The organism is Sphingobium terrigena (assembly GCF_003591655.1).
Classification (GTDB): domain Bacteria; phylum Pseudomonadota; class Alphaproteobacteria; order Sphingomonadales; family Sphingomonadaceae; genus Sphingobium; species Sphingobium terrigena.
Genome location: NZ_QVRA01000008.1, coordinates 110,111 through 165,833, shown reverse-complemented (window position 1 = coordinate 165,833; position 55,723 = coordinate 110,111). Strand labels below are relative to the sequence as shown.

The following is a 55,723-nucleotide window of genomic DNA, read 5'->3' as shown; positions in this document are numbered from 1 at the left end:
GGGTAAAAATCTGGGTATAAATATCATGCGCCGCCGTCCGGTCGAACCCGTTGGGGGTCATCGCACCGCGCAGCCGGTCGACCAGCGCGACCATGGCGGCGCGCCCCAGCGCCGTGCGTTCGACGGTCGCGCCATCGGCATTGACCGCCAGCAGATAGACCCCGTCAAAGGCCGGCATCACCGCCAGCAGCGCTTCGTCCTGCGCCAATCCCGCGCGTAGGGTCGCAAGGTCGGGCCGCACGCCGCCCCGTGCCTCGACCCAGCGGGGATAGTCGCGGGCGATGGCGGCGCGTTCGGCCTCGGCGATGGTCTCCACCGTAGCGCGAGCCACGCGCGCGGCCTCGACATCCTTGTCGGTCGCCAGCGCCTTGAGCAGCGCGCTGTCCGCGCTGGCCAGCGCCTTCAGTCTATCCTGCAAGGTGCGGACCCGCGCGGCGAGGGCGGGATCGGCAACGAGACGTTCCGCGACCAGCCGGTTGGCCTGGGCAATGCGCGACCCCGCCAGGACCGCCATCGCGTCCAGCGCCAGCGCCGGGTCATGCGCCTGCACCGCGATCTTCAGGATTGTGTCGAGCGCGGCGCGCTGATCTTCATTCAAGTCGCCATCATCGTCGAGCGACTGGCTTTCGCGCAGCAGTCCGGCCATTTGGCGCGCCGCCGCGACGGCATCGCCCCCTTGCGCCCAGGCCGCCAGCATCGCAGCATTGGCCAGTGCGAAGGCAGGCGCATTGTCGATCTGCCGGGTTTCGCGCAGATAATCGGTGGCGGCTATCCGCGCAGCGTCATCCTGCCCGGTGGCGATCAACGCCGGAACGAGCAGCGGATAGACGCGCTGGCCCATATCGCGATCGCTGGCTGTCGGCGTGCGGACGCGAGCCATGGCCGTGCGTGCGCGTTCGATCACCTCGTCCGGTCGTCCCGAAGCCGCGCTAACGAGTGCCGCGAAGGCCAGCGCGCGGGCGCTTTGCGGGCTATTCTCGCCCTCCACGGCCCGAAAGCCGCGTTCCGCCTCCAGAAACAGGGGCTCGGCGTCGCTATAGCGTTCCATCGGCAGCAGCACGCCGGCCATATTATAGAGGCCGAAATGGTAGAAGAGGCTCTTGGTCCCCATCGTCTCGCGCTTGATGGCGATGGCGCGCTCCATATAGTCGAGGCTTTCGACCCGCCGCCCAGTCCGCGCCAGCAGCAGCCCCAGCATTTCCAGCGACCGATGATAGCTGGGATGCTTGCGATCGACATGGTCCGTCGCGGTGTTGACCGCCAGCCGCGCATATTTTTCCGCCTCCACCAGCCGCGTCGCGCGATAGAGCATCTGCGCATAGGTGTAGGTAGCAGCAACCGTGTCGGGATGGTTGGGACCAAGGCTGGTGGTCCGCGCCTCCAGACTGGCGCGCTGGGCATCGACCGCCTCGCCATTGCGCCCCAGCCGCGAGAGCGCCTGCGCGTGCGAAAAGGCGATGTTGGACTTGAGCATATAGTCCGCTTCGCTGAGCGCCTTTGGACCGACGCGGGCGAAATAGCCGTCGGCATAGGCGCTCGCCTGCGCCAGCGTCTCCGCCCCGGCGGCGACATCGCCGATCATCGACTGGACATAGCCCTTGACCGACATGCCCTCCAGCCAGGGGATAGGATAGGCGTCGCGGAACGGGGCGATCAGCGCCAGCCCCTTGTCGACATTGGCCAGGGCTGACGGATTCTTCCCCTCAATCTGGTCCATCGACCCCAGCTTGATCAGGCCGACGCCTGCCATCGGGTGCGGATGGCCCGCGACCTTGACCTTGATCCCCGCATCGCGCAGCGCGGCCCAGGCGTCACGGGTCTTTTGCGACATCGACAGGGCGAAATCGTCATTTTCGAACAGGGTTGTCGCTTTTTGGTCGAGCGCGCGCAAATGGGCGTGGCGCGGATCGGCGGCACTGAAGCCCGCGACCGTCTGGGCGGCAACCGGCAGCGACGGCACCGCCGCCAGCGCCAGCATCATGGCTATCCTGCCTGCCCAAAGCCCCATCGCCCGTCCCCCGACTCTGCCCCTACGGCATTCTTTGCGGGCGCGAACGCTTTGGCGTCAAGTTCCAAGCGTTTGCGCCGGGATGTCACGCCAGGGTCAGGCGCCAGTCCCAGCGCAGCGGATCGCCATCCATCACATCAACCCCGCGCGCGATCAGGGTGTCGCGTATCTCGTCCGACAGGGCGAAATCCTTGTCGGCGCGTGCTGCGGCACGGCGTTCCAGCTCCGCGTCAATCTCGTCCGGCGTGATCAGCGCATCCTTGGGCTGGAGGCGCAGGTCGGCGCGGGTGAGGGTCATGAGGTTAAGGCCCAGGGCCGCGTCGAAGGCCGCGATCAGGCAGAGTTTCTCGTCGACCGGCACTTTCTTGAGCGCGATCGCCTCTTCCAGCAGCGGCAGCGCGCGCGGCGTCATCAGGTCATCGCTGATCGCTGCGTCAAACTGTTCCAGCAGCGGTGCCAGCTTGGGGTGCATATTGGCGCGCAGATAGTCGAGCCGGGGCGATTGCCACGTCACCCCTTCGGCGCGGGCCTTCAAACCCTCGACCCCCATGACCAGCCGCTTCAACCGGGTCAGGGCCGCGCCGACGCCTTCCGCGCTGAATTCCAGTTCGCTGCGATAATGGGCGCCCAGGCACAGCAGGCGATAGGCCAGCGGATGCACCCCCGCGTCGATCAGCGAAAAGAGGGTGGTGAAACCGCCCTTCGACTTGCTCATCTTGCCGCTGCGATCGACCAGAAAATTATTGTGCATCCACCAGCGCGCGCCAGTGAAGCCCGCTTCTGCCGTGCCGACATCCGGGCCGCAGCAGGCATGGAAGGCCTGATTTTGCGCAATCTCATTGGGATGATGGATTTCGCGATGGTCGATGCCGCCGGTATGGATATCGAACGGGTGACCCAGCACCGCCTGGCTCATCACCGAACATTCCAGATGCCAACCCGGCGCGCCGGGCCCCCAAGGGCTGTCCCATTCCATCTGCCGCTGTTCGCCGGGCGGCGACTTGCGCCAGATGGCGAAGTCGGACGGGTTGCGCTTGCCCGCGACCGGATCGATCCGGGCGTGCGCAGCATCGTCCCGCCCACCGGCCAGCGCGCCATAATCGGGCACGGTCGCGCTGTCGAAATAGAGCCCACTGTCCAGTTCGTAACAATGATCGGGAGCGATTTTCTCAGCAAATGCGATCATCTGCGGCACATAGTCGGTGGCGACCGTCCACTCGCTCGGCGCAATGATGTTGAGGTCGGCGATATTCTGCTTGAACGCCTGCGTGTAATGGGCGGCAATGTCCCAGATGCTCCTGGCGCTGGCCCGCGCCGCCGCCTCCATCTTGTCATCGCCAGCGTCCGCGTCGCTGGTCAGATGGCCGACATCGGTGATGTTGATGATATGGGTGACCGACAGCCCTTTCCACAGCAAGGTCCGCCGCAGCGTGTCGGTAAAGACATAGGCGCGCAAATTGCCCAGATGCGCGTAATTATAAACGGTCGGCCCGCAGCTATAGACGCGCGCATGATTATCCTCGATCGGCGTGAACGGTTCGATCGTGCGGGTCAGGCTGTTGAACAGGCGCAGCGGCGCTGTGATATGCTGGTCATCGGACATGGCGCAAAGCGATGGCGCGAAGCGGCGCGGGGGTCAATCCTCCCTGTGCGCCCACCCATTTGTAATAAAATGTTGCGTCGGGGTCCGCCCCTTGCACCTGTGCGTTCCTCCCCCAATATGATCGATGCGGGCCGGGCCCCTCTGACGCGCTGGACTCCCCCCCTTGTCCAGCCGCCATGTCGGACCGCATCGGGTGCGCCCGGTGCAGGTTTTGCGGCAATTCCCCCTAAATGCCGCAGGAGACCGCACCGGGCCACTCGAACCACAATTTGATGGATGGAGTGACCCCAAGTGAATAATCGCGTTCCTTTGCCGGGCTATGGTGCGAGCCGCACGGCGCAGACCGACGCCGGGCTGCGCGCGCACATGCTGGGCGTTTTCCGCAATATGGGCCTGGGTCTGGTGATCACCGGGCTGGTCGCGGCGTTCATCGGCAATACGCCGGTGCTGGCCGCCGCCATCTTCGGCACGCCGCTCAAATGGGTGGCGATCTTCGCGCCTTTGGCCTTCGTGTTCTTCTTCAGCTTCCGCATCGAAAAGATGACGACCGCGGGCGCGCGCATGGCCTTCTGGGCCTTCTCCGCCGTGATGGGCATGTCGCTGGCCAGCATTTTCCTGGTGTTCACCGGCGGCAGCATCGCGCAGGCCTTTTTCTCGGCCGCGGTCATGTTCCTCGGCATGGCGCTGTGGGGCTATACCACGCAGCGTGACCTGACGAAGATGGGCAGCTTCCTGATCATGGGCCTGATTGGCATCATCGTCGCCAGCCTGATCAACATCTTCATCGGATCGTCGGCGATGGCGATGGTCATCTCGATCCTGGGCGTGGTGATCTTCACGGGCCTCACCGCCTGGGACACGCAGCGGATCAAGTCGGACTATTTCGCCTATGCGGGCCATGAAATGGCGGCGAAGATGCAGGTGATGGGCGCGCTGTCGCTGTACCTGAACTTCGTCAACCTGTTCCAGATGCTGCTCAGCCTGACCGGCGAGCGGGAGTAAGCGGATGCGGGATCAAGCGGCCGTATCGGCCATGCTCTGCCCGGTCTGTCATGTCGGATTGGCGATGACGGACCGGCAGGGGGTAGAAATCGACTATTGCCCGCAATGCCGGGGCGTTTGGCTGGACCGGGGCGAACTGGACAAGATCATCGAGCGGGCAGCGGGCGACACGGTTGCGCCCGCCCGGCCAGCGCCCTTCGCCCAGCAAAGCTACCGCCCGGACCGCGACTATCGCGACGACGGGCGGGGCTACCCGAAGAAGCGCAAGAAGAGCTTTCTGGAAGAACTGTTCGATTGATGGAAAGGCCGGTCCTGCGGGGCCGGCCTTTTTCATACCACCCATACCCGTCATCCCCGCGAATGCGGGGATCCAACTCACGTCAGGCGCGTGTCGAGAGATGGGTTCCCGCTTTCGTGGGAAAGACGGAAATTTTGACACGCTTCACCGGCGCGCGATTACTACTGCCGCTATGAAATAAGAGAACATTGCTATTATAGCGCCGGGCCAGCCTACATACGGTAGGGCTATTGCGAAACAGGCAAAGAGCGTAAGTAGCGCCGCTATTTTTTTGGGTCCAAGCGGCTTGCTTGATCTCGAAAAGCTCAATGCGCCGCGCCCCAACTCGGCCCCGTGCCAATCTCCACGCCCAACGGCACGCTCAGCTTGACGATCGGCTCGGCGGCGCTTTCCATCACGCTGCGGATCACTGTGCTGGCCGCGTCCACGTCGCCCTCCGGCAGCTCGAACACGAGTTCGTCATGCACCTGCAACAGCATCCTGACGCTTGGCAGCCCTGCCGCCTCCAGCGCCGGTTCCATGCGCGTCATCGCCCGCTTGATGATGTCGGCGCTGGTCCCCTGGATCGGCGCGTTGATCGCGGCGCGTTCGGCGCCCTGCCGTTCGTGCTGGATCGATGCGCGGATACGCGGGAACCAGGTCTTTCGCCCGAACAACGTCTCGGTATAGCCGCGTTCGCGCGCCTTCTCGATCGTCTCGTTGATATAGATGCTGATGCCGGGGAAGCGTTCATAATATTTGGCGATCATCTCCTGCGCCTCGTCCGCGCTGATCTCCAGCCGCCCGGCCAGCCCCCAGCGGGAGATGCCGTAGAGGATTGCGAAGTTGATCGTCTTGGCCCGGCCGCGCGTGTCGCGGTTGACCTCGCCAAACAGTTGCTTGGCGGTCGCGGCGTGAATATCCTCGCCCGCCGCGAAAGCCTCCCTGAGCGCAGGCACATCGGCCATATGCGCGGCCAGCCGCAGTTCGATCTGGCTATAGTCCGCCGCCAAGATGACATTGCCGGGTTCCGCGACAAAGGCGTGGCGGATCTGCCGCCCGACTTCGGTACGGATCGGGATATTTTGCAGGTTGGGATCGGTCGAGGAGAGCCGCCCCGTCTGCGCCCCGGTCAGCGAGTAACTGGTGTGGACGCGGCCCGTATCCTTGTTGATCTGCGCCTGGAGCGCGTCGGTGTAAGTGGACTTCAGCTTGGAAAGCTGCCGCCATTCCAGTATTTTGCTGGCAATCGGCGCGCCTTGCGCCGCCAGTTGCTCCAGGATAGTGACGTCGGTGGAATAGGCGCCTGACTTGCCCTTCTTGCCGCCCTTATAGCCCATCTTGTCGAACAGGATCGCGCCCAGTTGCTGGGTCGATCCGATTGCGAAGGGTTGCCCGGCCAGCTCGTGAATCTCCGTCTCCAGCGCGGCGATGCCGGCCGTAAATTCGCCCGACAGCCGCGCCAGATGCTCGCGGTCCACCTTGATCCCGCGATGCTCCATCCGCGCGATCACTGGCACCAGCGGGCGATCGACCAGTTCATAGACGCGGTTTGCGCCTTCATTGGCCACCCGTGTCTTGAACAATTTCCACAGACGCAGCGTGACGTCCGCATCCTCGGCGGCATAGGCGGTCGCCTTGTCGAGCGGCACTTCGGCAAAGCTCAACTGGTTCTTGCCGGTGCCGACCACCTCCTTGAAGCTGATGCAGTCATGGCCAAGATGCGTGCGCGCCGCTTCGTCCATGCCATGGCCCGACAGGCTCTGTCCGGCGTCCAGATCGAAGCTCATGACGATCGTGTCGTCAAACGGGGTGATGGCGATGTCGTGGCGGCGCAGCACGGTCATGTCATATTTCAGATTCTGCCCGACCTTCAGGACCGCATCATCCTCCAGCAGGGGTTTGAGCTTCGCCAGCACCATCGTTAGCGGCAATTGCGCCGGCTTTTCGGCAAACATGTCGCGCCCGCCATGGCCGACCGGAATGTAGCAGGCCTTGTTCGGACCGGTGGCGAGGCTGACGCCCACCAACTGGCATGACACGCAATCGAGCATGTCGGTTTCAGTGTCGACCGCGACAATCCCCTCCGCCGTCGCCAGCGCGATCCAGCGGTCGAGCGCTTCTTCGCTCACCACTGTTTCGTAAAGACTGCGGTCGATCGGCGGTTCCTGTGGCGCGACCGGGGTGGCGACGGGTTCCGGCACGCCCGACGCGGCGGCAGCCACCGCCACCGCAGCGGCAGGTGCGCCCAGCCGGTTGAGCAAAGTCTTGAAACCATGATGCGTCAGGAAGTCCTGCAACGGTTCCTTGGGAATGCCCTTGAGCGCCAGATCCTCCAGCGGTTCAGGCAGATCCATAGTATCGTGCAGCGCCACCAGCTTCCGCGACAGTCGCGCCATGTCGGCATGGGCGATCAGATTTTCCTGCATCTTGGACTTCTTCATCGCAGGCGCCGCCTCCAGCGCCGCCTCCAGCCCGCCATATTCGACGATCAGCTTGGCCGCCGTCTTGGGACCGATGCCCGGCACGCCGGGCACATTATCCACGCTGTCGCCCATCAGTGCCAGCACGTCGCCCAGCAGTTGCGGCTCCACCCCAAATTTGCCGACGACATACTCCGCCCCGCGCCGTTCATTCTTCATCGTGTCATACATGTCGACGCCGGGCTGGATCAGCTGCATCAGATCCTTGTCCGAGCTGACGATGGTGACATGCCATCCCGCTGCCACGGCGGCTTTGGTGTAGCTGGCGATCAGGTCGTCCGCCTCATACCCAGCTTCCTCGATACAGGGGAGGGAGAAGGCGCGGGTCGCGTCGCGGATCATCGGAAATTGCGGGACCAGATCTTCGGGCGCGGGCGGGCGGTTCGCCTTATACTGGTCGTACATGTCGTTGCGGAATGTGTGCGATCCCTTGTCCAGGATCACCGCCATATGGGTCGGGCCTTCTGCCTTGCCCAACTCCTCGGCCAGCTTCCAGAGCATCGTCGTATAGCCATAGACAGCGCCGACCGGCTGGCCATGCTGGTTGGTGAGCGGTGGGAGCTGGTGATAGGCGCGGAAAATATAGCCGCTGCCATCGACGAGATAGAGGTGATTCTGGGTCATGGGGAGGGGATAGAGCATCGCGCAGAAAAGTGGGAACCGGTTTTCTGCTTCAGCGATGCGACCACAAAAATTGCCGGTATTGGCGCGTCTCTCCAGCGTTCGCATCGCCTGCGCGCCATCCTATAGGACATGCCAATTATTTCCGTGTTGTTTCAAGGGAAAGGATGCATAGCTTTGCGCCGACGGGGGGGGCTGATCATGCGACATGGAAAATGGCTGGCGTTGATGGTGGCGCTGGGACTGGCCGGGACCATGAGTCCGCGCGCCGCTATGGCGCAGGAGGTGCGTGACCTGTGCGCCGATCGGCCCGGTCTGGGAACGCCCGCCTGCACCGTGGACAAGGGGCGTCTTGTGCTGGAAGTCGGCCTTGGCGACTGGACCCGCGAGCAGGATGCCGGCAGCCGGACGGATACGGTGGTGACCGGTGACGCTTTAGTGCGGCTGGGACTGACCGATAGGCTGGAGGTGCAGCTGGGCTGGACCGCTTATGGCCATGTTCGCAGCCTTGATCGGGTGACGGGCGTGACGGACAAGGCCGACGGCGTCGGCGACATATTGATCGCCTTTCGCCAGAATCTGCGTAACCCGGACGGATCGGGCCTGTCGATCGCGCTGATGCCTTATGTAACGGCACCGGTCGGCGGATCGGCCATTGGCGGTGGCGACTGGGGCGCTGGATTGTTGCTGCCGATTGGTTTCGACCTGGGCGGCGGCCTGTCGCTGGGCCTGACGCCGCAGATCGACGCGGCGGTGGATGGCGACGGCAAGGGTCGCCATGTCGCTTATGGCAGCGTCGTGGGGCTTGGTGTGTCGTTCGGCGACAGCCTGTCCGGTTCGATCGAGGCGTCGGTCACGCGGCACGATGATCCGGCAGGCCATGCCACGCAGGCGCTGGGTGGACTGTCGATCGCCTGGCAACCGTCGGCGGACATGCAACTCGATATCGGCCTGAATGTCGGGTTGAATCGCGACAGCCCGGATAGTCAGCTCTATTTCGGCATCGTGCGGCGCTTCTGACCCGGTTCAATCAGCGCGGCTCGTGGTTCGCCGCGACCGCCTTGGCCACCGCCTGCATCAGCGCCCAGCGTTCGGGGATGCCGACCGTAGTGCTGCCGATCATCACCGCTACCGCATAGCTGGTGCCATCGGGCGCGGTCATGATGCCGATGTCGTTGAAGCCGGTGGAGCGTGGCGGCAAATCCTGTCCCGTACCGGTCTTGTGCAGATAGGACCAGCCCGGCGGCACCCCGCCCTTGATCCGCTGGGGTCCGGTCTTGGCTTCCGACATGATCGACAGCAACAGGCGCGATGAGGCGGATGACAGCATCTCGCCCTGCTTCAACTTGGCTAGCGCCTGGACGATCGAGGCGGGGGCCGCGCCGTCGGGCGGGCTGGCGAGATAATTGTCCAGCGCCTTCACCCGCGCCGCCATCGGCACTTTGGCGCGGGCGGCGTAGAAATTGCGCCCGATCGCATAATCCTGCCGCCAGTCGAGACCCGCCGTCGCCGATTGTAGCAGCCGTTCGCCCGGCCCGAAGCGAATGTCGCGGATCATCCGCCGCGCAAGAAAGCCGCGCACCGCGTCCGGCCCGCCGACCGCGCGCAGCAGCGTGTCGTTGGCGGTATTGTCGCTCTGGGTCATCGCCCGGCGCATCAGGTCGGAGTAACTGGTGGTCCAGCCGCTGGTGCCGACCATCGCGGCGGTCGGCTGGTGGAACAGGGTCAGGTCGTTGCGGGTGATGGTGGTCGTGTCGGTCAGCCGCAGCTTGCCCCGGTCGACCGCGTCCAGAAACGTCATCGCCACCCACAGTTTCGACACGCTTTGCTGCGGGAACAGGGCGTTGCCGTTCCAGGCCACCGTCCAGTCCGCGCCGACCCGCCGCACCGCAATGCCAACCTTGCCCCGGAAATTCTGGCCCAGATTGCGCACGACGCTGACGAGCGCGGGGGAGGGCGTTTCGGTCTGGTCAATGTCACGATAGGGCAGCGGCGGATTGGCGACCTCACGGATCGGCCATGTGTTGGTGGTGGGCTGCACCCGCTGCGGCGCGGCAGCGGCGGCCTGCGCCGGGCGTGGTTCGGGGGCGCTCACACAGGCGGACAGCGCCGCCATCAACAGGACCAGGCGCACAGAACTGCCCCGGCTATCATTCGATCTCATTCCATTCCCCGCACTCTGCAAGCGCCATTTAGGGGCAGCCACCCGATAAGCGGGCAAGGCTGATGCGACGAATGATTCCACAAATGCGATGTAAGGAGGCTGAACGGGGAACCGGATAGAGCAACGTCCGCTCAGTTGCGGTTAAGCGACGGAGCGGCAAGAGAGCGGCATGATGGATCAAGGCATGGACAGGCGCGCGCTGCTGGGCGGGGTGCTGGCAGCGGGCGGATTGATGTGGAGCGGGACGGCGCAGGCCGCGCCCTTTGTCTCGCGCCGGATCGCCGTGACGGTGCGGGGTTCGGGGCGCGATGTGCTGCTGATCCCCGGCCTTGCCAGTGGTCCGGGCATCTGGAACGGCGTGCTGGGCGCGATGCCGGGCTATCGCTTTCATCTGGTGCAGGTGCGCGGCTTTGCCGGATTGGCGGCGGAGGGCAATATCAGCGGTCCGCTGGTCCAGCCGCTGGCTGACGAGATCGCCCGCTATATCACAACGTCGGGCCTGAAGCGCCCGGCGATCGTTGGCCATTCGATGGGCGGCACGCTGGCGATGCTGCTGGGGCTGAAGGGTTTGGCGGGCCGGGTGATGGTGGTCGATATGCTGCCGGCCGGGGCGGCGATGGTCGGCGGCACCGCCAGTGGCCTTGGCTTTCTGGCCGATCAGCTGGGCGGCTATCTGACCGGGACAGTGGCGGGGCGGCGCTATCTGGCGCAGATGGTCGGGCAGGCGCCCGGTGCGAAGGGCAGCGATCCCGATGTGATCGCCAGCGCCTTGCGCGATCTGGCCAATATCGACCTGGGCCCGCAATTGGCGCGGCTGAACGTCCCGCTGGAGGTGGTCTATGCGGTCGGGGCGGATCGGGAGCAGGCCGCCATCATCGCCAGTCGGTTCCGCGCTGCCTATGCGCCCAAGAAGGACGCGGTGTTGCGGGCGATTGGTCCCAGCGGCCATATGGTCATGGCCGACCAGCCCACGCGCTTTCATGCGGCGCTTGGCACCTTTCTGAACGATATTTGATGCGCGTCAAAGCGGGTCGCGGCGGGCCAGGCTAGAGCGGAGACACCGGACGCGCTTTCAGCGCCTCCCTCCTCCACCTTCAGGCGCGGCGCCGACCCGGCGACCGCGCCGTTTTTTTATGGCGCCAGCACGGTATCCACCGCAGCCTCCAGCGTTTCGGGATAGTCGAGCGTATAGTGCAACCCCCGGCTTTCCTTGCGATGGAGGGCCGAGCGGACGATCAGCCGGGCGACTTCCAGCAGGTTGCGCAGTTCAATGAGGTCGGGCGTAACGCGGAAATTGCCGTAATAGTCATCAACCTCCTGCGCCAGCAGGGCGACGCGATGCTGGGCGCGCTCCAGCCGCTTGGTGGTGCGGACGATGCCGACATAATCCCACATGAAGCGGCGGATTTCCTTCCAGTTATGCTGAACAATGACTTCTTCGTCGCTGTTGGTGACGCGGCTTTCGTCCCATGGCCGGATCGGCGGCGGGGCGGGCAATTCGTCCCAATGGGCGCGGATGTGGCTGGCGGCGGCTTCTCCAAACACGAAACATTCGAGCAGCGAGTTGGATGCCAGACGGTTCGCGCCGTGCAGCCCGCTCTCGGTGACTTCGCCCGCCGCATAAAGGCCGGGCAGGTCAGTGCGGCCATCAAGGTCGATCACCACCCCGCCGCAGGTATAATGCTGCGCGGGGACGACCGGGATCGGCTCCTTGGTGATGTCGATGTCGAGGTCCAGCAGCCGCGCATAGATGGTCGGGAAGTGATGCTTCACGAACTCCGGTGGCTTGTGGCTGATGTCGAGATGAACATAATCGAGGCCCAGCCGCTTGATTTCATGGTCGATGGCGCGGGCCACCACGTCACGCGGGGCCAGTTCCTCACGCGGGTCGAAACGGGGCATGAAGCGTTCGCCGCCGCCCGGCACGCCGGGGGGGAGTTTCAGATGTCCGCCCTCGCCGCGCACTGCTTCGGTGATCAGGAAATTCTTGACCTCCAGATTGTAAAGGCAGGTCGGGTGGAACTGGTTCATTTCCATGTTCGACACGCGGCAACCCGCGCGCCAGGCCATGGCGATGCCATCCCCGGTCGCGCCGCGCGGGGCGGTGGAGAAGAGATAGGTGCGACCCGCGCCGCCGGTGCACAGGATCGTCGCCTTGCCGAGCAGGGCGTCGACATGCCCGGTCTTTTTGTTGAGAGCATAGACGCCCCAGACATGGCCATCGCCCGAATAGCGCTCGCCATGGCGGCTGGTGATGAGGTCGATGGCGATCAGATCCTCAACCAGGGTGATGTTGGGGTTTGCCCTGGCAGCTTTCAGCAGCGCGATCTGCACCGCATGGCCGGTGGCGTCATCGACATGGACGATGCGGCGATGGCTATGCCCGCCCTCCCGCGTCAGGTGCCAGCGGTCGCCAAAATCCTCGCCCGCGTTGAACGGGACGCCCAGCTTGGCGAGACGTTCGATCGCGGCGGGGGCTTCGGACACGACGAACTCGACCGTGGCGCGATCGTTCAGGCCAGCGCCCGCAACCATCGTATCCTCTACATGCGCCTCGAAACTGTCACCGGCATCGAGTACGGCGGCAATGCCGCCCTGCGCCCAGTTGGTGGACCCGCCATCCAGCGCGCCCTTGGCCAGCACCAGCACCTTGCGATCCTGCGCGAGGTTGATGGCGGCCGTCAGCCCCGCTGCGCCCGAACCGATGATGATGACGTCGTGGGTGGTGGTGGGCATAAGCTACTCGTCCCCCTCCCGCAGGCGGGAGGGGTTAGGGGTGGGTAATCGCGTGAGGGTTGCGCCAATGTGCGACAACACGCCTTCTAGGTTCCCCATCACATCTGCATTGGAAAAGCGCAAGATTTCGAAACCCAAACTGCGGCAATATTCGTCTCGCCGACTATCATAGTCAGCAGTTTCGCCATGCGTGTCGCCATCCAGTTCAATGACCAACCTGGCTTCGCGGCACAGGAAATCGGCGAAGTAAGGGCCGATCGGAATCTGGCGACTGAATTTATAGCCTGCTAACTGGCGGTTGCGCAGATGATCCCAAAGCATACGTTCCGGGAAAGATGCGCCATTGCGTAGCTGTTTGGCGCGGGCTGTATTCCGGATTTTGAAAGGTCGCGCTGGCCCACCCCCTAGCCCCCTCCCGCTTGCGGGAGGGGGAACAAGATGGACTTCGTCTCTCACTCGGTCGCCGCCGTCAGATTGAGGAAAACATCCTCCAGATCCGGGTCGCGCGTGATCACGTCCACGATGGCGAGGCCGCTGGCCTGCACGGCGCTGAGCACCTGGCCTGCATTGGCGCGGTCCTTGAGATAGGTGATGGTCAGCGTGCGGTCGCCCGATTGTTCGACTTTCTCGAAACAGGGTGCGTCAGGTGCAGTGACGATGTCGCGGTCCACTGTCACCTGCACCACCTTTTCCAGCGCCATGTCGACCAGTTCGCGAGTCGGCTTGTCGGCGATCAGGCGGCCATGGTTGATGATGCCGATGCGGTCGCACAATTCCTCGGCTTCTTCGAGATAGTGCGTCGTGAGCACGATGGTGACACCCAGAGCGTTCAATTCGCGGACATAGGCCCAGAGCTGCTGGCGCAATTGCACATCGACGCCCGCGGTCGGCTCGTCCAGCACCAGGATCGGGGGTGAGTGGACCATCGCCTTGGCCACCAGCAGGCGGCGCTTCATGCCGCCCGACAGCGTGCGGGCATAGGCGTGCGCCTTGTCCTCCAGATGGACGGCGCGCAGCAATTCCATCGACCGGCGCTTGTGCTTTGGCACGCCATAATAGCCGGCCTGATTCTCCAGCGTCTCGAAAGGCGTGAAAAAGGGATCGAACACGATTTCCTGCGGCACGATGCCGATCGAGTTTTTCGCGTTGCGCGGATTGGCGTCAATGTCGAAGCCCCAGATGCGGGCGGTTCCCGACGTCTTGTTGACCATGCCCGCCAGGATATTGATCGTGGTTGATTTGCCCGCGCCATTGGGACCGAGCAGCCCATAAATCTGGCCGCGCGGAATCGACAGGTTGATGCCGTCGAGCGCGCGCTTGCCGCCCTTATAGACTTTGGTGAGGTTGCTGATCTCGATTGCGGGAGCAGGCGTGTCTGTCATGGCTCAACTCTATGGGGATCATGGACTGGGAAGGAAAGGGGGATCGGCCTCTCGTCAGAAGCAAACATCATTCCTCTCCAGCAAGTCGTAGGTGAACAAGAAAACAGACTATTCGCCCACCAGCGCTAAAATTCGTCGGCAATATCCATCAGGCCCAGCAGCTTGCGCGGGGCGACCTGCCGCCAACTGTCGCGCAGGCGTTGTGCGACATGATCCCAGTCGGTGTCGCCCAGGTCCAGGCGGATGCCGACCCAGTCGTTGCCGAAATAGGCGGGGCGGTAATAGCGGTCCGGGTCGGCTTCGATCAGGCTGGCCTGTTCTTCGGGGGCGGTGGTTTTGACCAGCAGGGCGATGATACCGTCGCCATGATGGTCGCGGGTGAAATAGGCGAATTTCTTGCCCTTGACGATGCCGAAGCAGGGCATGCCGTGCGAGACGATCTCGTCCGCTTGCGGCAGCGCCAGTGCGCTTTCGCGGACCTTGTTGAGCAGCCAGTCGGGATGGCGTTCGCGGGTGACGAAATCGGCGAGGGTGCGGGAGTAGAGCTGATGCTCGGCGATCAGGATGCGGGCGGCGAGGCTGTCGGCCGTGTCGCCGGGCAGGATTGCCACCGGGGTCTGGCCCAGCACCGGGCCGTCGTCCAGCTGCGCGGTGACGATATGGACCGAGCAGCCGGCATGGCTGTCGCCTGCGTCGATGGCGCGCTGGTGGGTGTCCAACCCCTTATATTTGGGCAGCAGGCTGGGGTGGATGTTGAGCATGCGGCCTTCCCATCCGCTCACAAATTCGGGGGAGAGGAGGCGCATATAGCCTGCCAGCGCAACATATTGTGCGCCCGCTGCGCGCAGCTGCGCGTCAATGATCTGGTCGAATGCGGCACGTTTGAGGCCTTTGTGGCTCTGACCGAAGGTGGCGATACCCTCGGCGGCGGCCAGCGTCAGGCCGGGAGCATCGGGATCGTTGGCGGCGACCAGCACGATCTCATAGGGGCAGCTTTCGGCCTTCGCCGCGTAGAGCAGGGCCGCCATGTTGGAGCCGCGACCGGAGATCAGGACGCCGACTTTTGCCTTTTGCATAACAACATCCGTTCGGTTCGAGCGAAGTCGAGAACCCTGGCGCGACCGTTTCTCGACTTCGCTCGAAACGAACGGAGGGTGGTGATTTTACCCCAGATGCGTGGCGCGCCAGTCGGCCTTGGCGCTCCATGTCTCGGTGGAGCCGCGCACGGTACAGCCCTTCTCGCCAGCCTGCACTTCGCCGATGCGGTGGACGGTTTCGCCCGCCGCTTCCAGCGCGGTGGTGACGCCCGCGACATGGCCTTCATCGACGCTAAGCACCATGCCGATGCCGCAGTTGAAGGTGCGCGCCATTTCGCCCGGTTCGATATGACCCTGCGCCTGGAGGAAGGCCATCAGGCGCGGCTGATCCCACGCGTCGGCATCGACCATCGCATGGCAGCCGTCGGGCAGGACGCGGGGGATGTTTTCCAGCAGGCCGCCGCCGGTGATGTGAGCCAGCGCATTGATCATGCCCGCGCGCACCAGCGGCAACAGGCTTTTCACATAGATTTTGGTGGGCGCCATCAGCGCGTCGATCAGCAGCATGTCCTGATCGAAAATGGCGGGACGGTCGAGCTTCCAGCCCTTGTCCGCGGCGAGGCGGCGGACCAGCGAGAAACCGTTGGAGTGAACGCCTGAGGAAGCGAGGCCCAGCAGCACGTCGCCGACCTTGACGCGATTGCCGGTCAGCGCCTTGTGCCGTTCGACCGCGCCGACACAGAAGCCCGCCAGATCATAGTCGCCCGGCCCATACATGCCGGGCATTTCAGCGGTTTCTCCGCCGATCAGCGCGCAACCGGCGATGCGGCAACCCTCGGCGATCCCGGCGATCACCCGCTCGGCGACACCGCTCTCCAGCTTGCCGGTGGCATAATAGTCGAGGAAGAAGAGCGGTTCGGCCCCCTGCACGATCAGGTCGTTGGCGCACATGGCGACCAGGTCGATACCCACGCCGTCATGGCGGTTATGGTCGATGGCCAGCTTCAGCTTTGTTCCGACGCCGTCATTAGCCGCGACCAGCAACGGATCGTCATAGCCAGCGGCCTTCAAGTCGAAAAAACCGCCAAAGCCGCCCAGTTCGGCGTCGGCGCCGGGGCGACGGGTCGCCTTGGCGAGCGGCGCGATGACGCGCACAAGGGCGTTGCCGGCGGCGATATCGACGCCAGCCTTGGCGTAGCTGTAGGATTCGTTCTCACTCATGGGGGAGCGCCCTAGAGCAAAGGTGCGCAAAACGGAAGGGCAAGCCCCGAACGACAAACTTGGGGTTGGCGCTTGGCAGATGGGGCAAATCTCGCCAAAAGGCGCTCGTGAGCCTGAGCCAGACCCTGAATCGCCTGCCGTTCCAGTCCGGCGCCATCCTGCGCGCCGTGTCGCGCCCGGTCCAGATCCTTCTCGCCATCGCGATCGGCCTGGTTGCCGCGGCGCTGTTTGCGCAGATGGAGGGAGAGCGGGGCGTGCCGCCGATCGCCAGTGGCGGGGATTTCGAGGTGCGCGGGGTCAAGGTCGATGTCGTGGCCAAGGATGCCGACAGCGCCCGCTATGCCGGGTGGCGGATGGCGCAGCGGCAGGCGTGGCGGATGCTGTGGACGCGCACTCATGGCGGCGGCGGTGCGCCTGCCCTGTCCGATTCGCAGATCGAGGCGATGGTGTCGGGCATCGAGATTGAATATGAACAGTCCGGCGCGACCCGTTATGTCGCGACGCTCGGCATCCTGTTCGACCGGGCGCGCACCGGGCAGTTGCTGGGCGTGTCGGGCAATGTCATGCGGTCGCCGCCCTTGCTGGTGATCCCGGTGCTGTGGGATGGCGGCTCTGCGGTGTCCTATGAACGCACCAATGAATGGCAGAAGGCCTGGGCGCGCTATCGCACCGGCGACAGCGCGATCGACTATGTGCGCGTCGCGGGATCGGTGGCTGACCCCATATTGCTGAACGCCGGACAGACCGGGCGGCGCGGCCGGCTGTGGTGGCGGGTGCTGCTCGACCAATATGGTGCGGCCGACGTGGTGATCCCAATCGCGCGGCTCGACCGGGCCTATCCCGGCGGGCCGGTGACCGGCACCTTCACCGCGCGCTACGGCCCGGACAACAGTCTGATCGGCAGCGTGACGCTGCGCGCGTCTAACGCCAGCGGCATCGCGCAGATGCTGGACGAAGGCGCGCGGCGAATTGACGAGCTGTATATTCGCGCGCTCAATGACGGCCGCCTGCGGCCCGACCCGTCGCTGATCATCGAAGAGCCGGTCGATCCCGACGCGCTGGCGATCGAAAATGCGGCGGATGCGGTGGTAGAGACGGTCGATCTGCCGACCGTGAGCAGCGGCGGCACGAGCTTTGCGATCCAGTTCGACACGCCCGATGTCGGGTCCATCGGGGCTGGCGAATCGGCGGTGCGTGCGATCCCCGGCGTGCGATCGGCATCGACCAGCAGCCTGGCGCTGGGCGGCACGTCGGTGATGCAAGTCAGTTTTGACGGCACGGTCGATATGCTGCGCAACGGCCTGCAGGCGCGCGGCTATAATGTCGCTGTGTCGGGCACGACCCTGCGCATCACGCGCAGGCAGGCGCCGCAGCCCACGCCCCCATCGCAGCAATGAGCCAGATCAGCCTGCCTTTCGACTGGCATGGCGCGGCCAGTAGCGGGGATTTTCTGGTCAGCGACGCCAATGCCCAGGCCGTCGCCCATCTGGAACGCTGGCGCGACTGGCCGCTGTCGGTGAGTGTGTTGACCGGACCGCCGCTGTCGGGCCGATCGACGCTGGCACGCCATTTCGCGCAGATGAGCGGCGGCAGTGTGATCGACGATGCGCAGGGAGGCGACGAACATGCGTTGTTCCATGCCTGGAACGAGGCGCAGACCAGCCATCGCCCGCTGCTGATGATCGGCCATGCGCCGCCAGCCAGCTGGACCGTGGCGCTGCCTGACCTGCGATCACGGCTGGCCGCCGTGCCGCATGTTGCCATCGCAGAGCCGGACGAGGAGCTGGCCCGCGCGCTGATCGAACGGCAGCTGGGCGCGGCGGGCGCGCGCTATGCCGCCGACCTGCCCGACTGGCTTCTCCGCCGGATCGAGCGCAGCTATGGCGCAATTGCGGCGGTGACGCGGCTGCTCGATCGGGCGGCGCTGTCATCTGGCCGTAAGATTTCCGTCGCAATGGCAAAAGACTGCCTGCAAGGCGCTGGCTTTCTGCCTATAGCAGCATCCAACCCTTCCCTCGATCCGTGCGAGTGACCCCAGTGGCCGAAGCCGATCCCGCGACCAGCCTGACCCTGCCCATGGGGCGTTATTTCAACCGCGAACTGTCCTGGCTGGCGTTCAACCAGCGCGTGCTGGAAGAGGCGATGAACCGCGCCCATCCGTTGCTGGAGCGGCTGCGTTTCCTCTCGATTTCCGGGGCCAATCTGGACGAATTCTTCTCCGTCCGGGTGGCGGGCCTCAAAGGCCAGCAATTGCAGGATGTCGACATGTGTTCCGCCGACGGGCTGACCGCCGGGCAGCAATTGACCGCCATTGCGGCGGAAACAGACCGGCTGATGCTGGCGCAGCAGAAGGTGTGGGGCATCGTCCATGGCGAGCTGGCGCAGGTGGGGATCGAGGTGGTTGGTCCCACCAGCCCGATCGACCCGCTGGGCGAAGCCTGGCTGCGCGACCATTTCCTCAATCAGATTTTCCCGATCCTGACGCCCCAGGCGCTCGATCCCGCGCATCCCTTCCCCTTCATCCCCAATGAAGGCCTGTCGATCGTGTTCGACCTGCAACGCCTGTCGGACAAGCAGCCGATCCGCGAGCTGGTGATGATCCCCGCCTCGCTGGCCCGCTTTGTCCGTATTCCCGGCGAACCGGCGCGCTATATGGCGCTGGAGGCCGTGATCCGGCGTTTTTCGGGGGACCTCTTCCCCGGTTATATGGTGCGCAACAGCGGCGTGTTCCGCATCATCCGCGACAGCGATATCGAGATTGAAGAAGAGGCCGAGGATCTGGTCCGCCACTATCGCAGCGCGATCAAGCGCCGCCGCCGGGGCCGCGTCATCCGCATGGAGATAGAGGAGCGCATCCCCGAACCGGTCGAGGAGATGTTGCAGGACATGCTCCAGGGCCATGAAGCGGTGGTGGTCGAGGTGGAGGGGTTCATCGGCATCGGCGACCTGTCCGGCATCGTGGACGAGGACCGCCCTGACCTGAAGTTCGAGCCTTATGTCCCGCGCTTTCCCGAACGTATCCGTGAATATGGCGGCGATTGTTTCGCCGCGATCCGGGCCAAGGATATTGTCGTCCATCACCCCTATGAGGCGTTTGACGTCGTCGTCGCCTTCCTAAAGCAGGCGGCGGTCGATCCCGATGTCGTGGCGATCAAGCAGACGCTCTATCGCGCGGGCAAGCAGTCGGCGATCATCCGCGCGCTGATCGACGCGGCGGAGGCTGGCAAGTCGGTGACTGCCGTGGTCGAGCTGAAGGCGCGGTTTGACGAAGAACAGAATCTGATGTGGGCCGACGCGCTGGAACGCGCAGGCGTGCAGGTCGTCTATGGCTTTATCGACTGGAAAACCCACGCGAAAGTGTCGATGGTCATCCGGCGCGAGGGCGACCAGTTCCGCAGCTACTGCCATTTTGGCACCGGCAATTATCACCCGGTCACCGCCCGCATCTATACCGATCTCAGCTTCTTCACTGCCGATCCGGCCTATAGCCGCGATGCGGCGGCGCTGTTCAACTACATCACCGGCTATGTGGAACCGCAGGGGCTGGAAAAGCTGGTCATGTCGCCGCGCAGCCTGCGCGATCATCTGTGCGCGATGGTAGACAAGGAAATCGACCATGTCCGCGCCGGTCGCCCCGGCACCATCTGGGCCAAGATGAACAGCCTGGTCGATCCGGCGTTGATCGAGAAACTCTATGCCGCCAGCAATGCGGGTGTGCAGATCGACCTGATCGTGCGGGGCATCTGCTGCCTGCGGCCGGGCGTGCCGGGCATGTCGGAGAATATCCGGGTCAAATCGGTGGTCGGCCGCTTTCTGGAACATAGCCGCATCACCGTGTTCGGCAATGGCAAGGCGCTGCCGAACAATGGCGCGAAAGTCTATATCAGCTCGGCCGACTGGATGCCGCGCAACTTCGACCGGCGGGTCGAATTTCTGGCGCCGATCGAGAATCCGACCGTGCATGACCAGATATTGGACCAGGTGATGGTCGCCAATCTGATCGACAGCGAACAAAGCTGGACGCTCGACAGCACGGGCCATTACACCAGGCTCGATCCGGGCGACAAGCCGTTCAACCTCCACCGTTATTTCATGACCAACCCTTCGCTGTCCGGGCGCGGCGCGGCGCTGGACAATGAAGCGGTGCCGACATTGCGCCTGCGCGGGCGGACCTGACCCTTATGAATTCGATGCTCAGCCGGGTCCGCGATGTTGCGCATAATATGGCGACATCGCCCCAGCCGACGACCGGTCGCACCGCGATCATCGACATCGGCTCCAACAGCGTGCGTCTGGTGGTTTATGACGGGCCGCGCCGTATTCCGTTCATCCTGTTCAACGAAAAGGTGATGGCCGGGCTGGGCGCGGCGCTGGCGCGGACCGGGCGGATCGAGCCGGAGGCGATGGAGCGGGGCCTGCGCGCCGTCGAGCGCTTTGCCCATCTGTGCCGGCAGATGAAGGTTGCCGACATACGCTGTGTCGCGACGGCGGCAGTGCGGGACGCGACCAACGGACCGGAATTCATTGCCCGTGCCGCCGCCATGGGCCTGACCGTGGAATTGCTGTCGGGTCGGCAGGAAGCGGTCGGCGCGGCGATGGGCGTGCTGTCGGGCATCCCCCACGCCGACGGCATCGTCGGCGATCTGGGCGGTGGCAGCCTGGAACTGGCGCGGATCAGGGACGGGCAGGTGCATGAGACCATATCCCTGCCGCTGGGCGTGCTGCGCTTGCCGCAGATCCGCGCCAAGGGGCCAAGGCTGCTGGAACGGCAGGTGACCAAGATGCTGGTCAAGGCAGGCTGGCGGCAGGAGCCTGACCTGCCCTTCTACATGGTCGGCGGGTCGTGGCGGGCGCTGGCGCGGTTCGACATGCAGCTGACCCAGTTTCCGCTGCCGGTGGTGCATCAATATGAGATGCCTGCCACCCGCGCCGAACAGCTGATCCGCATCGTATCCCATGTCGATCGGGCGCGGCTGAAAGATATTCCGGGCATGAGCGGATCGCGCGTGCCGACGCTGACCGATGCAGCGGCCTTGCTGTCGGTGGTGGTGCGCCAGTTGCGGTCGAGTCGCCTCGTCGTGTCGGCCTATGGCCTGCGCGAAGGATTGCTGTTCGAAGGATTGCCGCCGGAGATTCGTGGCGATGATCCGCTGCTGGTCGCGGCCGAGGCGGAGGGGGAGGCGCAGTCGCGCTTTCGCGGCCATGGCGACCGGATCGAGCGCTGGATCGCGCCTTTGTTCGCCGATGATGCCCCCGCCGCCCGCCGCATCCGCCGCGCCGCCTGCCTGCTGGCCGATGTCGGCTGGCGCGCCAATCCCGATTTCCGGGCCGAACGCGGGATGGAAATTGCGCTGCACAGCAATTGGGTGGGCATCACCGCGGCGGAGCGGGCGATGCTGGGGCAGGCGCTGTTCAGCCATTTCGGCGGTGGCACGGCGATGGCGCCGGGGCTGGAACGGCTCGCCAGTCCCGATGCGCTGCGCCGGGCGATGCTCTGGGGGCTGGCGATCCGGCTCGCCCAACGCCTGTCGGGCGGGGTCGAACGGCCGCTGACCCATACGCGGCTGGCGTTGCGAGACGGGCTGCTCCTGCTGGAACTCGACAGCGACGATGTGGCGCTGGGCGGCGAAGTGGTGGAACGGCGTCTGCGCCATCTGGCGCAGACGCTGGGGGTGAAATATCGGCTGGTGCGGTCTGAAGGGTAGGGGAGTAAGGCGACGGGTCCGACATCCCAACCCGCCGTCATCCCGGACTTGATCCGGGATCCATTATAGCTGACTTTGATCATGCTCCTTCACCGTTGAGCCAATGGATGCCGGGTCAAGCCCGGCATGACGGCAAAGGGCGAGGGGCTGGTTGCAGGATTTGCCCATCCCGCACCGCCCACCTTCCCCTGCCGCGCAATCTTGGCTAAGCCCCGGCGATGACATCTTCTCCCGCGCCGCTCAGCCGATCGCTTTTCGGCTTTTCGATCTTTTATGGCGGCATGGTCTGCATCGCAGGCGTGCTGGGCAACAAGCAGGTGACGCTGGGACCGGTGTCGGCGATCGGGCCTGCATTGGGGCTGGGTCCGCTGGCGGTGGAGGCGGGGATTTTCGCCTTCCTGCTGCTGGTGACGATTTCCAGCGCGGTGGCCGAACTCCATGGCCGCGCGGTTGCCAACCGGCTGGTGCAGATCGGCTTCCTGCCTCTGATCGCGTCGATACTGCTGTCGGTTCTGGTCCTGGCCGCGCCCGCTGCCGGGGATATGGACCCGGCCCGCGCCCAAGCCTTTGCGATGATGATGGGCGGCACGCCGCGCATCTGGGCGGGCGGGATCATTGCCTATGGCGTGTCGCAGACGCTGAACGTCACCCTGTTCGCGATGCTCAAGGGGCGCGAGGGCAGCCGCCTGCTGTGGCTGCGTGCGGCGGTGGCCAGCATATTGTCGCAGATCGCCGACACATTGCTGTTCGTGACCATCGCCTTTTACGGCGTCTTTCCGATCGGCGAATTGCTGCTGGGGCAGATGCTGGCCAAGGTCGTGCTGTCCGCGCTGCTGGTGCCGCCGGTCATCTATCTGCTGGTCGGGCTGGGGCGGTGGCTGGATCGCCCCTAGCCCGAAGCTGGAGTGCTGCACCCTGTCCGGCAGGGTGGCAACGCACTTCAGATCCGGGCCATTGGGATCGGACGATTATTTCGCCATGCGGTTGGCCTGATCAATCAGTTCCTTGCTCGGCTGCAACTCGGGTGCCTTGAGCTGGCCGATTGCCATCACCGGTTGCAACATCGGCTTTTCCCCGCCTATCGAGCGCAGATTCATGCCGTTGAAACGCCAGCTCAGCATGGGCGTCTGGCACTCGATTGCGCGCAGCCGCCACCGGTCATGGTTGCGTTCAAACAGATAGAAGGAAAAGGCCATCATGTAGCGGCGACCATCGGGCACCATGTGAAAGCTGGGCGGTGCTGTCCAGCCGGGTGCCTGATCGTGAAACTCATTATTGTCATGCCATGTCGTGGAATTGGTCCACCATGCGCTGATAAAGACGGGTGCTCTGACGGTCGTTCCGGCCGAGAAATCAGCTATCGTCGGTGGCCAGTTATTCCAGGCCGGATGCGTCGAATAGTTGACTGCAATGTTCGACGGCGTGTCCGTGCGCATTTCCGCCGCCATGACGACGGCCTGCGCGGTCCAGCCCGGCACCGCCAGGGCGCTGGCGGCATAGGGGGCCCATAGCGTCATCTGCGTGTTGAATGTCGGATTGGGCGTATAGTTCAGCCCATAATGCTGGCCTGAATTTTCGCCGGGAAGCTGGTGATAGGCAAAGCTGGATCCCAGATAAATCTTGTTGCCGATGACGGGCGGGCAGCAATCGGGCCGGACCGGGCCATCGGGACCTTTTGGTCGTTGCATGGGCATGGCCATGGCCCTGGCCGGTCCATTGGCCGACTCGGTCGCCTCGCATGTCTCGCACTCCCGCTTCTGCTGCGCGGAAAGGGGCGGTGCACTCAATACGGAACCCATAATAATCAACGAATTTAATGCTGTCGATCGATAAAAATATGGCATGTCTCTCTCCCGTCATTCATCTTTCTCCGACCCGTCACGGGACATCCACCGTCATCATTATTCCGTCAGGAAAAATATGGATGCATATGAAGGAGGCCGGGTATTTTTATATTAACCGATAACAAGGCGAAGATATGGAAATTCATTTCACAAAAACGACGTTTTTGCGTGAATCTTCATGCACAAATCTTATAGTAATTTTAATAGATACGATAGCGCAATTGTTCGGGGACGACCTGATCCCGCCAGGGGCGGAGCGGCGCGCCAAAACTTGCGATAGCGGTCCATTGGCCCTATGCGCCCGCGCATGACCAGTTCGCATGATCCCGTCCCGGCGCTGCTCGCCAAGGCTGAAACCCTCGTTGAGGCGCTGCCCTATATGCAGCGCTATGCGGGCAAGACCTTCGTGGTGAAATATGGCGGCCATGCGATGGGCGACCCGGAAGCGGCACGCGATTTCGCCGAGGATGTCGTGCTGATGAAGGCGGTCGGCATCAATGTCGTGGTCGTCCATGGCGGGGGGCCGCAGATCGGCGCGATGCTGAAAAAGCTGGGCGTCGAGTCGGAATTTATCGGTGGCCTGCGCGTGACCGACGCGGAAACCGCCAAGATCGCCGAAATGGTGCTGGCGGGGTCGATCAACAAGGAAATCGTCGGCTGGATCGCCGGGGCTGGCGGCCGGGCGGTGGGCATTTCGGGCAAGGATGGCAACCTCATCATCTGCGAGAAGGTGCTGGGCAAGCGCGAGGCGGACCCCAATTCGGGGATCGAGCGCAATGTCGATCTGGGCTTTGTCGGCGATCCGGTGAAGGTCGACCGGCGCATCCTCGACACGCTGACGCAGGATGGCATCATTCCCGTGGTCGCGCCGGTGGGGATCGGCGCGGACGGCCATACCTACAACGTCAATGCCGACACGATGGCAGGCGCGATCGCCGCGGAACTGGGTGCGTCGCGCTTCTTCCTGCTGACCGATGTGCCGGGCGTTCTGGACAAGGACAAGAATCTGCTGACCGATCTTGATCCCGCCGCGATCGAGGTGCTGCAACAGGATGGCACGATCAGCGGCGGCATGATCCCGAAGCTGGAAACCTGCGTCAAGGCGGTCGAGGGCGGGGTGGACGCCGCCGTCATCCTGGACGGGCGGGTGCCGCACGCGATGCTGCTGGAGATTTTCACCAGGCGCGGCGCGGGTACGTTGATCCGCAAATAGAGCATATATGGCCCGTAAACATTCCAAACATGGTCGCCATGATGACGTGCATCTGGACGAGGAAGAGGCTCCGGCGGTGGTGCCGCCGTGCTGGCTGTGCGGCCGACCCACGGGCGAGACGATCATCTGGCATCATCCTGTGCCAAAGAGCCGGGGCGGGCGCGATGTCGTGCCGATGCATCCCATCTGCCAGCAGATGCTGATCAAGAATTTCACCAATTCGCAATTGCAGCGTCACGGCATGGATGCCACCGGCCTGCTGGCTGACCCCGCCGTGCGCAAATTTGTCGACTGGGTCGCGAACAAGGCGCCCGATTTCACCGCGACCATGACCAAGAAGCAGCGCTGAGCGTTCGTCTTGTTCGCCCCCTGACGCTGGCGGAATAATGACGAATTTCGCAATGATTCCCCATTTGGAGAGTTGACCCATGTCGCTGACCCAATTGCTCGTCCCAACCTATGTGCAGATGCTCAATCGTCTGTCCGCCTGGCTGGAGAAGGCGCAGGGTTCAAGCACGGATGCCGATGCGCTGCTGTCCGCGCGTCTGGCGCCCGATATGTTCCCCCTGTCGACGCAGATCCGCTTTGCCTGCGTACAGGCGCGGGAAGCGGTATATCGGCTAAAGGGGGAGGATTTCCCGACCTCACTCGGCGGGCTGCTCGACGAAGGGCGCAATGGGGCGGAGCATCCTGGTTCGATCGCGGATGCCAAGGGCCGGATCGCGCAGACCGTGGCGTTGCTGGAGGCGATTGGTCTCGATGCGCTGGATGCTGCTGCTGGCACGATGATCGCCCATGCGCTGCCCAACGGGATGATATTGGACCTGACGGCAGAGCAATATGCGCGGGACTGGAGCCTGTCCCAATTTTATTTCCACCTGATGACCGCCTATGCGATCCTGCGGGCCAATGGCATCGAATTGGGGAAGGCGGACTATGTCGCGCACATGTTCCCCCATATCCGGCCGGGGACGATGCCGACGGGCTGATCGGGGGTCAGGCTCTGACCTGGCTTTCTGCTGTCTGCCCGCTCGGCGCAAGCAGCCATTGCATGGCTTCCGGTTCGGTGTCGAAACAGGCCAGTTCGTCGCGGTTGAGGATGCGTCGCGCCTGTATCCAGGCCAGCGAACTGCCCGTGACTACGGCGAGCTTGCGGCTTTTGATGTCGCCTTCGCCCAGCACCTGCTGAAAGGCCGCGACAGCTTCCTGCGATTGCAGGCTGCAACCGGAAATGTCGCACAGCACGATATGCTGGTTGCGTGCGCAGCCAAGCCGGGCGATGACCGGATAGCGCGCCGCGCCGAATGCCCGGATCGTTTCGATGTCGAAAAAGCCCGTCAGGGTCATGCGGATCAGGTCATGGGCCGGTTCGGCCTCAATTGTGTAGCTGCCTCTCATCCGCACACCATGCAGGAAAAAGCTTTCCGAAAGCTTGCGGCGATGCTTGTCCCCCGGCCATCGGACGGGGTAGAGAGAGGCAACGCTTTTCGGAGACCTCATGGCCTACGCGCTTTATCAGATCATCGTCATCCTGCTCGACGTACTGTGGTGGATCATCATCATTCAGGCGGTGATGAGCTGGCTGATCGCTTTCAACATCGTCAATATGGGCAGCGATTTCGTCCGCACCGTCATGACCGCGCTCGACCGGATGACCGCGCCCATCTATAATCCCATCCGCAAGATCATGCCCGATCTAGGCGCGCTGGACCTGACGCCGATGGTCGTGTTGCTGGCGATCCTGATCATCCGTCAGGCGGTATTGCCCCCGTTATTCGGGCTGGTGTGACCGTCTGGGTTCAGGCGGGCGACGACCTGATCCTGGCTGTCCGGTTGACGCCGGGTGCGGCCAAGGAGATGGTCGGCGGCGTCTGGACCGATGAGAAGGGCGCACAATGGCTGTCCGCGCGGGTGCGGGCCGTGCCGGAAAAAGGGCGGGCCAATGATGCGCTTGTCGCCCTGCTCGGCCAATATCTTGGATTGCCCAAGGGGGCGATTTCGCTGGAATCGGGGGACAGCAACCGGCTAAAGCGGCTGCGCATCCGGGGTGGCGCACAGCCGCGCCTGATCAGCATCATCGAACAACAGGTTGACGTGACATGACCATCGGCAAGATCATCGACGGCAAGGCTTTTGCAGCAGGGCTGCGCGACAAGGTGGCAGGCGGCGTTGCCGCTTTCGCCGCGCAGGCGGGACGCAAGCCGGGGTTGGCGGTGGTGCTGGTGGGCGAGGACCCGGCGAGCGCGGTCTATGTCCGCAACAAGGGCAAGATGACGGTCGCGACCGGCATGGAAAGCTATGAGTTCAAGCGCCCGGCCAGCATCGGTGCGGACGATCTGCTCGACCTGATCGAGGAGCTGAACCATGACGAGCGGGTCGATGGCATATTGGTCCAGCTGCCACTGCCCGCCCATATCGATGAAAGCGCCGTTCTGGCCGCGATCGACCCGGCCAAGGATGTTGACGGCTTCCATGTCGTCAATGCGGGCAAACTGGCGACGGGGCAGGAGGCGCTGGTCCCCTGCACGCCGCTAGGCTGCATCATGTTGCTGAAGGACGAACTGGGCGACCTTACTGGTCTGGAAGCCGTGGTGGTGGGCCGGTCCAACATCGTCGGCAAGCCGATGGCGCAGCTGCTGCTGGCGGAAAGCTGCACCGTGACGATCGCCCATAGCCGCACGCGCGACATTGCCAGCATCGTCCATCGCGCCGACATCGTCGTTGCCGCCGTGGGGCGCGCCGAAATGGTCAAGGGCGAATGGATCAAGCCGGGCGCGACGGTGATCGACGTCGGCATCAACCGGGTGGCGGATACCGAAGATGGCAAGAGCCGGATCGTGGGCGACGTCGCCACCGCCGAGGCGCTGGCCCATGTCCGCGCGATTACCCCGGTGCCCGGCGGGGTCGGGCCGATGACGATCGCGGTGCTGCTGCGCAATACGCTGGTCGCGGCCCATGCCCGCGCGGGGCTGGCCAAGCCTGACGGGCTGTGAGGGTGCGCTCGACGCTGCTGGTGCCGCTGCTGATTGTGGCTGCGGCGGCATTGGTCGCCGCCAAACCGCCGCTGCGTTTCCAGCCTGATCCCAGCTCCGTCATCGCTGCCGAAATCGCGTTCAGCCGGTTGGCGCAGGAAAAGGGGCAATGGACCGCCTTCCGCGCCACCGCCGCGGAGGATGCGGTGATGTTCGTGCCGCAGCGGGTGCTGGCCAAGGACTGGCTGAAAGGCCGGGCTGATCCGGTGGCACCGGTCAAATGGTCGCCGTCGATCGTCTATGTCTCGTGCGACGGCAATCTGGCCGCCAGCACCGGCAACTGGACCCGGCCGGACGGGGCAGTGGGTTATTTCACGACGATCTGGCGGCGCGACAAGAAGGGCGCGTGGAAGTGGATCGCCGACCATGGCGATACGCTGGCCAAGGCGCGCGATGTGCCGGAATTTCTGAGCGGGAAGGTGGCGACCTGCAAGCGGCCTGCGCGGCCTGACGGCCCGCCGCCTGGCAAGGACGCACCGCCGCCTCCGCCTGACGACAGCCTGCTCTGGTCGGCGCAGGTTGCGACCGATGGCAGCCGCCGTGTGACCGTGCAGATATGGAATGGCAGCGGCTATGATGATGTGATCGACGACAGGGTAGGGGCGGCATCATGATCGAATTGTTCATTTCTGCCTTCGTCACCCTGTTCGTGGTGATCGATCCGCCCGGCTGCGCGCCCATCTATGCCAGCCTGACCGGCGGGGCCAGTCCGGCGCAGCGCAAGGCGATGGCGATCCGCGCGGTCGGGATTGCCGCCGCGATCCTGCTGGTGTTCGCCCTGTGGGGCAAGCAGCTGCTGGGCGTGCTGGGGATTGCGCTCGACAGTTTCCGCATTGCGGGCGGGATCATGCTGTTCATGATCGCGATGGACATGGTGTTTGAAAAGCGCACCCAGCGGCGCGAGGACCGGGCGCAGAAGATCAGCGCCGAAGAGCCGCATGTCGAGGATGTGTCGGTATTCCCGATGGCGATGCCGATGATCGCCGGGCCGGGATCGATCGCCACCGTCATGCTGCTGATGTCGCGGGCGGACGGCATGGGCGAGCGGATGGTGGTGCTGGGCGCGGTCGTGGTCACGCTGCTGCTGATGCTGGGATCGCTGTTGGCGGCGGGGCCGCTGATGGCGCTGCTGGGCCACAAGATCGAGGCGGTGATTACTCGCTTGCTGGGTGTGCTGCTCGCTGCGCTGGCGGCGCAATTTGTGATCGACGGGTTGAAGGCGAGTTTTTGAGGATAGGGGGTGGGGCACGCCCCCACCCCAACCCCTCCCCTGAAGGGGAGGGGCTTTATTTATAAGTTTAACCCCGCACGTCAGCTTCGGTGACTGGCGAGATCTTGATTTCGACGCGGCGGTTGGCGGCCTTGCCTTCTTCGGTGGCGTTGGATGCGATCGGCTGGGTCTCGCCATAGCCGCGCGTGCCGATGCGGGCGGACTGGACGCCGCGACCGATCAGATAGTCGGCGACCGATCGGGCGCGCCGTTCCGACAGGGTCTGGTTATAGGCGTCCGCGCCGTCGCTGTCGGTGTGACCCAGCACGTCGATATAGGTCTTTGGATATTGCGCCAGTACCGCCGCGACATCGTTCAGCGTCGGCTGGAACTGGGGCTGCACATCGGCGCGATCATAGCCAAAGGTGATGCCCGACGGCATCCGCAGCAGCAGATTGTCGCCGTCGCGGATCACATCCACCCCGGTGCCGGCGGTTTCTTCGCGCAACTTGCGTTCCTGCGCGTCCATATAGGCACCGATGCCCGCGCCTGCGACTGCGCCAATGCCTGCGCCCAGGATCTTTTCGGTCCGGTCGTTGCGCCCACCCACCAGATCGCCGAGCAGATAGCCGCCCAGAGCGCCGCCGATGCCGCCGATCGCGGCCTTCGAAATCGAGCGCTGACCCGTGGTCGGATCAGTGGTGCAGGCGGTGGTGGCCAGCATGGCGGCCAGACCTGCGGCGCCGAGAATGCGGTGAGAAATCTTCATGATCCTGATCCCTTGTCTTTTTGCGTCCGTATGAGACGAGTAGCCCCAAAATGGTCGAACGGTGCGTTTGTTCCACAAGCGAACTGAACCGGTGATGATGGGGATGTTGTGAAATTGAAAGAATAGCGGCTATAGGAGGTCGCTGACCGCCATGGCCACGATCCCCCTTCCCAATCCGACGCCCTTTCCCTGGGCCGATCTTTTCATCATCCTTGCGCTGGTGGCGCTGAACGGCGTCTTTGCGATGTCGGAACTCGCCATCGTGTCAGCGCGCAAGCCGCGCCTGCAGGGGCTGGAGAAAGCGGGGCGCAAGGGGGCGACGACCGCGCTGAAGCTGGCGAGCGATCCGGGCAAATTCCTGTCGACCGTGCAGATCGGCATCACCCTCATTGGCATTATCGCCGGTGCCTATTCGGGCGCGAGCCTGGGCGGGCCGGTGGGCGAGCGGCTTCATGCGCTGGGCCAGAGCCTGGGTTTGGGCCTGTCGGTCAATGCGTCGGAAAATCTGGGCTTTGCGCTGGTCATCGGCTTTACCACCTATGCGTCGCTGATCATCGGCGAGCTGGTGCCCAAGCAATTTGCCCTGCGCGCGCCCGAACCGATCGCGGTGATCATGGCCGGGCCGATGCTGTGGCTGTCCAAGGCGACCGCGCCGATCGTGTGGGTGCTGGACGGGTCGAGCGCGCTGATCTTCAAGCTGCTGCGGATGAACCGCGAATCGGAACATCATGTGACGGCGGAGGAGCTGCACCTGATCGTTGCCGAAGCCAGCAAGTCGGGCGTGATCGAGGAAAGCGAGCGGGCGATCATTTCGGGCGTCGTGCGGCTGGCCGACCGGCCGGTGCGCGAGGTGATGACGCAGCGGATGGATGTCGACTGGATCGACATCGGCGCGGACGATGCGACAGTCCGCGCGCGGCTGCTGGAAACGCCCCATACCCGCCTGCCGGTGGGGCGCGGGTCGGTGGAGGATATTATCGGCATCGTCCAGGCGCGCGACATCATGAGCGCGCTGTTCCGGGGCGAGACGCTGAACGTCGGCGCGCTGATGCGCAAGGCGGAGGTGGTGCCGGACCAGGTCGACGCGATGGACGCGCTGGAAGTGTTGCGCCGGTCCGACGTGCCGATGGTGATGGTCCATGACGAATATGGCCATTTTGAAGGGATTGTGACCCCGGCGGACCTGCTGTCCGCGATTGCGGGCCATTTCGCGTCGGACCGCGACGCCTATGACGAACCCGACATGGTCGAGCGTGAGGATGGCAGCCTGCTGGTGTCGGGGCAGATGCCGATCGACCAGCTGGCCGAGCGGATCGGCATCGACCTGTCGGAGGACCGTGATTATGCGACCGTGGCGGGCCATGCGCTATGGCTGCTCAAGCGCCTGCCCGAAGTCGGCGATTATGTCGATGATCAGGGCTTCCGCTTCGAGATTGTCGATATGGACGGGCGCAAGATCGACAAGGTGCTGGTTGCCGAGCGCTAGGGACGCGGGTCTTACCAATATGCGATGATTGTGACTCATCCCCCCTCCCCGGCGGGGAGGGGGAGCGAGGCGAAGCTGAGCGTCCCCGCTGGCGGTAGCACACCCTCACCCAACCTCCCCCTCAAGGGAAGGGCTATCGCATATGGATCGCGCCTCATTTTACTTCGTCATGCTGAACTCGTTTAGCTGCGCTGGCCTTCGGCTCAGCATCCATTTCTCGTCACGAGCGGCGGCTTTTGGGGCGCGATGGATCCTGAAACAAGTTCAGGATGACGTTGAAGGGATAACGAAAGGTCATATGCAATTCTCCTCCCCCTCAAGGGGGAGGGGCCTTGTGGGTGAGGATTATCGCATGTCGGCCTTAGCCCTCCAGCCTTTTTACCCAGAATTGCATCGGGTGGTCGCTGTCGGTGGCGTCGCCCATATCCTTCCATCCGAACTGGCCGATCAGGCCATCGACTGGTGCAAAGCCACGCTTGCGCCAGAAGGGGTCGAGCGGGCTGTAACCGGCGGGGCGGGCGGGGTGATCGGCCGGGCGGATGACGGCGCAGAAGGCGGCGATCGAAAAACCCAGGTCGCGCGCCTTGGCTTCGCGCCGGTCGAAAAAGGCGTGGCCTATGCCATGGCCGCGCCAGTCGGGCAGCAGCACGGATTCGCCGAAATAATAAATGTCGTTGATGTCCATGCCGCGCGCCTGGAACGGGGCGGCAAAGGCGGCGGCGTGATCGGCCATCGGTGCAGCGGTAGCGGCGCCGACCAGCCTGTCGCCAGAAAATGCGCCCACGACCAGCGCGCCGGGGCTGTTGGCATAGGCGGTCAGATAGTCCCGTTCATAGGCGTGGTCCCCGTCATAGAGATAGGGGAAGGCCCTGAACACCGCGATGCGCAGGTCCGCCAACGAATCGAGCGCGGCAACCAGTGCCGCGCCCGTCAATTCGCATATCTCGATCGGCGGACCGATCGCGCTTTACTCGGCTGCGTTGGCGGCGTTCGCTGCCGGGGCTTCCGCGGCATTGGCAGCGTTGCCCGCTTCGGCGGCATTGGCGCCTTCAGCAGCCGGGGCGGCGTCGGCGGCGGGCAGCGGCAGGTTGGACCCCTGCGTGTTGAGCCAGGCGATCAGGTTGGCGCGATCGACCGGGTTGCCAAGGCCGGCAAAGGTCATCTTGGTGCCGGGCGCATATTCACGCGGGCTTTTCAGCCACTTGTCCAGCGCCTCGAACGTCCAGTTGCCGGGCACCGACTTGAGCGCTTCGGAATAAGCGAAGCCTGCGACATGGCCATGGGCCTTGCCCACTGTGCCATAGAGGTTGGGACCAATGCCATTGGCACCGCCCGACGTGACGGTGTGGCAGGCGGCGCATTTGGCAAACACCTTCTCGCCCGCCGCAACGTCCGCGCTGGCCAGCAGCGTGTTGAGGCCGGGACCGGCAGCAGCGCCTTCACCTTCGGCTTCGACGCCTTCGATGGCATAACCCATGGTTTCGGGCCGTTCGTCATGGAAAAATTTAGAACTGACGATCGCGCCGCCGAGCGCAATAATGCCCGCGAACAGCGCCCAGCCCGCTACGGTATTGAAACGATCGCCCATTTCGCTCGATTTCCCTTGCATTTCTGTTCGGGCGGCTGTCGTCGCGCCCCCTCTTGGCCGTTGCCATAATGGCGGACACGCGAACGTGCAACCCGGCTTGACGCCACAAATGCGCGACCCGGCCAGCTTGCCGCCTCGCCGATGCTTGCGCGGCCCCGCGCAACTGCCTAAGCGCGCAGTCCTCCATGGAAAACTATCCCGCTCCCGCGCGCGCCATTGTCGCGCAACTGGCCGAAAAAGCCGCTACAGACCCGGCCCGCGCCGTCGCCTATCAGGGCGCGCCGGGGGCCAATTCGCATCTGGCGGCGCTGGGTTACGCGCCCGATTGCGTGCCTTTGCCCTGTTTCGCGTTCGAAGATGCGATCGATGCGGTGCGCAATGGACAGGCTGCGCGGGCGATCATCCCGATCGAAAACAGCCTGCACGGGCGGGTGGCGGACATGCATTTCCTGCTGCCCGAATCGGGCCTGTCGATCGTCGACGAATATTTCCTGCGGATTCGTCATTGTCTGATGGCACCCGACAACAGCCCGGTCAAAAGCGCGATCAGCCATCCCCAGGCGCTGGGCCAGTGTCGCCATTATCTGCGCGAGAGGGGCATCCAGCCGGTTGCCTATGCCGATACGGCGGGCGCGGCGGCGCTGGTGGCGGAAACGCGGACGCCCGGCGAAGGGGCGATCGCGCCCTATCTGGCCGCCGAGCTGTATGGCCTGCGCCTGATCGCCGAGAATATCGAGGATAGCGACGATAATATGACGCGCTTCCTGGTGCTGGCGCGCGATCCGAAAATGCCGGTCGCCAATGTCGGGCCGGTGATGACGACTTTCCTGTTCGAGGTGAAGAATGTCCCCGCCGCGCTGTACAAGGCGATGGGCGGCTTTGCGACCAACGGCGTCAACATGACCAAGCTGGAAAGCTATCAGCGCGGGGCGAGTTTCGCCGCGACCGAATTTTTCTGCGATATCGAAGGGATGCCGGGCGATCCGGCGGTCGACCGGGCGCTGGCGGAACTGGAGTTCCACACCAAATGGGTGCGGATGCTGGGCAGTTATCGGCAGGCGCGGCCACGGACTTAGGGCCGGCCGTCATCATCGTCATTCCAGCGAATGCTGGAATCCCTCTTTGTTCTGGCGGTTAAAAAAAGAAGGGGGATCCCAGCTTTCGCTGGGATGACGGTAGTGGATTGGGCTATGGGCCTGTCCATGGTCGCAGCTATTCTTTGGTCCGCTTTGGCGATGAGCGCCATTGTCGGTGTGCGCTATCTGCTGGCGAGCGGCGGTTTCGCGCTGGCGACGCGGGTGCGGCAGCCGGGCCTGTATCGCGGGCTGGAGCGGCAGGTGCGGCGGGAGATTGGCTGGTCTTTGCTGTCCGCGCTGATTTACGGCATCCCCGCCGGGATCGTGGCATGGGGATGGCAGGCGCAGGGATGGACGCGCATCTATACCGATGTCGCGGCGCTGCCGCTCTGGTATCTGCCGGTGTCGGTCCTGCTTTATCTGGCCGCGCATGACACATGGTTTTACTGGACCCATCGCTGGATGCACCGGCCCAAGCCGTTTCGCATTGCCCATGCCGTGCATCATGCCAGCCGCCCGCCGACCGCCTGGGCGGCGATGAGCTTTCATCCCTGGGAGGCGCTGACGGGGGCGGTGGTGATCCCGGCGCTGGTGTTCCTGATTCCCATCCATGTCGGCACGCTGGCCGTGGTGCTGACGATCATGACGATCATGGGGGTCAGCAATCATATGGGGTGGGAGATGTTCCCGCGCTGGATGGTGCGCGGGCCGCTGGGGGGCTGGCTGATCACCGCGACCCATCATCAGCGGCATCATGACCTGTATAGTTGCAATTACGGCCTCTATTTCCGGGTCTGGGACCGATTGTGCGGCACTGACCGGGGGCTTGGCGATTTTACCGCGAAGGCGCGCGCGTGACGGGTCGGTTGTGGGGATTGGTGGCGCTGGTCCCGGTGCTGCTGGGAGCGGCCCCGATCGGCCAACCGCAACCGCTCAGCATGGCGCTGGAAGGGTTGCGGTCCACCAGGGGGCAGATATTGGTGTGCGTGACGCGGGTGCCGCGCTATTTCCCCGATTGCAGCCATGATCCCGACAAGCGGCATTTCGCGGTGGCGGCGAAGGGCGGGGCGGTGACGATCGGCACTGTGACGCCGGGCGACTATGCCATCGCGATCGTCCATGACGAAAATGGCAATGGCAAGCTGGATACGTTCGCGGGCATCCCGCGCGAAGGGGTCGGCTTTTCGCGCAATCCGGTGCTGCGCTTTGGCGCGCCCAGTTTCCGGTCGGCCAGTTTTGCGGTAGCAGGCGCGCCGGTGGAGCAGGACATCCGCCTCAAATATTTCCTGTAGGAAAGCCAGGCGGAACCTGTAACCGTCGTGAAACATTCTTGGGCCGACCGACATTGGCTGAACAGGGGCCTTATGAACCAGCTTTCCCGCATACTCCTCCTCACCCTTCCCTTCATGGCCGCGCCTGCGCTGGCGCAGGAGGCGCAGGATCGCAGCAGCCTGACCATCGGCGTCGGCGTCGCGTCGGTCCCGACCTATGAAGGGTCCGACGATTCGCGCATGATTTTTGGCCCGCAGTTGCGCGGCAAGGTGAAGGATCATGCCTTCTTCACCCGTGGCCCCATGCTGTTTTTTGATGCCATTCCCAATCGGGATGACAGCGGCATCGACTTTCAGGCCGGCCCGGCCGTGGGGGTCAGGCTGGACCGGACCAGCCGCAAGCAGATCAAGGACAATGCGGTCGAGGCGCTGGGCAAGCGGGACACGGCGATCGAGGTCGGCGGCTATGTCGGCATCGGCAAGACCGGGATCATCACCAGCGCCTATGACAATCTGAGCGCACGGGTCGCCGTGACCAAGGATGTCGCGGGCGCGCATGAAAGCTATATCGTCACGCCCGCGATCGAATATTTCACGCCGCTGTCGATCCGCAGTTTTGCGGGGATCGGCGTGTCGGCGGACTATGTCGGCAAGAAATTCGGCCGCTATTATTCCGATATCGATGCCGCCGGTTCTCTGGCGAGCGGACTGCCGGTCTATACGCGGGGCGGTGCCGATTCCGGGTTCCGCCGCGTCAACGCCAATCTGACCGGTGGCTATTCGCTGTCGGGTGACATTCGCAAGGGCTGGGTGATCGTCGGCGCGCTTGGCTATTCGCGGATGCTGGGCCGTTATGCCGATTCGCCGGTGGTGTCGATTGCCGGGTCGAAGGACCAGTTTCTAGGCGCGATCGGGATCGGCTATACCTTCTAACATCTTGCTTTTCCTGACCTTGCGCGGGGAGGGTGACGCTCCCCATATTGCGGGCTATGGAGGCGGCGACATACCGCAGTGGCAGGAGATGAAAGCGTGGCGACCCTGGGAATGAGCGAGGCCGACAAGCTGGCCGTGGAGGCGTTTCGCCGCGATGTGGTGGAGCCTTCGCGCACGCAGTTGGTGATCGTCGATTTCTGGGCCGAATGGTGTGGCCCGTGCAAGCAGCTGACGCCGATCATCGAGAAGGTGTGCGCCGATTATGCGGCCAAGGGCGTCAAGCTGGTCAAGGTTAATGTCGATGAAAATGGCTTCATCGCCAGCCAGTTCCGGGTCCAGTCGATCCCGACCGTCTATGCCGTGTTTCAGGGCCAGCCGGTCGCCGACCTGTCGCAGGCGCGGACTGAAGGGCAGCTCAAGCAATATCTCGACAAGTTGCTGGGCCAGTTGCCGATCGAATCGGACGAAAAGGCGCAGGAGCAGGAAATCGCGCCGCTGATCGCGATGGGCGAAGAAACGCTGGCGGCGGGCGATGCCGAGCGCGCCCTTTCGATTTTCACCCAGATTGCAGAGATGGTGCCCGACCATGCCGATGTGGCGTCGGGTCAGGCGCGGGCGCTGGTGGCGCTTGGCCAACTCGATGAGGCCGAGGCGGTGCTGGCGGCGCTGTCCGCCGATGCGGCCAAGGATCAGGCGGTCGATCGCGCGCGCGCGGCGATTGCGCTGGCCCGCGACGCCAAACCGGTGGCCGACCTGTCGGGGCTGGAGGCGAAAGTCGCGGCCGACCCGGACGATCATGCAGCGCGGTTCGAACTGGCGGGCGGGCTGATGGCCAATGGCGACCGGGACGGCGCGGCGGAGGCGCTGCTGGAGATCGTCCGGCGCGACCGGGCGTGGAACGACAGCGCGGCGCGCACGCAATTGCTGACCCTGTTCGAGGCGGTCGGGCTGGAAGATCCCTGGGTATCGGCGCAGCGTCGCAAGCTGTCGCAGATCTTGTTCGCCTGACGGCCGGGCCGGTGCCACTCGCCCGCGTCTCGATATTTCCGCTGTCTGGCGCTTTGCTGTTGCCGGGCATGGATTTGCCACTGCATATTTTCGAGCCGCGCTACCGCGCTCTGATCCATGACGCGATGGCGCGCGACCGGCGGATCGGGATGATCCAGCCGCGTGGCGAGGGGCCGGTGCCGCCCTTGTTCGACATGGGGTGCCTGGGCCATGTCAGCCATATCGAGGCGCTGGACGACGGGCGGTTCAACATCATCCTGACCGGGCTGGCGCGGTTCAAGGTGGTGCGCGAATTGCCGGTGACGACCCAGTTCCGCCAGATCGAGGCAGACGTGATGCAGGCGCCGCAGGAGGATGAGGTCCTGCACGCGGTCGAGCGGGCGGCGCTGGAGCAGGAATCGCGGCGCTTTGCCGATGCGTTGGGCTATGTTGTGGACTGGACTGCGGTGTCGCGGCTGGACGATATGGCGCTGGTCAACGGCATCGCCCAGATCGCGCCGTTCGATGCGGCGGCCAAGCAGACGCTGCTGGAGGCCGATACGCTGGGCGAGCGGTCGGAGCTGATCATCCAGCTGATGCAGATTTTCGGCCGGATCGAGCGCGACGGCGGCGCGACGATGCAATGACTGACGCGGCGGGCGAGATTGCGCCGGTCGATCCCTGGTTGCTGGCCAAGCTGGTCTGCCCGGTGACACGCACGCCGCTGCGCTGGGATGGTGCGCGCGGGGCGCTGGTCTCCGATGCGGCGGGGCTGGCCTATCCGGTGCGTGATGGCGTGCCGGTGCTGCTGGTGCGGGAGGCGGTAGCAATCTGAACCAAATACCCGTTCGTTATGGGTACGCAGCGATACATTCCACTTCCAGCGGCGCGCCGAGCGCCAGCCCATCAGTGCCAAAGGCGCTGCGGGCGGGCAGGCGTTTGCCCTTGAAATAGGGCATATAGGCCGCGTTGAAACGGGGCCAGTCCGCCATATCGTCCAGCATCACCGTGCATTTGACGACATGGCCAAAATCCAGGTCATTGTCGGCCAGGATTTTGCCGATCGAATCCATCGCCGCTTTGACGGCGGTGTCGAACCCCTCCTTGTGGGGGTCCATGCCGGGCGGCACCTGTCCGATCTGGCCGGACATATAGAGGGTGTCGCCGACGCGGACGGCGGGGGAGAAAGGCAGGGTGGCGGGCATCGCCTGCTGCGCCATGGCTGGCGCTGCGATGGTCAGGCTGAGCGCGGCGAGGAGGGCGAATGGCTGCATGGACGGCTCCCTGTCGGACAGAAAAAGGGCCGGTGCGTTTCCGAACCGGCCCTTCCTTCGTGACATGATTTAAGTGTTGATCAGAATTTGAAATCGATACGGGCGTAATAATAGCCGCCCGATGTGCCATAGGCACCATGGCCATAGGGGCTGTTATAGGCGCCGGAGCCGTTGATATAGGGCGACACGCCGGGGTTCACGACCACGCCGGTGCCGGTCACCAGCTTGGGGACTTCGGGGATCTTGTCGAACAGATTGTTCGCGCCGATCGAGAAGGTCACATTGTCAGTGAAATCATAGCCGACTTCCAGATCGGTGATGATCGCCTGTTTCACCACGCCATTGAAGTAGAGCTGGTTGGCGTTGACGCCGTTCACCAGCGCGCCGTCGGCGATCAGGAAACCGCCATCGGGGATCACGCCGCTGCCGACGCCCGGACGGACCAGTACGCTGGTCTTGGCATAGAGGGTTTCGCGCAGGTTGACGGTCAGCTTGTCCGCCTTGAGCAGCGCGCCGAAGCCGACCTTATATTTCGGCGTCGTATCCTCGATATTGCTTTCCGACGCGGCGTTGAACAGCGGATAACCGACCTTGTTCTTGGTGATCTTGGTCTTGTTGTAATTGCCGTTCAGCGACAGGTTGAGCGTGCCGAAGTCGAGCGCCACCGGATAGCTGGCAGAGAAGTCGATGCCCTTGGTCTCTGTGTCGATTCCGTTGGTGAAGCTTTGTACGCCGACCGTCTGCAGCGCGGTGTCGAGGACGATACCAGCGGCGGCCAGTGCGTCGAAGATCGCCGCTGCGCCTTGCTGGATCACACCGCCCTGGACGGCGTTACGCGATGCGGTGGCGGCGATGCGGTCCTTGATCTTGATCAGGTAAGCATCGACGGTGATCGCCAGCTTCGGCACGGGACGCAGCACGACGCCTGCCGAAAAATTCTTGGATTTTTCCGGGCCAAGCGAGTCGAAGCCGAGCAGGGCGGCAGCTGGCGTGCCAGCGGGAAGCTGGGCGACGGCGCTGGTCGGCCCGACGTTGATGGTCGAATATTTCTGTTCGGCCAGAGTCGGGGCGCGGAAGCCGGTGCTGGCGGTGGCGCGGACGGCAAAGGCGTCGGAAATATCGTAGCGGGTCGTGATCTTGCCGATCAGCGTGTCGCCGAAATCGGTATAATCTTCGTAGCGACCGGCCAGATCGACCGTCCAGCCTTCGACCGGATTGGCGATGAAGTTCAGGTAACCGGCGCGCGAGCTGCGCTTGAACCGCCCGGCGTCGGTCGCTTTGTAGCCTGGGAAGGACTGAACGCCAGTCCTGTCAGTCGAATTGGCATCACCCTGGACGATTTCATAGGTATCCTTGCGATATTCGCCGCCGAAGGCGAAAGTCAGCGGGGTGGCCATGCCGAGGTCAAATTCCTTACGGATGTCGGCGGTGACCGTGGTCTGGCTCAGACGGAAGCCGCCGTCATAGGCTTTATCGACGGTCCTGGGCGAACCTACACCCAGCAGTGAGGCCTTGTAGCTGTCTTGCCACTGTTCGCGATGAGCGGAGTTTTCAGTCCAAATTTCATTCTTCTGATTGCCGTAGGTGGTGCTGAGATCATAGTTCCAGCCCGCCGCTTCGCCGCGTGCGCCGACGGTGAAGCTATATTCATCCTCGATCACATGTTGGAGCGGCACCATGCCCAGTGTGCCAGTGTTGCTGTAGCACACGTTCGGATCATAGGGCGTCGTTGTTACTGCGCCGCCACTGTTTATCTGCTGGTGCGTAGCGCCGGACCCAGTATATTCATAGCAGATGCGCTTGGGATGACGGTAGCCCTGCTTGGCCCAGCCTTCGCGGCGGGCGAGGCTGCCAAAGCTGTACACTTCGACACCGCCAAAATCATAGCCGGCATTGTAGAAGAGCAGGTTGAGTTCGGTCTTGGGCTGGCCGCCATTGATCCCGGCCAGCGCGTCGCCCGCCAGATTGGACCATTGGGCAGGGGCATTAGGCTGGAGCGTGCCGTCTGGCTGGGTGACCTGCACCTGCCCTTCGCCCAGCGTGGTATAATCCTGACGGCGGTGGAACAGGGACAGGTTGATATAGCCGTCCTCGCCCAGTTTGATGCCATAATTGCCGGAGATGGAGAACAGCTCGCCTTCGCTGTCATAATATTGACCGCCAGTCAGCTTGATCGAGCCGCCCTCTGGATCATCCTTCAGGATGAAGTTGATGACGCCCGCAATCGCGTCCGTGCCGTACACGGCGGCAGCGCCTTCCTGCAACACTTCGACGCGCGCCACCGAATCAGGCGGAATCAGGTCGATGCTGGGCGCGGCCGAGCCGGAGAAGGCGCCGAGCACCTGAAGGATGCCGTTGCCGTGGCGGCGCTTGCCGTTGACCAGCACCAGCGTGTGGTTGGGGCTGAGGCCGCGCAGGCGAGCCGACAGCGAGAAGCTGGAAAGGTCGGTGCCCTGCGTCTGCGCGGTGAAGCTGGGGACGATCTGGGTCAGCACCTGGTTGAGGTTCGGCTGGCCGACATGGGTGAGCGCATCCTGGCTCAGCACGGTGACCGGTGCGGCGCTTTCGGTCGCCTGCATCCCCACGGCGCGGGTGCCGGTGACGATGATCGCCGTGCCCTCGTCAACCTGGGGTTCCTGCGGCGCGTCTTGCGCGATGGCGCAGGCGGACCAGGATGATGCGAGGATCAGTGAGAGTTTAAGCGCCGACAACCGTGTCATTCATGCCCCCTGTTTAGCTTTATTGATGACAGGGGGAATGACGAATGTGCGGCACCAATCCTCTATTGCGCTGCACAAAAATTATCGTTTGGCGGATTGTTTCCGGTTCGTTTCTATCCCGGAAACAGGCTGTTTATGGTCTATTGAAACGTCAGAAGCATATTTTGCAGCTGCGCCAAAGGGTGCCGGATCAGGATGTCATGGCGGCGTCGATCAGCGCCCTGGCTTCCGGGCCTTCCCAATCCATCGCGCCGATGACGCGGACCATTTCCTTGCCCTGCGCATCATAGAGGACGGTGGTGGGCAGCAGGCCGGTGGCATAGTCGAAGCCGAAATGATTGTCGGGGTCGGCCCAGCCTTTGAGGTGGGGGAGGGGGTGTTTGGCGAAGAAGGGTTTGACCGCCTTGGCGCCCTGCGTGTCCTGCGAAATGGTCAGCACCGCCAGCCCCTTGGCACCGTATCGTTCGGCGATCCGATCGAGCGTGGGCATTTCCGCGACGCAGGGCGTACACCATGTCGCCCACAGATTGACGAGTAGCGGACGTCCGGCAAAATCCTGCAAGGTCGCTTCGCCCCCGTCGGGATTCTGGAAGGCGAAGCTGGGCGCGGGGGTGCCAGCCTTGCTGCGGTCCAGCCGGTAGCTGAACTCGCCGTCTCCCTTTGTCGCATTGCCCGATGCGGGAACCTCACCGCTTATGCTTGCATTGGCTTGCCCAGCGGGCGGCGATTGCCTATCGCAGGCCGCCAATCCGGCGGTCAGGAGCAGTAACATCAGCGCGCGCGAAACAGGTTCCAAGGGGGAAGGCTCCAACAGCATGTGGGGTGGCCGGTTTGCGGCCGGCCCCGCTTCGATCATGCGCGAGATAAATGCCTCCATCCCGTTCGACAAGCGATTGTGGAAGCAGGACATCGCAGGATCGAAGGCGCATGTCGCGATGCTGGCCAAACAGGGCATCGTCGAGGGCGAGGATGCGCAGGCGATTACCGAGGGGCTGAACCGGATCGCGGCGGAATATGAAGCCGATGGCGTGCCGGTGGACCTGGACCTGGAAGATATCCACATGGTCACCGAATCGCGGCTGGCGCAGCTGATCGGGCCGACCGCCGGGCGGCTGCACACCGCGCGCAGCCGCAACGATCAGGTGGCGACCGATTTCCGCCTGTGGGTGCGCGATGCGATTGACGAGGTGCAGGCGGGGCTGGTCGGTCTGCAACGCGCTTTGCTGGCGCGGGCAGACGAGAATGCCGATGCGGTGATGCCAGGCTTTACCCATTTGCAGTCGGCGCAGCCGGTGACGCTGGGGCATCATCTGATGGCCTATTATGAAATGGTACGCCGCGACCGCAGCCGCTTTGCCGATGCGCGGGCGCGGGCGGATGAATGTCCGCTAGGCGCGGCGGCGCTGGCGGGGACCGGCTTTCCGATCGACCGGCACGCCACGGCGGCGGCTCTGGGCTTTGCCAAGCCGACCGACAACAGCCTGGATAGCGTGAGCGACCGCGACTTTGCGCTCGATTATCTGATGGCGGCGACGCAGGCCTCCTTGCACCTGTCGCGACTGGCCGAGGAGTTCATCATCTGGGCGAGCCAGCCTTTCGGTTTCGTGAAATTGCCCGACGCCTATTCGACCGGCAGCTCGATCATGCCGCAGAAGCGCAATCCGGATGCGGCCGAGCTGGTGCGCGGCCATGCCGGGCGGATCATGGGCTGCATGACCGCTTTGTGCATGACTATGAAGGGGCTGCCGCTCGCTTATTCCAAGGATATGCAGGACGACAAGCCGCCGGTGTTCGAGGCGCATGACCTGCTCGCTCTGTCGATCGCGGCGATGACCGGGATGATCGAGACGGTGACGTTCCGTACCGACCGGATGCGCGGGCTGGCCGAAAGCGGCTTTGCCACCGCGACGGACCTTGCCGACTGGCTGGTGCGCGAAGGGGGCATCCCGTTCCGCGAGGCGCATCATATCACCGGGCGTGCGGTGGCGGCGGCGGAGGCGTCGGGCGTGCCGCTCGACCAGTTGCCGATCGCGACGCTCAAGGCGATTGACGCGCGGATCGACGATCGCATCTATGCGGTGCTGACGGTCGATGCGTCGGTCGCCAGCCGGATGAGCCATGGCGGCACCGCCCCCGCGCAGGTGCGGGCGCGGATCGCGCAGGCGCAGGAGGAGTTGGGATCATGAGGATGCGGACGATCGCGGGGCTGGCCTGCGCGGCGCTGGCGCTGGCCTCCTGTGGCGGGCGGCAACCGTTGAAGCCCTTGGCGGGGCAGGAATTGCCTGCGGTGCCGGTGGGCGCGGCGACCGCGCCGACGGGCGCGCAGCTGATGACCCCATCGACCCAGGCGCGACCGCAGCGCAATGTGGAATTGCTGACCCAGTCGCAAAAGCGCGCGGCGGACGAATTTGACCTGCCGCCCGAAAAGCAGCCCTGACAAGAGACTAAGGACGCGATTTTGGACCATTTCGACTATGTGGACGGTGCCATGCAGGTGGAGCAGGTGCCGATGGCGGCGATTGCCGATGCGGTTGGCACGCCGGTCTATGTCTATTCGACCGCGACGCTGACGCGTCATGTCAGCGTGTTTCGCGACGCGCTTGCGACCCTCGACAATCCGCTGATCGCCTTTGCGGTCAAGGCGAACCCCAATGCGGCGGTGCTGGCGACGCTGGCGAAGCTGGGTCTGGGCGCGGACGTCGTGTCGGGCGGCGAATTGCTGCGCGCGATCGCGGCGGGCATACCCGCTGACCGCATCGTCTTTTCTGGCGTGGGCAAGACGGCTGAGGAAATGCGGCTGGCGCTGGACCATGGCATTTACCAGTTCAATCTGGAAAGCGAACCGGAAGCTGAAATGCTGTCCGAAGTCGCGCTGTCGATGGGCAAGCGCGCGCCGGTGGCCTATCGCATCAACCCGGATGTGGACGCTGGCACCCATGCCAAGATTTCCACCGGCAAGTCGGAAAACAAGTTCGGCATCCCCTATGATCGGGCGCTGGAAAGCTATGCCGCCGCGCGCGATCTGCCGGGGCTGGATGTGCAGGGGGTGGCGGTTCATATCGGCAGCCAGCTGACCGATCTCGCCCCGCTGGAGGCCGCCTTTACCAAGGTCGGCGCGCTGGTCGCGGCGCTGCGCGATGCGGGGCATGATATTCGCACCGCCGATCTGGGCGGCGGGCTGGGTGTCCCTTACGACCCCGCTCTGCCGGTGCCGCCAAGCCCCGCCGCCTATGGCGAGATGGTATGCCGGGTGACGCAGGGCTGGCCAGTGCGGCTGATGTTTGAGCCGGGCCGGGTGATCGTGGGCAATGCGGGCGCGCTGCTGTCGCGCGTGGTGCGGGTGAAGCAGGGCGCGCAGGCACCGTTCGTCATCGTCGATGCGGCGATGAACGACCTGCTGCGCCCCAGCCTCTATGACGCCTGGCATGATATTCGCGCGGTGACCCCGGTGGGGCAGCGCGCGGCGGCCAATGTGGTGGGTCCGGTGTGCGAGACGGGCGACACTTTCGCCATGGGCCGCGACATGGATGTGGTGGCGGCGGGCGATCTGGTCGCCTTCATGACTGCGGGTGCCTATGGCGCGACGATGGCGGGGACGTATAACAGCCGTCCGCTGACCCCTGAAGTGCTGGTGTCGGGCGACAAATGGGCGGTGGTGCGCGCGCGCCCGCCGATCGAGGCGCTGATTGCGGGCGATAGCATCCCCGACTGGCTGGCCGACTGATGCACAGCCTGCCCGTCTTTCTGCGCCTGACGGGCAGGCCGGTGATCCTGACCGGGGACGGCGAGGCGGCGGACGCCAAGCGCCGCCTGCTGGAGCGGACGGGCGCGGTAATCGTGGGCGAGGAGGACAAGCGCGCGCGGATCGCGATCGTGTCCGACGGCGACGCGGTGACGGCGGAGCGGTTGCGGGCGCGGGGCGTGCTGGTCAATGCGACCGACAATCCTGACCTGTGCGATTTCACCTTGCCGGCCATCGTGGATCGTGACCCGGTGCTGATTGCGATCGGCACGGGCGGGGCGTCGGCGGGACTGGCCAAGGCGTTGCGGCAAAGGTTGGAGGCGCTGTTTCCCGCACGGCTCGGTGAATTGGCACAGGCGCTGTTTGCCGCGCGCGGGGCGATCAAGGCGCGCTGGGCGGATGCGGGGGCGCGGCGACGGCGGATTGACGCGGGGCTGGCGCCGGGCGGGATGATCGACCCGCTGCGCGCCGATGCGGTCGACGCGCTGCCGGACTGGCTGGCGGCGGAGGGGCCGGTGGAAGGTTCACGGCTGATCGCGATTGCGTTGCTGTCGGGCGATCCAGACGATCTGACGTTGCGTGCCGCACGGCTGCTGGGGGAGGCGGATCGGGTCTATCACGCGGCGTCGGTGCCAGCGGCCATCCTCGACCGGGCGCGGGCGGATGCGGCGCGGATCGTCGCGGATGTGCCGCCTGCCGATCCGGGCGAGGGGCTGTCGCTGTGGGTTGCGTTGGACGGGGCGATAGCCTGACCACATCCGTTCGTTTCGAGCGAAGTCGAGAAACGGTGGCGCGCAGTTTCTCGACTGCGCTCGAAACGAACGGCGTTGGGTGATTCAGCCCTGCTGCGCGCTCAGTCGTTCGACTTCATCATGCAGCGCCTGGATGGACGAGACGAGCCGCGCGCGGTCGGCCTGGAGTTCGCGCAGGGTTTCGCGGGTTTCGCCCAGTTCCACCGCGCGGCGCGCGATGCGGGCGTCGAGTTCGGCATTGTGGCGGGTGAGCGTGCCCAGCGTTTCGGCCCGCTGGCACAGATGGCGCATACGGGCGTCCAGCACGTCGAAATCAAAGGGTTTGACGACATGGTCATCGGCCCCGGCATCCAGCGCCTCCACCGTGGATTGGCTGTCGAGTCGCCCGGTGAGCATGACGAAACAGGCGGACAGGGCGAGGTTCGCGGCGCGGATCTTCTTCATCGTCGCGACGGCGGGCAGCATCGTCAGCCCCATGTCTACAAGCACGATGTCGGCCGGGCGGGTCACCAGCAAGTTGACCGCGACAAAGCCATTTTCCGCCAGCGCGACATCATAATTGAGATGCGACAGGCGGCGGGCGACGACGGCGCGCGCGGTGGGATTTTCATCGATCAGCAGCACGCGCAGGCGGCGTTGGGGGCGGGCGACGTCGCTTGTCTCCATATCGTCGGGCCGACGGCTGCGATTGCGCTTGAAGATCTGCATGGCTCCACCCTTTTGCTGCGTTCAATAGGATAGGATTGCCGCGCAAAGAAATGGTTAACGGAGGGTAGCCACGATTAAATTCATTTAATTGGTTCGATGCATGCGTGCGCCATAGCCTCCCCTTTGCGACCCACAGAAGGAGGATGCTTATGCCACAGACCGTGCCGCAACTGGCCATTGACGACATTGCCGATCTGCCCGCCGGGGCCAGCCTGTTCGGGTTGCAGGATGGCGATGTGCTGGACATCAGCCTGATGGATATTGTGATCGCGATCATTGATATGCCATGAATTTGGCGGCTTTGGGGCAGGCCGTCGCGCAGGCGCAGGATGCCCCGCCCGATCACGCGATCGCGCTGATCCGGCCATTTCTGCACGATATAGGCTGGTTCAACGATCTGCTGGCGCAGGGCTGCGCGGCGATGACCGCCGACCCCATGCACCTGCCCAGCTTTCGCGCCAGCCGCAGCGGTGCGGCCCGGCATCTGGTGCTGGCGCGGACCGAGCGGGTCTGGCTGTCGGCGACGGTGATCGACCAGGTCGAGCAAGCGGGATCGCGGGTGCATTTTTCCGGCCGCCATATGCTCTGCCGACCGCTCAACCGCGCGCTGCGGGGCGAGGGGTTTCGGCTGGAGGGAGAGCGGGCGGTGCCCACCGGGCCGCGTCATTGCGCGGTGGGCGATGTGCTGGAACTGGACGAGCGGCATGAGACGCTGCGCATCCTGCCGGACGACGCGCCGCTGATGCTGTTGCGGGCGCAGATTGCGGGGCGAGGCCCGGTCTGTTCGCGCATATATGAGTCCGCAACCGGCGTGCTGGTGGCGCGGGCGGAGGCGGATGAGGGCCATGCCCGCGCGCTGATGCTGCTGTCGCTGCTGCGAGTGCAGGGGCGTAGCGATGCGGCGGCGCAGTTTGCTCAGGCGCTCGACACGCCGCTTGCCGCGCAGCGCTGGGCGGTGATGCGCGAATATCTGGCGCTCGATACGGCAAGCGCTTTGCCTGCGTTGCGTGCGATGGCGCAGAAGGAAAGCGATGCGGCGGTGCGGGCGCTGGCGGCGGGGACGCTGGCGCAGATCGGGGGCGTGCCATGCCCCGCCTGATCGAACCGGAGCCGGATGACAATGTCATCGACCTCGATGCGCTGGTCGACTGGTGCGAAAGCCCGGCCTTCGATCCCTCCTGCGAGGAAGGGCTGGTCGCTGCCGCGCCGATGCTGCGGGCCTTGTCGCGCAACCGCGATTTCCTGGCAGACTTCGCCATCGCCGAACTCAAGACGCGCTGCGCGGGTCAGCGGCAGGTCAACCCCTATTCGGCGCAGGTCATGCTGCTTCGCGCGCCCAGGGGCAAATATGTGCTGCGTGCCGCCTTCTGGCCCGCTGAGCGCGACCATGTGGTGCGGATGAGTGGTCCCGCCCCCTTCCTCTATCATGTGCCGCACGACCATGGTTTTGACTTTCTGACCATCGGCTATCTGGGACCGGGCTATGGATCGGACTATTATGAGTATGACGGCGATGTCGCGGGCGCTGCGGGGGAGGCGGTGGCGCTGCGTTTCATGGAGCGCAGCCATTTGTCGCAGGGACGTATGCTGCTCTACCGCGCCAATCGCGACATTCATGCGCAATTGCCGCCTGAGTCCCTGTCGGTCTCGCTCAACATATTGGCCAGTGCGCCCGATCAGGGCTGGCGACGGCAATATCGGTTCGACACCGTTCGCACCACGATCGCCGAGTGCATGACCGTGGCCAGCGCGCAATTGCTGCTGGAACTGGCGGTGGGGTGCGGCAGCGGCAATGCGATCGACCTGGCGCAGGACTTTGCCGCACGCCATCCCGCTGACGCCATGCGGCGGACGGCGTGGGATGCGATCGGCACCGGGCTGACCAGCGCGGCGCGGCTGGACCATTGGGTATCCGGCGCGCGCAGCAGCAGTCCACTGATCCGGTTTGCGAGTGAAGCGGCACTGCGAACTGTCCGAAATGGATAGGGATTGGCTTGTCTTTGCGCTGTGTCGGCGGTCGGATGCAGCGGGTCAGTTATTGGTGGATGACGGGTGGGCAGGCGGGTCGATTGTCACGGATTGGGCAGTGATTTCGCACCGCTGGCACGGGCGCTGAGCGCGCGCGGCTTCGATCTGGCGATGCAGGGGGCGGGGGGCGATCCGCCACGGGTCAGCATCAGCGATGCGACGATCCTCTGGCAGGGCGTGGACGATCCCGCTGCCCGCGCCCGCGCGCTGGAGGGGGGCGCGCAGGATGTTGTCGGCCCGTGGATGCATGAGGGGGAAGCCGTCGCACGGATCATCCGGCTGGCCCGCGACGACCAGCCCCGCTTGCGGGTGGGCGACCTTTTGATCCATCTGGTCGACCGGCAGGTCGAACGGGCGGGCCATGCGATCCCGCTGCTGGCCCGCGAATATGCGCTGCTGCTCCATCTGGCGCGGCGGCCGGGGGAGGCGGTCAGTCGCGACGCGCTATTACGTGCGGTGTGGCGGCTGGAGTTTGATCCCGGCACCAACAGCGTCGAGGTGCATATGTCGCGGCTGCGCGCCAAGATCGATCGGGGTTTTGACTGGCCGCTGCTGCGGACGGTCAAGGGGCGGGGCTATGCGCTCTGTCCGGCGGTCGGGACCGCGCTGTCAGGGGCATAGGCGCGCATGAACAGGTCGACTGCCAGTGCGACATCATCGCGCATCGCCCCCGGAGTTGGCTGAATAATCTGTCCGATCAACAATTGCTGATGACTGCCTGACATGGTCAGGGCCATCAATGCGCGCGCGGCATCGGCCGGATCAGCCTGTCTGAGCTGTCCACGATCCATCGCGCCTTGAATGAAGTCAGCAAGCAGGGCGCGTGTGTGTCGCGGCGCAAGCTCGAAGAAAATCCGGCTGAGTTCGGGAAATCGCGCGCCCTCTGCATAGATCAGCCGGTGCAAGGCGATGGCTTGTGCGGAGCACACCTTGTCGAGCAGACTGCGGCAGGCGCGCAGCAGCGTTGGCTTGAGCAGGCCGCATGGATCGAGGATTTGCGAGAGTTGCATGCGATAGGCAGTAGCCACCCGATCAAGGACGGCAGAAAATAGATCTTCCTTTGACGGGAAATGATTCCAGAGCGTCCCCTTGGACCCGCCCAGCGCTGCTGCGATGCCCGACATGGTCGTCCCGGCATAGCCATGTTCCAGGAAATATCCCTCTGCAACCATAAGGATAGTGTCCCGCCGGTCTTGCCTGCGCGCTTCCCTTCGGCTGGGGGGAGGAGATGTATCCAGACCTGTCATTAAACCGTACCATAGAGTATGGTAATTTTGTTGACAAGGCCTCGCAACAGCGGCAATGGCAGTTTTCATACTGGATGGTACGGTTTGTCATGTCGGTGAGTCGCCTGTTTTTCCCCAAACGCTTCCTGATCCCGGCAACGGCGCTGTCGCTGCTGTCGGCCTGCGCGGCGGTGCCTGATCTTGGTGCCCCGCCCGCGATCCGCACGGCGCAAAGCGTGGCGGCGCAGGAGAGCCTGCGCGCACCTGATGCCGCCTGGCCGGGCGAAGGCTGGTGGACCGCCTATGGCGACCCGCAACTGACCGCGCTGATCGAGGAAGGGCTGGCCAACGCGCCCGACATGGCGATTGCCGCCGCCCGCTTCGCGCAGGCGCAGGGCATGGCGCAACAGGCTGGCGCAGCTTTGCTGCCGTCGGTCGATCTGGATGCAAAGGCCGGGACGACCAAGCAAAGCTATAATATGGGACAACCCAAGGAGTTTATTCCGCAGGGCTGGCTTGGCACCGGCCAGTTGGCGCTCAATCTGGGCTTCGACCTTGATCTGTGGGGTCGGAACAAGGCGGCGCTGGCCGCTGCCACCTCGCAGGCGCGGGCGGCACAGCTGGACGCGCAGCAGGCGCGGCTGGCGCTGACCACGGGGATCGCCGACGCCTATGCCGATCTGGCGCGGCTCTATGATGAAGCCGAACTGCAACAGCAAACGCTCGACATTCGGGTCGCCAGCCAGAAGCTGGTTGCCGATCGCCGTCGGAACGGGCTGGAAACGCGCGGGAGCTTGCGCCAGTCGGACGCGACTGTCGCGGCGGCGCGGGCGCAATTGGCGGGTGCGCGCATGGCGATTGCGCTGCGCCAGCATCAGATTGCCGCGCTGGTCGGGGCCGGGCCGGATCGGGGCATGTCGATCACCCGCCCGCCCAAGGGCCGCCTGATGCCGGTCGGCCTGCCCGCCGATGTCACGACCAATCTGGTCGCCCGCCGCCCGGACATTGCGGCCGCGCTGGCCCGGACGGAAGCCGCAGCGAAACAGGTCAAGGTCGCGCGCGCCGATTTCTACCCGGCGGTGCGGCTGAGCGCGCTGATCGGGGTCCAGTCGCTGGGTTACAACACTATGTTCAACGGTACCGGCGTCAATGGATCGGCTAAGCCTTTCTATAACAGCCTGTTCGACAAGGATTCGCTGTTTGGCAGCGCTGGGCCGGCGATCAGCCTGCCGATATTCCATGGCGGCGCGTTGCAGGGTCAGTATCGCGGCGCGCGCGCCAGCTATGACGAGGCGGTGGCCAATTATGACAAGAGCGTGCTGGCCGCCTACAGCCAAGTGGCCGATGCGCTGACCAGCCGCCGCACGCTTGACGATCGACTGGTGGATGCGCGGGCCGCGTTGACGGCGTCGCAGGACGCCTATGGCATTGCGCGCAAACGCTATGATGGCGGCCTGTCCACCTATCTCGACGTGCTGAATGTCGAGGACCAACTGATTGCTGCCCGTCGATCCGTTTCCGCGCTGGAGGCCAACGCCTTTTCGCTCGATATTGCCCTGATCCGTGCGCTGGGTGGCGGTTTCGCCGCCAGCGCCACCCTGCCCAAGGACGCTCCGCATGGCTGATGCCGCCCCCGAATTTTCCGCCCCCGCGGCGTCAGGCGCTGCTGCGTCGGCCGACACGCAAAAGGCGGATCGCGCTGCGGCGCGCAAGACCTGGCTGACCCGGCTGGCGCTGGCGGTCGTGATTGCGGCGCTGCTCTGGGCTGCATGGTATCTGCTGATCGGGCGCAACCATGTCAGCACCGACAATGCCTATGTGAACGCGGAAATGGCGCAGGTGACGCCGCTTATTTCGGCGCAGGTGACGCAGGTATTGATCAGTGACACGCAGGCGGTGAAGCGCGGTGATGTGCTGGTGCGGCTCGACCCGACCAATGCGCGCATCGCCATTTCCCAGGCGCAGGCGGATCTGGCCGAAGCGCGCCGGAAATTTCGCCAGAGCAGCGCGACCAGCAATGCGCTGGAAGCCCAGGTCGATGCACGCGGCGCGGACATTGCGCAGGCGCGCGCCCAGCTGGCGAGCGCACAGGCCAATGTCGACAAGGCGCGGATCGACCTGCAACGGCGTGAGGCGCTGGTGGGCGAAGGCGCGGTGTCGGGCGATGAGGTGACCAGCGCGCGCACCGCCTATGCCGCCGCGCGCGCCGCGCTGGACCTTGCCCGCGCGGGCGTCACCACGGCGCAGGCGACGCGCAGCGCGGCGAGCGGGCAGCTGGCCGCCAATGATGCGCTGGTCAGCGGTTCGAGCGTGGATACCGATCCGGGCGTGATGGTGGCGCAGGCCAAGCTGGACGCGGCCAAGCTGGACCTGGACCGCACGGTGATCCGCGCGCCGATCGACGGTGTCATCACCAAGCGCCAGGTGCAGGTTGGCCAGCGCGTCGCGCAGGGCAGCCCGATCATGACGATCGTGCCGCTGGCGCAGGTCTATGTCGACGCCAATTTCAAGGAGCGCCAGCTGCGTCGGGTGAAGGTGGGGATGCCCGCCACGGTGGTCGCTGACATTTACGGCAGCGATGTCGTCTATCATGGCAAGGTGGTGGGCTTTTCCGGCGGCACCGGATCGTCGCTCTCGCTGATCCCGGCGCAAAATGCGACCGGCAACTGGATCAAGGTTGTCCAGCGCCTGCCCGTCCGCATCGCGCTGGACCCCAAGGAGCTGGCTGCCCACCCGTTGCGCGTCGGCTTTTCCACGGAGGTCGAGATCGACCTTTCCGGTCACTGAAAGGCCGGATCGTGAGCGGCGAGGATAATATCTTTAACCGGTTGACGCCGCGGCAGCGGACATTGGCCGGGCTGGTGCTGGCGCTCAGCAATTTCATGGTCGTGCTGGACCTGACCATCGCCAATGTGTCCGTGCCGCATATTGCTGGCAATATGGGCATCACGCCCGATCAGGGGACGTGGATCATCACATCCTATGCGGTGGCGGAAGCGATTTGCGTGCCGCTGACCGGATGGCTGGCGCAGCGCTTTGGCGTGGTAAAGATGTTCATCTCGGCGATGATCGGCTTTGGCCTGTTTTCCGTGCTGTGCGGCCTGTCCATGTCGCTCAGCATGATCGTCGTCTGCCGCATCGGCCAGGGGCTGTGCGGCGGGCCGATCATGCCGATGTCGCAGACCTTGTTGCTGCGTATTTTCCCGCCCGAACGGCGCGCGCGGGCGATGGGCCTGTGGGCGATGACGACGTTGCTGGGTCCGGCGATGGGACCGATTATCGGCGGTTATATCAGCGACAATTGGAGCTGGCACTGGATCTTCTTCATCAACCTGCCGATCGCTGTCCTGTGCGTGTTCGCGGCAATGGCGCTGCTGCGCCCCGTTGAAACGGAAACGGCGCGCGTGCCGATCGACAAGGTTGGGCTGGTATTGCTGGTTTTCTGGATCGGCTGTCTGCAAATCATGCTGGATATCGGCCGCGATCATGACTGGTTTGCTGATCCGCTGATCGTCATTTTGGGCGTTCTGGCAGTGATCGGCTTCCTGGCGTTCATCATCTGGGAATTGACGGAGGAGCATCCGGTCGTCGATCTGCGGGTGTTCCGGCATATCGGTTTCACGTCGGGCGTCCTGTCGCTGGCGCTGTGCTTCGGTGCCTATTTTTCCGGCATCGTCGTCATCCCGCAATGGCTCCAGTCGTCCATGGGCTATACCGCAACCTGGGCTGGCATCGTCACCGCCTTCACCGCCATGGCCGCATTGATGAGCGCGCCGATCGCGGCCAGGATGATGAGCCGGGTCGATCCGCGCCTGATGATTTCGGTTGCAGTGCTGTGGCTGGGCCTGATGACCCTGTGGCGCGCGCACTGGACCAGCTCGATTGATTTCTGGAGCATGGCCGCCCCCCAGTTCATCCAGGGTTTTGCCATTCCCTTCTTCATGATTCCGCTGACGACGTTGACGCTGGGGTCAGTGCGGCCCGAAGAGACGGCTTCGGCAGCAGGGCTTCAGAACTTCCTGCGCACGATGGCGATTGCCATGGCGACATCGCTGGTGCTGACCGGCTGGGGCGATGGCCAGCGGGTTTCGCGCAATGAACTGGCCGGTGTGCTTCAGCCGGCCGATACGCAATCGGCACTGGCCAATATCGGCATGTCGACCGATCAGATACGGCAGATCATATCGAACATCGTCGATCAGGAAGCGCTGGCTATCGCTGTCGATCACATATTCTTCATATCGGCCATGATCCTGTTCGTGGCGGCTGCTCTAGTCTGGCTCGCGCCGCGCCCGCGCGCCAATGTGGATATGTCCGCCGCGCACTGACCGGCATGTCGATGATTGACGCGACGCAGCATCGCGGCCACTTAAGCGGGCGAAGAGGCGGGGACAGATGCGAATCGTCATCATCGATGACAGTGGATTGCGGGCCAGCGTCCTGGAAGAGGGGCTGCATGAGGCGGGCTATGACGATATTCATATCGTCCCGCCGCGTGGCGGCTTTGTCGCGCGCCTCGAACGCATGGCCCCCGATGTCGTGCTGATGGATCTGGGCAGCCCCAGCCGCGATACGCTGGAGGAAATGCTGACCGTCAGCCGCGCGCTGGCCCGGCCGATCGCCATGTTCGTGGACCAGTCTGACGAGGCGATGATCGGCGCGGCGATCGACGCGGGCGTGTCCGCCTATGTCGTCGATGGGTTGCGCAAGGAACGGGTCAAGCCGGTGCTGGAACTGGCGGTGCGGCGCTTCAACGCCTTTGCCAAGATCCAGAGCGAACTGGACGAGGCGCGCAGTGCCTTGTCCGACCGCAAGGTCATCGACCGGGCCAAGTCCATCCTGATGAACCAGCGATCGCTGAGTGAGCAGGACGCCTATGCGTTGCTGCGGACGGCGGCGATGAATCAGGGCAAGAAGATTGTGGACGTGGCGCAGGCGCTGATCACCGCCAGCGACCTGTTGGGAGGGGGATTATGACGATAGGGCTGCGCATCGCCTTCCTGCCGCTGACTGATGCAGCCGTCCTGGTGGCGGCACGGGAGCGGGGTTTTGCCGAGGAAGAGGGGATCGCCCTTGATCTGGTGCGGACCACCAGCTGGGCGACGCTGCGCGACCGGCTGGTCTATGGTCAGGTGCAGGGCGCGCATATGCTGGCGCCGCTGGCCGTCGCGGTGACGCTGGGGCTGAGCCAGCAACCCGCCCCGCTGGCCGCACCCTACAAGCTGAACGTCAACGGCAATATGCTGGTGATGGCGTGCGATTTTGCCAAGGCGCTGGAGCCGGTCATCGCCAGCCGACTGGCCGATCCGCTGGGCACCGCGCATGATTTTGCCGCCGCGATCGGCCTGTGGCGGCGCAAGCCGGTGATCGGCGTCGTTCATCGTTTTTCCAGCCATGCGATCATGCTGCGCTACTGGCTGGCCAGCGCGGGCGTGGACCCGGATCGCGACGTCGTGCTGCGCGTGCTGCCGCCGTCGCTGACGGTCGAGGCGATGCACGCGGGCGAGATTGACGGCTTCATCGCGGGCGAGCCCTGGGGCAGCGCGGCGGTGGAAGCGGGGCTGGCGGAAACCGTGGCGATTGGCGAGCGTATCTGGCGGCGCGGTGTCGAAAAGGTGCTGGCCT

57 protein-coding genes (2 of these 57 cut by a window edge) are annotated in these 55,723 nt (G+C 64.4%); 38 read left to right on the top strand and 19 right to left on the bottom strand.

The window, feature by feature from the left end:
* Together D0Z70_RS11300 and D0Z70_RS11295 are read right to left on the bottom strand one after the other, a co-directional pair.
* On the bottom strand, nt 1-1,978 hold the 5' portion of the coding sequence (locus tag D0Z70_RS11300) for a CHAT domain-containing tetratricopeptide repeat protein (protein ID WP_119746466.1). The gene continues 914 nt to the left of window position 1, outside the view; 1,978 of the gene's 2,892 nt are visible here — the first part of the coding sequence; the start codon lies at nt 1,976-1,978; its stop codon lies beyond the left edge, outside the window.
* Between the two features lie 115 nt (nt 1,979-2,093).
* Nucleotides 2,094-3,611: a cysteine--tRNA ligase gene (locus D0Z70_RS11295; protein WP_119746375.1), complete on the bottom strand. Its 1,518-nt coding sequence runs from the start codon at nt 3,609-3,611 to the stop codon at nt 2,094-2,096.
* Between the two features lie 291 nt (nt 3,612-3,902).
* Between D0Z70_RS11295 and D0Z70_RS11290 the strand changes: the two genes are divergently transcribed.
* On the top strand, nt 3,903-4,613 hold the full coding sequence (locus D0Z70_RS11290) for a Bax inhibitor-1/YccA family protein (RefSeq protein WP_239018880.1): 711 nt from the start codon (nt 3,903-3,905) through the stop codon (nt 4,611-4,613).
* 4 nt (nt 4,614-4,617) lie between these two features.
* Nucleotides 4,618-4,911: a TFIIB-type zinc ribbon-containing protein gene (locus D0Z70_RS11285; RefSeq protein ID WP_119746371.1), complete on the top strand. Its 294-nt coding sequence runs from the start codon at nt 4,618-4,620 to the stop codon at nt 4,909-4,911.
* Between the two features lie 305 nt (nt 4,912-5,216).
* On the opposite strand, the gene polA is transcribed toward D0Z70_RS11285, so the two are convergent.
* Nucleotides 5,217-7,997, bottom strand: coding sequence for a DNA polymerase I (gene polA, locus D0Z70_RS11280; RefSeq protein ID WP_119746464.1), 2,781 nt, complete (start codon nt 7,995-7,997; stop codon nt 5,217-5,219).
* 198 nt (nt 7,998-8,195) lie between these two features.
* On the opposite strand from polA, the gene D0Z70_RS11275 reads away from it, so the two are divergent.
* Complete coding sequence (locus tag D0Z70_RS11275; RefSeq protein ID WP_119746369.1) at nt 8,196-9,014, top strand: transporter; 819 nt, start codon at nt 8,196-8,198, stop codon at nt 9,012-9,014.
* Nucleotides 9,015-9,024: 10 nt separating this feature from the next.
* Here D0Z70_RS11275 and D0Z70_RS11270 read toward each other — a convergent pair whose 3' ends face one another.
* Complete coding sequence (locus D0Z70_RS11270) at nt 9,025-10,158, bottom strand: serine hydrolase (protein ID WP_119746367.1); 1,134 nt, start codon at nt 10,156-10,158, stop codon at nt 9,025-9,027.
* A gap of 169 nt (nt 10,159-10,327) precedes the next feature.
* On the opposite strand from D0Z70_RS11270, the gene D0Z70_RS11265 reads away from it, so the two are divergent.
* Nucleotides 10,328-11,173, top strand: coding sequence for an alpha/beta fold hydrolase (locus tag D0Z70_RS11265; protein WP_119746365.1), 846 nt, complete (start codon nt 10,328-10,330; stop codon nt 11,171-11,173).
* A 116-nt stretch (nt 11,174-11,289) separates the two neighbouring features.
* Here D0Z70_RS11265 and nadB read toward each other — a convergent pair whose 3' ends face one another.
* From nadB to purM, 5 genes are all read right to left on the bottom strand, one after another.
* Nucleotides 11,290-12,894 (bottom strand): L-aspartate oxidase, encoded by a 1,605-nt coding sequence (gene nadB, locus D0Z70_RS11260; RefSeq protein WP_119746363.1) that lies wholly within the window; start codon nt 12,892-12,894, stop codon nt 11,290-11,292.
* A gap of 3 nt (nt 12,895-12,897) precedes the next feature.
* Nucleotides 12,898-13,215 (bottom strand): endonuclease domain-containing protein, encoded by a 318-nt coding sequence (locus D0Z70_RS11255; protein WP_239018879.1) that lies wholly within the window; start codon nt 13,213-13,215, stop codon nt 12,898-12,900.
* Nucleotides 13,216-13,346: 131 nt separating this feature from the next.
* The gene (locus D0Z70_RS11250; RefSeq protein WP_119746361.1) at nt 13,347-14,276 is read right to left on the bottom strand and encodes an ABC transporter ATP-binding protein; all 930 of its coding nucleotides are present in this window, start codon (nt 14,274-14,276) and stop codon (nt 13,347-13,349) included.
* 125 nt (nt 14,277-14,401) lie between these two features.
* Nucleotides 14,402-15,352 (bottom strand): phosphoribosylglycinamide formyltransferase, encoded by a 951-nt coding sequence (purN, locus tag D0Z70_RS11245; RefSeq protein ID WP_119746359.1) that lies wholly within the window; start codon nt 15,350-15,352, stop codon nt 14,402-14,404.
* An 87-nt stretch (nt 15,353-15,439) separates the two neighbouring features.
* Nucleotides 15,440-16,534, bottom strand: coding sequence for a phosphoribosylformylglycinamidine cyclo-ligase (gene purM, locus D0Z70_RS11240; protein WP_119746357.1), 1,095 nt, complete (start codon nt 16,532-16,534; stop codon nt 15,440-15,442).
* A gap of 107 nt (nt 16,535-16,641) precedes the next feature.
* On the opposite strand from purM, the gene D0Z70_RS11235 reads away from it, so the two are divergent.
* The 5 genes from D0Z70_RS11235 to D0Z70_RS11215 all read left to right on the top strand — a co-directional run bounded on the left by D0Z70_RS11235 (nt 16,642) and on the right by D0Z70_RS11215 (nt 23,132).
* Complete coding sequence (locus tag D0Z70_RS11235) at nt 16,642-17,931, top strand: heavy-metal-associated domain-containing protein (protein WP_182913932.1); 1,290 nt, start codon at nt 16,642-16,644, stop codon at nt 17,929-17,931.
* A complete protein-coding gene (locus tag D0Z70_RS11230; RefSeq protein WP_119746352.1) occupies nt 17,928-18,566 on the top strand; it encodes a P-loop NTPase family protein in 639 nt (212 codons plus the stop codon). The genes D0Z70_RS11235 and D0Z70_RS11230 overlap by 4 nt, the downstream gene beginning before the upstream one ends.
* 5 nt (nt 18,567-18,571) lie before the next feature.
* Nucleotides 18,572-20,710: an RNA degradosome polyphosphate kinase gene (locus tag D0Z70_RS11225; protein WP_119746350.1), complete on the top strand. Its 2,139-nt coding sequence runs from the start codon at nt 18,572-18,574 to the stop codon at nt 20,708-20,710.
* A gap of 5 nt (nt 20,711-20,715) precedes the next feature.
* Nucleotides 20,716-22,239 carry a Ppx/GppA family phosphatase gene (locus D0Z70_RS11220; RefSeq protein ID WP_119746348.1) on the top strand — a complete coding sequence of 508 codons (1,524 nt, stop codon included), beginning with the start codon at nt 20,716-20,718 and terminating at the stop codon, nt 22,237-22,239.
* Nucleotides 22,240-22,457: 218 nt separating this feature from the next.
* Nucleotides 22,458-23,132, top strand: coding sequence for a queuosine precursor transporter (locus D0Z70_RS11215; RefSeq protein WP_119746346.1), 675 nt, complete (start codon nt 22,458-22,460; stop codon nt 23,130-23,132).
* 75 nt (nt 23,133-23,207) lie between these two features.
* Here the strand turns inward: D0Z70_RS11215 and D0Z70_RS11210 are convergent, their stop codons facing one another.
* A complete protein-coding gene (locus D0Z70_RS11210) occupies nt 23,208-23,927 on the bottom strand; it encodes a hypothetical protein (protein WP_147418759.1) in 720 nt (239 codons plus the stop codon).
* Nucleotides 23,928-24,378: 451 nt separating this feature from the next.
* On the opposite strand from D0Z70_RS11210, the gene argB reads away from it, so the two are divergent.
* From argB to D0Z70_RS11195, 3 genes are all read left to right on the top strand, one after another.
* Nucleotides 24,379-25,296 (top strand): acetylglutamate kinase, encoded by a 918-nt coding sequence (gene argB, locus D0Z70_RS11205; RefSeq protein WP_119746342.1) that lies wholly within the window; start codon nt 24,379-24,381, stop codon nt 25,294-25,296.
* A gap of 7 nt (nt 25,297-25,303) precedes the next feature.
* Entirely contained in the window at nt 25,304-25,645 is a 342-nt protein-coding gene (locus tag D0Z70_RS11200) for a hypothetical protein (RefSeq protein WP_119746340.1), read from the top strand.
* A gap of 79 nt (nt 25,646-25,724) precedes the next feature.
* Nucleotides 25,725-26,285 (top strand): DUF1993 domain-containing protein, encoded by a 561-nt coding sequence (locus D0Z70_RS11195; protein WP_119746338.1) that lies wholly within the window; start codon nt 25,725-25,727, stop codon nt 26,283-26,285.
* 7 nt (nt 26,286-26,292) lie between these two features.
* On the opposite strand, the gene D0Z70_RS11190 is transcribed toward D0Z70_RS11195, so the two are convergent.
* Nucleotides 26,293-26,796, bottom strand: coding sequence for a hypothetical protein (locus D0Z70_RS11190; RefSeq protein WP_147418758.1), 504 nt, complete (start codon nt 26,794-26,796; stop codon nt 26,293-26,295).
* Here D0Z70_RS11190 and D0Z70_RS11185 point away from each other — a divergent pair.
* From D0Z70_RS11185 to D0Z70_RS11165, 5 genes are read left to right on the top strand one after another with little or no spacing between them, the layout of a single operon-like run.
* Nucleotides 26,795-27,085: a YggT family protein gene (locus D0Z70_RS11185; protein ID WP_119746334.1), complete on the top strand. Its 291-nt coding sequence runs from the start codon at nt 26,795-26,797 to the stop codon at nt 27,083-27,085. The two genes, D0Z70_RS11190 and D0Z70_RS11185, sit on opposite strands and share 2 nt — an antisense overlap.
* A complete protein-coding gene (locus tag D0Z70_RS11180; protein ID WP_119746332.1) occupies nt 27,082-27,399 on the top strand; it encodes a DUF167 domain-containing protein in 318 nt (105 codons plus the stop codon). Before D0Z70_RS11185 ends, D0Z70_RS11180 begins: the two co-directional genes overlap by 4 nt.
* Nucleotides 27,396-28,289: a bifunctional methylenetetrahydrofolate dehydrogenase/methenyltetrahydrofolate cyclohydrolase FolD gene (gene folD / locus D0Z70_RS11175; protein ID WP_119746330.1), complete on the top strand. Its 894-nt coding sequence runs from the start codon at nt 27,396-27,398 to the stop codon at nt 28,287-28,289. The genes D0Z70_RS11180 and folD overlap by 4 nt, the downstream gene beginning before the upstream one ends.
* A complete protein-coding gene (locus tag D0Z70_RS11170; RefSeq protein WP_182913931.1) occupies nt 28,286-28,942 on the top strand; it encodes a YybH family protein in 657 nt (218 codons plus the stop codon). Before folD ends, D0Z70_RS11170 begins: the two co-directional genes overlap by 4 nt.
* Nucleotides 28,939-29,559, top strand: coding sequence for a MarC family protein (locus D0Z70_RS11165; protein WP_119746328.1), 621 nt, complete (start codon nt 28,939-28,941; stop codon nt 29,557-29,559). Before D0Z70_RS11170 ends, D0Z70_RS11165 begins: the two co-directional genes overlap by 4 nt.
* A gap of 67 nt (nt 29,560-29,626) precedes the next feature.
* Here D0Z70_RS11165 and D0Z70_RS11160 read toward each other — a convergent pair whose 3' ends face one another.
* The gene (locus D0Z70_RS11160; protein WP_119746326.1) at nt 29,627-30,307 is read right to left on the bottom strand and encodes a YiaD family glycine zipper/OmpA-like lipoprotein; all 681 of its coding nucleotides are present in this window, start codon (nt 30,305-30,307) and stop codon (nt 29,627-29,629) included.
* A gap of 151 nt (nt 30,308-30,458) precedes the next feature.
* On the opposite strand from D0Z70_RS11160, the gene D0Z70_RS11155 reads away from it, so the two are divergent.
* Complete coding sequence (locus D0Z70_RS11155) at nt 30,459-31,793, top strand: hemolysin family protein (RefSeq protein ID WP_119746324.1); 1,335 nt, start codon at nt 30,459-30,461, stop codon at nt 31,791-31,793.
* Between the two features lie 361 nt (nt 31,794-32,154).
* On the opposite strand, the gene D0Z70_RS11150 is transcribed toward D0Z70_RS11155, so the two are convergent.
* Nucleotides 32,155-32,727: a GNAT family N-acetyltransferase gene (locus D0Z70_RS11150; protein ID WP_119746322.1), complete on the bottom strand. Its 573-nt coding sequence runs from the start codon at nt 32,725-32,727 to the stop codon at nt 32,155-32,157.
* A 33-nt stretch (nt 32,728-32,760) separates the two neighbouring features.
* Complete coding sequence (locus tag D0Z70_RS11145; RefSeq protein WP_119746320.1) at nt 32,761-33,381, bottom strand: c-type cytochrome; 621 nt, start codon at nt 33,379-33,381, stop codon at nt 32,761-32,763.
* 185 nt (nt 33,382-33,566) lie between these two features.
* On the opposite strand from D0Z70_RS11145, the gene D0Z70_RS11140 reads away from it, so the two are divergent.
* From D0Z70_RS11140 to D0Z70_RS11110, 7 genes are all read left to right on the top strand, one after another.
* On the top strand, nt 33,567-34,457 hold the full coding sequence (locus D0Z70_RS11140) for a prephenate dehydratase (RefSeq protein WP_119746318.1): 891 nt from the start codon (nt 33,567-33,569) through the stop codon (nt 34,455-34,457).
* Nucleotides 34,458-34,583: 126 nt separating this feature from the next.
* On the top strand, nt 34,584-35,315 hold the full coding sequence (locus tag D0Z70_RS11135) for a sterol desaturase family protein (RefSeq protein WP_119746458.1): 732 nt from the start codon (nt 34,584-34,586) through the stop codon (nt 35,313-35,315).
* On the top strand, nt 35,312-35,749 hold the full coding sequence (locus tag D0Z70_RS11130) for a DUF2141 domain-containing protein (protein WP_119746316.1): 438 nt from the start codon (nt 35,312-35,314) through the stop codon (nt 35,747-35,749). Before D0Z70_RS11135 ends, D0Z70_RS11130 begins: the two co-directional genes overlap by 4 nt.
* A gap of 72 nt (nt 35,750-35,821) precedes the next feature.
* Entirely contained in the window at nt 35,822-36,661 is an 840-nt protein-coding gene (locus D0Z70_RS11125) for a MipA/OmpV family protein (RefSeq protein ID WP_119746314.1), read from the top strand.
* 96 nt (nt 36,662-36,757) lie between these two features.
* Nucleotides 36,758-37,669: a tetratricopeptide repeat protein gene (locus D0Z70_RS11120; protein ID WP_182913930.1), complete on the top strand. Its 912-nt coding sequence runs from the start codon at nt 36,758-36,760 to the stop codon at nt 37,667-37,669.
* An 11-nt stretch (nt 37,670-37,680) separates the two neighbouring features.
* The gene (locus tag D0Z70_RS11115; RefSeq protein ID WP_119746310.1) at nt 37,681-38,295 is read left to right on the top strand and encodes an LON peptidase substrate-binding domain-containing protein; all 615 of its coding nucleotides are present in this window, start codon (nt 37,681-37,683) and stop codon (nt 38,293-38,295) included.
* The gene (locus tag D0Z70_RS11110) at nt 38,292-38,483 is read left to right on the top strand and encodes a Trm112 family protein (protein ID WP_119746308.1); all 192 of its coding nucleotides are present in this window, start codon (nt 38,292-38,294) and stop codon (nt 38,481-38,483) included. The genes D0Z70_RS11115 and D0Z70_RS11110 overlap by 4 nt, the downstream gene beginning before the upstream one ends.
* Before the next feature lie 16 nt (nt 38,484-38,499).
* Here D0Z70_RS11110 and D0Z70_RS11105 read toward each other — a convergent pair whose 3' ends face one another.
* From D0Z70_RS11105 to D0Z70_RS11095, 3 genes are all read right to left on the bottom strand, one after another.
* Nucleotides 38,500-38,922: a RidA family protein gene (locus D0Z70_RS11105; protein ID WP_119746306.1), complete on the bottom strand. Its 423-nt coding sequence runs from the start codon at nt 38,920-38,922 to the stop codon at nt 38,500-38,502.
* A gap of 80 nt (nt 38,923-39,002) precedes the next feature.
* Entirely contained in the window at nt 39,003-41,642 is a 2,640-nt protein-coding gene (locus tag D0Z70_RS11100) for a TonB-dependent receptor plug domain-containing protein (RefSeq protein ID WP_119746304.1), read from the bottom strand.
* Between the two features lie 190 nt (nt 41,643-41,832).
* A complete protein-coding gene (locus tag D0Z70_RS11095) occupies nt 41,833-42,414 on the bottom strand; it encodes a TlpA family protein disulfide reductase (RefSeq protein ID WP_119746456.1) in 582 nt (193 codons plus the stop codon).
* 43 nt (nt 42,415-42,457) lie between these two features.
* Between D0Z70_RS11095 and argH the strand changes: the two genes are divergently transcribed.
* Genes argH through D0Z70_RS11075 form a run of 4 tightly spaced genes read left to right on the top strand, consistent with a single transcriptional unit; the run spans nt 42,458 to nt 46,136 of the window.
* The gene (argH, locus tag D0Z70_RS11090; protein WP_119746301.1) at nt 42,458-43,828 is read left to right on the top strand and encodes an argininosuccinate lyase; all 1,371 of its coding nucleotides are present in this window, start codon (nt 42,458-42,460) and stop codon (nt 43,826-43,828) included.
* A complete protein-coding gene (locus tag D0Z70_RS11085) occupies nt 43,825-44,079 on the top strand; it encodes a hypothetical protein (protein ID WP_119746299.1) in 255 nt (84 codons plus the stop codon). The genes argH and D0Z70_RS11085 overlap by 4 nt, the downstream gene beginning before the upstream one ends.
* A 21-nt stretch (nt 44,080-44,100) precedes the next feature.
* Entirely contained in the window at nt 44,101-45,366 is a 1,266-nt protein-coding gene (gene lysA / locus D0Z70_RS11080; protein WP_119746297.1) for a diaminopimelate decarboxylase, read from the top strand.
* Complete coding sequence (locus D0Z70_RS11075) at nt 45,366-46,136, top strand: precorrin-2 dehydrogenase/sirohydrochlorin ferrochelatase family protein (protein ID WP_119746295.1); 771 nt, start codon at nt 45,366-45,368, stop codon at nt 46,134-46,136. Before lysA ends, D0Z70_RS11075 begins: the two co-directional genes overlap by 1 nt.
* Nucleotides 46,137-46,220: 84 nt before the next feature.
* On the opposite strand, the gene D0Z70_RS11070 is transcribed toward D0Z70_RS11075, so the two are convergent.
* On the bottom strand, nt 46,221-46,844 hold the full coding sequence (locus D0Z70_RS11070; RefSeq protein WP_119746293.1) for a response regulator transcription factor: 624 nt from the start codon (nt 46,842-46,844) through the stop codon (nt 46,221-46,223).
* A gap of 149 nt (nt 46,845-46,993) precedes the next feature.
* Between D0Z70_RS11070 and D0Z70_RS24915 the strand changes: the two genes are divergently transcribed.
* The 4 genes from D0Z70_RS24915 (at nt 46,994) to D0Z70_RS11055 (ending at nt 49,493) form a co-directional block, all read left to right on the top strand.
* On the top strand, nt 46,994-47,134 hold the full coding sequence (locus tag D0Z70_RS24915) for a hypothetical protein (RefSeq protein WP_182913929.1): 141 nt from the start codon (nt 46,994-46,996) through the stop codon (nt 47,132-47,134).
* Nucleotides 47,131-47,943, top strand: a complete 813-nt coding sequence (locus tag D0Z70_RS11065) for a hypothetical protein (protein ID WP_119746291.1) — start codon at nt 47,131-47,133, stop codon at nt 47,941-47,943. The genes D0Z70_RS24915 and D0Z70_RS11065 overlap by 4 nt, the downstream gene beginning before the upstream one ends.
* Complete coding sequence (locus D0Z70_RS11060; protein WP_119746289.1) at nt 47,931-48,830, top strand: transposase; 900 nt, start codon at nt 47,931-47,933, stop codon at nt 48,828-48,830. The genes D0Z70_RS11065 and D0Z70_RS11060 overlap by 13 nt, the downstream gene beginning before the upstream one ends.
* A gap of 66 nt (nt 48,831-48,896) precedes the next feature.
* Nucleotides 48,897-49,493 (top strand): winged helix-turn-helix domain-containing protein, encoded by a 597-nt coding sequence (locus D0Z70_RS11055; protein ID WP_239018878.1) that lies wholly within the window; start codon nt 48,897-48,899, stop codon nt 49,491-49,493.
* Here the strand turns inward: D0Z70_RS11055 and D0Z70_RS11050 are convergent.
* On the bottom strand, nt 49,448-50,119 hold the full coding sequence (locus D0Z70_RS11050) for a TetR/AcrR family transcriptional regulator (RefSeq protein ID WP_119746285.1): 672 nt from the start codon (nt 50,117-50,119) through the stop codon (nt 49,448-49,450). The two genes, D0Z70_RS11055 and D0Z70_RS11050, sit on opposite strands and share 46 nt — an antisense overlap.
* Nucleotides 50,120-50,208: 89 nt before the next feature.
* Here D0Z70_RS11050 and D0Z70_RS11045 point away from each other — a divergent pair, with 89 nt between their 5' ends.
* From D0Z70_RS11045 to D0Z70_RS11025, 5 genes are all read left to right on the top strand, one after another.
* Nucleotides 50,209-51,723 carry an efflux transporter outer membrane subunit gene (locus D0Z70_RS11045; RefSeq protein ID WP_119746454.1) on the top strand — a complete coding sequence of 505 codons (1,515 nt, stop codon included), beginning with the start codon at nt 50,209-50,211 and terminating at the stop codon, nt 51,721-51,723.
* Nucleotides 51,716-52,885, top strand: a complete 1,170-nt coding sequence (locus tag D0Z70_RS11040) for an EmrA/EmrK family multidrug efflux transporter periplasmic adaptor subunit (RefSeq protein WP_119746283.1) — start codon at nt 51,716-51,718, stop codon at nt 52,883-52,885. The genes D0Z70_RS11045 and D0Z70_RS11040 overlap by 8 nt, the downstream gene beginning before the upstream one ends.
* Nucleotides 52,886-52,896: 11 nt before the next feature.
* On the top strand, nt 52,897-54,426 hold the full coding sequence (locus D0Z70_RS11035) for a DHA2 family efflux MFS transporter permease subunit (RefSeq protein WP_119746281.1): 1,530 nt from the start codon (nt 52,897-52,899) through the stop codon (nt 54,424-54,426).
* A 67-nt stretch (nt 54,427-54,493) separates the two neighbouring features.
* A complete protein-coding gene (locus D0Z70_RS11030; protein WP_119746279.1) occupies nt 54,494-55,075 on the top strand; it encodes an ANTAR domain-containing response regulator in 582 nt (193 codons plus the stop codon).
* Nucleotides 55,072-55,723: the 5' portion of a CmpA/NrtA family ABC transporter substrate-binding protein gene (locus D0Z70_RS11025; RefSeq protein ID WP_119746277.1), read on the top strand. The gene runs 563 nt beyond the window's last position; 652 of the gene's 1,215 nt are visible here — the first part of the coding sequence; its start codon is at nt 55,072-55,074; its stop codon lies beyond the right edge, outside the window. The genes D0Z70_RS11030 and D0Z70_RS11025 overlap by 4 nt, the downstream gene beginning before the upstream one ends.

Bases quoted from the DNA above. Each gene is read 5' to 3' on its own strand.
- D0Z70_RS11295 (WP_119746375.1), bottom strand. From the start codon at position 3,611: ATGTCCGATGACCAGCATATCACAGCGCCGCTGCGCCTGTTCAACAGC.
- D0Z70_RS11285 (WP_119746371.1), top strand. From the start codon at position 4,618: ATGCGGGATCAAGCGGCCGTATCGGCCATGCTCTGCCCGGTCTGTCAT.
- polA (WP_119746464.1), bottom strand. From the start codon at position 7,997: ATGACCCAGAATCACCTCTATCTCGTCGATGGCAGCGGCTATATTTTC.
- D0Z70_RS11275 (WP_119746369.1), top strand. From the start codon at position 8,196: ATGCGACATGGAAAATGGCTGGCGTTGATGGTGGCGCTGGGACTGGCC.
- D0Z70_RS11270 (WP_119746367.1), bottom strand. From the start codon at position 10,158: ATGAGATCGAATGATAGCCGGGGCAGTTCTGTGCGCCTGGTCCTGTTG.
- D0Z70_RS11265 (WP_119746365.1), top strand. From the start codon at position 10,328: ATGATGGATCAAGGCATGGACAGGCGCGCGCTGCTGGGCGGGGTGCTG.
- nadB (WP_119746363.1), bottom strand. From the start codon at position 12,894: ATGCCCACCACCACCCACGACGTCATCATCATCGGTTCGGGCGCAGCG.
- D0Z70_RS11255 (WP_239018879.1), bottom strand. From the start codon at position 13,215: ATGCTTTGGGATCATCTGCGCAACCGCCAGTTAGCAGGCTATAAATTC.
- D0Z70_RS11250 (WP_119746361.1), bottom strand. From the start codon at position 14,276: ATGACAGACACGCCTGCTCCCGCAATCGAGATCAGCAACCTCACCAAA.
- purN (WP_119746359.1), bottom strand. From the start codon at position 15,352: ATGCAAAAGGCAAAAGTCGGCGTCCTGATCTCCGGTCGCGGCTCCAAC.
- purM (WP_119746357.1), bottom strand. From the start codon at position 16,534: ATGAGTGAGAACGAATCCTACAGCTACGCCAAGGCTGGCGTCGATATC.
- D0Z70_RS11230 (WP_119746352.1), top strand. From the start codon at position 17,928: ATGAGCCAGATCAGCCTGCCTTTCGACTGGCATGGCGCGGCCAGTAGC.
- D0Z70_RS11220 (WP_119746348.1), top strand. From the start codon at position 20,716: ATGAATTCGATGCTCAGCCGGGTCCGCGATGTTGCGCATAATATGGCG.
- D0Z70_RS11215 (WP_119746346.1), top strand. From the start codon at position 22,458: ATGACATCTTCTCCCGCGCCGCTCAGCCGATCGCTTTTCGGCTTTTCG.
- D0Z70_RS11210 (WP_147418759.1), bottom strand. From the start codon at position 23,927: ATGCAACGACCAAAAGGTCCCGATGGCCCGGTCCGGCCCGATTGCTGC.
- argB (WP_119746342.1), top strand. From the start codon at position 24,379: ATGCGCCCGCGCATGACCAGTTCGCATGATCCCGTCCCGGCGCTGCTC.
- D0Z70_RS11200 (WP_119746340.1), top strand. From the start codon at position 25,304: ATGGCCCGTAAACATTCCAAACATGGTCGCCATGATGACGTGCATCTG.
- D0Z70_RS11195 (WP_119746338.1), top strand. From the start codon at position 25,725: ATGTCGCTGACCCAATTGCTCGTCCCAACCTATGTGCAGATGCTCAAT.
- D0Z70_RS11185 (WP_119746334.1), top strand. From the start codon at position 26,795: ATGGCCTACGCGCTTTATCAGATCATCGTCATCCTGCTCGACGTACTG.
- D0Z70_RS11190 (WP_147418758.1), bottom strand. From the start codon at position 26,796: ATGAGGTCTCCGAAAAGCGTTGCCTCTCTCTACCCCGTCCGATGGCCG.
- folD (WP_119746330.1), top strand. From the start codon at position 27,396: ATGACCATCGGCAAGATCATCGACGGCAAGGCTTTTGCAGCAGGGCTG.
- D0Z70_RS11165 (WP_119746328.1), top strand. From the start codon at position 28,939: ATGATCGAATTGTTCATTTCTGCCTTCGTCACCCTGTTCGTGGTGATC.
- D0Z70_RS11160 (WP_119746326.1), bottom strand. From the start codon at position 30,307: ATGAAGATTTCTCACCGCATTCTCGGCGCCGCAGGTCTGGCCGCCATG.
- D0Z70_RS11155 (WP_119746324.1), top strand. From the start codon at position 30,459: ATGGCCACGATCCCCCTTCCCAATCCGACGCCCTTTCCCTGGGCCGAT.
- D0Z70_RS11145 (WP_119746320.1), bottom strand. From the start codon at position 33,381: ATGGGCGATCGTTTCAATACCGTAGCGGGCTGGGCGCTGTTCGCGGGC.
- D0Z70_RS11140 (WP_119746318.1), top strand. From the start codon at position 33,567: ATGGAAAACTATCCCGCTCCCGCGCGCGCCATTGTCGCGCAACTGGCC.
- D0Z70_RS11135 (WP_119746458.1), top strand. From the start codon at position 34,584: ATGGTCGCAGCTATTCTTTGGTCCGCTTTGGCGATGAGCGCCATTGTC.
- D0Z70_RS11125 (WP_119746314.1), top strand. From the start codon at position 35,822: ATGAACCAGCTTTCCCGCATACTCCTCCTCACCCTTCCCTTCATGGCC.
- D0Z70_RS11110 (WP_119746308.1), top strand. From the start codon at position 38,292: ATGACTGACGCGGCGGGCGAGATTGCGCCGGTCGATCCCTGGTTGCTG.
- D0Z70_RS11105 (WP_119746306.1), bottom strand. From the start codon at position 38,922: ATGCAGCCATTCGCCCTCCTCGCCGCGCTCAGCCTGACCATCGCAGCG.
- D0Z70_RS11100 (WP_119746304.1), bottom strand. From the start codon at position 41,642: ATGACACGGTTGTCGGCGCTTAAACTCTCACTGATCCTCGCATCATCC.
- D0Z70_RS11095 (WP_119746456.1), bottom strand. From the start codon at position 42,414: ATGTTACTGCTCCTGACCGCCGGATTGGCGGCCTGCGATAGGCAATCG.
- argH (WP_119746301.1), top strand. From the start codon at position 42,458: ATGTGGGGTGGCCGGTTTGCGGCCGGCCCCGCTTCGATCATGCGCGAG.
- D0Z70_RS11085 (WP_119746299.1), top strand. From the start codon at position 43,825: ATGAGGATGCGGACGATCGCGGGGCTGGCCTGCGCGGCGCTGGCGCTG.
- D0Z70_RS11075 (WP_119746295.1), top strand. From the start codon at position 45,366: ATGCACAGCCTGCCCGTCTTTCTGCGCCTGACGGGCAGGCCGGTGATC.
- D0Z70_RS11070 (WP_119746293.1), bottom strand. From the start codon at position 46,844: ATGCAGATCTTCAAGCGCAATCGCAGCCGTCGGCCCGACGATATGGAG.
- D0Z70_RS24915 (WP_182913929.1), top strand. From the start codon at position 46,994: ATGCCACAGACCGTGCCGCAACTGGCCATTGACGACATTGCCGATCTG.
- D0Z70_RS11065 (WP_119746291.1), top strand. From the start codon at position 47,131: ATGAATTTGGCGGCTTTGGGGCAGGCCGTCGCGCAGGCGCAGGATGCC.
- D0Z70_RS11060 (WP_119746289.1), top strand. From the start codon at position 47,931: ATGCCCCGCCTGATCGAACCGGAGCCGGATGACAATGTCATCGACCTC.
- D0Z70_RS11050 (WP_119746285.1), bottom strand. From the start codon at position 50,119: ATGACAGGTCTGGATACATCTCCTCCCCCCAGCCGAAGGGAAGCGCGC.
- D0Z70_RS11045 (WP_119746454.1), top strand. From the start codon at position 50,209: ATGTCGGTGAGTCGCCTGTTTTTCCCCAAACGCTTCCTGATCCCGGCA.
- D0Z70_RS11040 (WP_119746283.1), top strand. From the start codon at position 51,716: ATGGCTGATGCCGCCCCCGAATTTTCCGCCCCCGCGGCGTCAGGCGCT.
- D0Z70_RS11030 (WP_119746279.1), top strand. From the start codon at position 54,494: ATGCGAATCGTCATCATCGATGACAGTGGATTGCGGGCCAGCGTCCTG.